This window comes from Achromobacter sp. 1011811831, assembly GCF_059760905.1.
Window position 1 is genome coordinate 1 of sequence record NZ_JCBANG010000018.1, and the last position, 54,862, is coordinate 54,862.

55 protein-coding genes and 2 pseudogenes are annotated in these 54,862 nt (G+C 65.3%); 13 read left to right on the forward strand and 44 right to left on the reverse strand.

Annotation, left to right across the window (positions count from 1 at the left end; genetic code table 11):
* The 4 genes from AC6LJ9_RS09595 to AC6LJ9_RS09610 all read left to right on the forward strand — a co-directional run.
* On the forward strand, positions 1-203 hold a 203-nt coding region (locus AC6LJ9_RS09595), incomplete at its 5' end, for a Fe-Mn family superoxide dismutase (RefSeq protein ID WP_498147381.1).
* Positions 204-1,229 carry an MBL fold metallo-hydrolase gene (locus AC6LJ9_RS09600; protein WP_082076299.1) on the forward strand — a complete coding sequence of 342 codons (1,026 nt, stop codon included), beginning with the start codon at positions 204-206 and terminating at the stop codon, positions 1,227-1,229.
* A gap of 16 nt (positions 1,230-1,245) precedes the next feature.
* Positions 1,246-1,701: a chromate resistance protein ChrB domain-containing protein gene (locus AC6LJ9_RS09605; protein ID WP_045786191.1), complete on the forward strand. Its 456-nt coding sequence runs from the start codon at positions 1,246-1,248 to the stop codon at positions 1,699-1,701.
* On the forward strand, positions 1,701-2,912 hold the full coding sequence (locus AC6LJ9_RS09610; RefSeq protein ID WP_498147382.1) for an MFS transporter: 1,212 nt from the start codon (positions 1,701-1,703) through the stop codon (positions 2,910-2,912). The genes AC6LJ9_RS09605 and AC6LJ9_RS09610 overlap by 1 nt, the downstream gene beginning before the upstream one ends.
* Before the next feature lie 144 nt (positions 2,913-3,056).
* Here AC6LJ9_RS09610 and radC read toward each other — a convergent pair whose 3' ends face one another.
* The 11 genes from radC to AC6LJ9_RS09665 all read right to left on the reverse strand — a co-directional run bounded on the left by radC (position 3,057) and on the right by AC6LJ9_RS09665 (position 12,230).
* Positions 3,057-3,551 carry a RadC family protein gene (gene radC / locus AC6LJ9_RS09615; RefSeq protein WP_003292123.1) on the reverse strand — a complete coding sequence of 165 codons (495 nt, stop codon included), beginning with the start codon at positions 3,549-3,551 and terminating at the stop codon, positions 3,057-3,059.
* 195 nt (positions 3,552-3,746) lie between these two features.
* A complete protein-coding gene (locus AC6LJ9_RS09620; protein ID WP_498147383.1) occupies positions 3,747-4,490 on the reverse strand; it encodes a DsbA family protein in 744 nt (247 codons plus the stop codon).
* 13 nt (positions 4,491-4,503) lie between these two features.
* Positions 4,504-7,383: a conjugative transfer ATPase gene (locus AC6LJ9_RS09625; RefSeq protein WP_498147384.1), complete on the reverse strand. Its 2,880-nt coding sequence runs from the start codon at positions 7,381-7,383 to the stop codon at positions 4,504-4,506.
* Entirely contained in the window at positions 7,383-7,817 is a 435-nt protein-coding gene (locus AC6LJ9_RS09630; RefSeq protein ID WP_274496004.1) for a TIGR03751 family conjugal transfer lipoprotein, read from the reverse strand. Before AC6LJ9_RS09630 ends, AC6LJ9_RS09625 begins: the two co-directional genes overlap by 1 nt.
* Positions 7,798-9,231, reverse strand: a complete 1,434-nt coding sequence (locus tag AC6LJ9_RS09635) for a TIGR03752 family integrating conjugative element protein (protein ID WP_498147385.1) — start codon at positions 9,229-9,231, stop codon at positions 7,798-7,800. Before AC6LJ9_RS09635 ends, AC6LJ9_RS09630 begins: the two co-directional genes overlap by 20 nt.
* Positions 9,221-10,135: a TIGR03749 family integrating conjugative element protein gene (locus tag AC6LJ9_RS09640; RefSeq protein ID WP_498147386.1), complete on the reverse strand. Its 915-nt coding sequence runs from the start codon at positions 10,133-10,135 to the stop codon at positions 9,221-9,223. The genes AC6LJ9_RS09635 and AC6LJ9_RS09640 overlap by 11 nt, the downstream gene beginning before the upstream one ends.
* Positions 10,132-10,824, reverse strand: a complete 693-nt coding sequence (locus AC6LJ9_RS09645) for a PFL_4703 family integrating conjugative element protein (RefSeq protein ID WP_010792125.1) — start codon at positions 10,822-10,824, stop codon at positions 10,132-10,134. The genes AC6LJ9_RS09640 and AC6LJ9_RS09645 overlap by 4 nt, the downstream gene beginning before the upstream one ends.
* Positions 10,821-11,231 (reverse strand): TIGR03750 family conjugal transfer protein, encoded by a 411-nt coding sequence (locus AC6LJ9_RS09650; protein ID WP_498147387.1) that lies wholly within the window; start codon positions 11,229-11,231, stop codon positions 10,821-10,823. Before AC6LJ9_RS09650 ends, AC6LJ9_RS09645 begins: the two co-directional genes overlap by 4 nt.
* Before the next feature lie 12 nt (positions 11,232-11,243).
* Entirely contained in the window at positions 11,244-11,612 is a 369-nt protein-coding gene (locus AC6LJ9_RS09655; RefSeq protein ID WP_016446157.1) for a TIGR03745 family integrating conjugative element membrane protein, read from the reverse strand.
* Between the two features lie 22 nt (positions 11,613-11,634).
* Entirely contained in the window at positions 11,635-11,874 is a 240-nt protein-coding gene (locus AC6LJ9_RS09660) for a TIGR03758 family integrating conjugative element protein (RefSeq protein WP_003294214.1), read from the reverse strand.
* Positions 11,871-12,230, reverse strand: a complete 360-nt coding sequence (locus AC6LJ9_RS09665; RefSeq protein WP_498147388.1) for an integrative conjugative element protein, RAQPRD family — start codon at positions 12,228-12,230, stop codon at positions 11,871-11,873. Before AC6LJ9_RS09665 ends, AC6LJ9_RS09660 begins: the two co-directional genes overlap by 4 nt.
* A gap of 80 nt (positions 12,231-12,310) precedes the next feature.
* Between AC6LJ9_RS09665 and AC6LJ9_RS09670 the strand changes: the two genes are divergently transcribed.
* From AC6LJ9_RS09670 to AC6LJ9_RS09700, 7 genes are read left to right on the forward strand one after another with little or no spacing between them, the layout of a single operon-like run.
* On the forward strand, positions 12,311-12,655 hold the full coding sequence (locus tag AC6LJ9_RS09670) for a helix-turn-helix domain-containing protein (RefSeq protein ID WP_498147389.1): 345 nt from the start codon (positions 12,311-12,313) through the stop codon (positions 12,653-12,655).
* Between the two features lie 41 nt (positions 12,656-12,696).
* Positions 12,697-15,669, forward strand: coding sequence for a type I restriction endonuclease subunit R (locus AC6LJ9_RS09675; protein ID WP_498147390.1), 2,973 nt, complete (start codon positions 12,697-12,699; stop codon positions 15,667-15,669).
* On the forward strand, positions 15,666-18,308 hold the full coding sequence (locus tag AC6LJ9_RS09680; protein ID WP_498147391.1) for a TrlF family AAA-like ATPase: 2,643 nt from the start codon (positions 15,666-15,668) through the stop codon (positions 18,306-18,308). Before AC6LJ9_RS09675 ends, AC6LJ9_RS09680 begins: the two co-directional genes overlap by 4 nt.
* Complete coding sequence (locus AC6LJ9_RS09685; protein ID WP_033962725.1) at positions 18,290-19,453, forward strand: RNA/DNA-binding domain-containing protein; 1,164 nt, start codon at positions 18,290-18,292, stop codon at positions 19,451-19,453. Before AC6LJ9_RS09680 ends, AC6LJ9_RS09685 begins: the two co-directional genes overlap by 19 nt.
* Positions 19,450-20,649 (forward strand): restriction endonuclease subunit S, encoded by a 1,200-nt coding sequence (locus tag AC6LJ9_RS09690; RefSeq protein WP_498147392.1) that lies wholly within the window; start codon positions 19,450-19,452, stop codon positions 20,647-20,649. Before AC6LJ9_RS09685 ends, AC6LJ9_RS09690 begins: the two co-directional genes overlap by 4 nt.
* Complete coding sequence (locus AC6LJ9_RS09695) at positions 20,646-21,761, forward strand: AAA family ATPase (RefSeq protein ID WP_498147393.1); 1,116 nt, start codon at positions 20,646-20,648, stop codon at positions 21,759-21,761. Before AC6LJ9_RS09690 ends, AC6LJ9_RS09695 begins: the two co-directional genes overlap by 4 nt.
* A complete protein-coding gene (locus AC6LJ9_RS09700; RefSeq protein WP_498147394.1) occupies positions 21,758-23,407 on the forward strand; it encodes a type I restriction-modification system subunit M in 1,650 nt (549 codons plus the stop codon). The genes AC6LJ9_RS09695 and AC6LJ9_RS09700 overlap by 4 nt, the downstream gene beginning before the upstream one ends.
* 43 nt (positions 23,408-23,450) lie before the next feature.
* On the opposite strand, the gene AC6LJ9_RS09705 is transcribed toward AC6LJ9_RS09700, so the two are convergent.
* The 32 genes from AC6LJ9_RS09705 to AC6LJ9_RS09860 form a co-directional block, all read right to left on the reverse strand.
* Positions 23,451-24,200, reverse strand: coding sequence for a TIGR03747 family integrating conjugative element membrane protein (locus AC6LJ9_RS09705; protein ID WP_498147395.1), 750 nt, complete (start codon positions 24,198-24,200; stop codon positions 23,451-23,453).
* The gene (traD, locus tag AC6LJ9_RS09710) at positions 24,197-26,353 is read right to left on the reverse strand and encodes a type IV conjugative transfer system coupling protein TraD (RefSeq protein WP_498147396.1); all 2,157 of its coding nucleotides are present in this window, start codon (positions 26,351-26,353) and stop codon (positions 24,197-24,199) included. The genes AC6LJ9_RS09705 and traD overlap by 4 nt, the downstream gene beginning before the upstream one ends.
* Before the next feature lie 8 nt (positions 26,354-26,361).
* Entirely contained in the window at positions 26,362-26,895 is a 534-nt protein-coding gene (locus AC6LJ9_RS09715; RefSeq protein ID WP_128666856.1) for an integrating conjugative element protein, read from the reverse strand.
* A complete protein-coding gene (locus tag AC6LJ9_RS09720) occupies positions 26,892-27,512 on the reverse strand; it encodes a lysozyme family protein (protein WP_061959951.1) in 621 nt (206 codons plus the stop codon). Before AC6LJ9_RS09720 ends, AC6LJ9_RS09715 begins: the two co-directional genes overlap by 4 nt.
* Complete coding sequence (locus AC6LJ9_RS09725) at positions 27,497-28,225, reverse strand: TIGR03759 family integrating conjugative element protein (protein ID WP_128666855.1); 729 nt, start codon at positions 28,223-28,225, stop codon at positions 27,497-27,499. Before AC6LJ9_RS09725 ends, AC6LJ9_RS09720 begins: the two co-directional genes overlap by 16 nt.
* 9 nt (positions 28,226-28,234) lie before the next feature.
* Positions 28,235-28,882, reverse strand: a complete 648-nt coding sequence (locus tag AC6LJ9_RS09730; RefSeq protein ID WP_263960278.1) for a hypothetical protein — start codon at positions 28,880-28,882, stop codon at positions 28,235-28,237.
* Entirely contained in the window at positions 28,879-29,448 is a 570-nt protein-coding gene (gene pilL2 / locus AC6LJ9_RS09735; RefSeq protein WP_061959948.1) for a PFGI-1 class ICE element type IV pilus protein PilL2, read from the reverse strand. Before pilL2 ends, AC6LJ9_RS09730 begins: the two co-directional genes overlap by 4 nt.
* Before the next feature lie 199 nt (positions 29,449-29,647).
* Entirely contained in the window at positions 29,648-31,921 is a 2,274-nt protein-coding gene (locus tag AC6LJ9_RS09740) for a helicase-related protein (RefSeq protein ID WP_128666853.1), read from the reverse strand.
* A 98-nt stretch (positions 31,922-32,019) separates the two neighbouring features.
* Entirely contained in the window at positions 32,020-32,325 is a 306-nt protein-coding gene (locus AC6LJ9_RS09745) for a hypothetical protein (RefSeq protein ID WP_128666852.1), read from the reverse strand.
* A 102-nt stretch (positions 32,326-32,427) separates the two neighbouring features.
* Positions 32,428-33,537, reverse strand: a complete 1,110-nt coding sequence (locus tag AC6LJ9_RS09750; protein ID WP_128666851.1) for a DUF6094 domain-containing protein — start codon at positions 33,535-33,537, stop codon at positions 32,428-32,430.
* Positions 33,538-33,602: 65 nt separating this feature from the next.
* Positions 33,603-34,253, reverse strand: coding sequence for a hypothetical protein (locus AC6LJ9_RS09755; RefSeq protein ID WP_003141029.1), 651 nt, complete (start codon positions 34,251-34,253; stop codon positions 33,603-33,605).
* An 84-nt stretch (positions 34,254-34,337) separates the two neighbouring features.
* The gene (locus tag AC6LJ9_RS09760) at positions 34,338-34,703 is read right to left on the reverse strand and encodes a hypothetical protein (protein ID WP_010792164.1); all 366 of its coding nucleotides are present in this window, start codon (positions 34,701-34,703) and stop codon (positions 34,338-34,340) included.
* Positions 34,704-34,792: 89 nt separating this feature from the next.
* Positions 34,793-35,404, reverse strand: a complete 612-nt coding sequence (locus tag AC6LJ9_RS09765) for a DUF3275 family protein (protein ID WP_010792165.1) — start codon at positions 35,402-35,404, stop codon at positions 34,793-34,795.
* 55 nt (positions 35,405-35,459) lie between these two features.
* Complete coding sequence (locus AC6LJ9_RS09770) at positions 35,460-36,011, reverse strand: STY4534 family ICE replication protein (protein WP_010792166.1); 552 nt, start codon at positions 36,009-36,011, stop codon at positions 35,460-35,462.
* 344 nt (positions 36,012-36,355) lie between these two features.
* Positions 36,356-36,721, reverse strand: coding sequence for a DUF3085 domain-containing protein (locus tag AC6LJ9_RS09775; protein ID WP_010792167.1), 366 nt, complete (start codon positions 36,719-36,721; stop codon positions 36,356-36,358).
* 65 nt (positions 36,722-36,786) lie between these two features.
* On the reverse strand, positions 36,787-37,584 hold the full coding sequence (locus AC6LJ9_RS09780; RefSeq protein ID WP_003141039.1) for a hypothetical protein: 798 nt from the start codon (positions 37,582-37,584) through the stop codon (positions 36,787-36,789).
* Between the two features lie 290 nt (positions 37,585-37,874).
* The gene (locus AC6LJ9_RS09785) at positions 37,875-38,591 is read right to left on the reverse strand and encodes a DUF5983 family protein (RefSeq protein ID WP_003141041.1); all 717 of its coding nucleotides are present in this window, start codon (positions 38,589-38,591) and stop codon (positions 37,875-37,877) included.
* A gap of 250 nt (positions 38,592-38,841) precedes the next feature.
* On the reverse strand, positions 38,842-39,234 hold the full coding sequence (locus AC6LJ9_RS09790; protein WP_003141051.1) for a hypothetical protein: 393 nt from the start codon (positions 39,232-39,234) through the stop codon (positions 38,842-38,844).
* Positions 39,235-39,259: 25 nt separating this feature from the next.
* Complete coding sequence (locus AC6LJ9_RS09795) at positions 39,260-39,496, reverse strand: hypothetical protein (RefSeq protein ID WP_013982118.1); 237 nt, start codon at positions 39,494-39,496, stop codon at positions 39,260-39,262.
* Between the two features lie 778 nt (positions 39,497-40,274).
* Complete coding sequence (locus AC6LJ9_RS09800; RefSeq protein ID WP_034031049.1) at positions 40,275-42,290, reverse strand: DNA topoisomerase III; 2,016 nt, start codon at positions 42,288-42,290, stop codon at positions 40,275-40,277.
* A 294-nt stretch (positions 42,291-42,584) separates the two neighbouring features.
* Complete coding sequence (locus tag AC6LJ9_RS09805) at positions 42,585-42,968, reverse strand: single-stranded DNA-binding protein (RefSeq protein ID WP_003141056.1); 384 nt, start codon at positions 42,966-42,968, stop codon at positions 42,585-42,587.
* Positions 42,965-43,513, reverse strand: coding sequence for a DUF3158 family protein (locus AC6LJ9_RS09810; protein WP_009521552.1), 549 nt, complete (start codon positions 43,511-43,513; stop codon positions 42,965-42,967). The genes AC6LJ9_RS09805 and AC6LJ9_RS09810 overlap by 4 nt, the downstream gene beginning before the upstream one ends.
* Positions 43,510-44,298: a PFL_4669 family integrating conjugative element protein gene (locus tag AC6LJ9_RS09815; protein WP_033980479.1), complete on the reverse strand. Its 789-nt coding sequence runs from the start codon at positions 44,296-44,298 to the stop codon at positions 43,510-43,512. Before AC6LJ9_RS09815 ends, AC6LJ9_RS09810 begins: the two co-directional genes overlap by 4 nt.
* A gap of 188 nt (positions 44,299-44,486) precedes the next feature.
* Entirely contained in the window at positions 44,487-45,239 is a 753-nt protein-coding gene (locus AC6LJ9_RS09820; protein ID WP_033980480.1) for an OST-HTH/LOTUS domain-containing protein, read from the reverse strand.
* A gap of 238 nt (positions 45,240-45,477) precedes the next feature.
* On the reverse strand, positions 45,478-46,662 hold the full coding sequence (locus AC6LJ9_RS09825) for an STY4528 family pathogenicity island replication protein (protein ID WP_003141061.1): 1,185 nt from the start codon (positions 46,660-46,662) through the stop codon (positions 45,478-45,480).
* Positions 46,663-46,665: 3 nt separating this feature from the next.
* Positions 46,666-47,226 (reverse strand): DUF2857 domain-containing protein, encoded by a 561-nt coding sequence (locus AC6LJ9_RS09830; RefSeq protein ID WP_003141063.1) that lies wholly within the window; start codon positions 47,224-47,226, stop codon positions 46,666-46,668.
* 17 nt (positions 47,227-47,243) lie between these two features.
* Complete coding sequence (locus AC6LJ9_RS09835) at positions 47,244-48,902, reverse strand: ParB family protein (protein WP_003141065.1); 1,659 nt, start codon at positions 48,900-48,902, stop codon at positions 47,244-47,246.
* Positions 48,895-49,131, reverse strand: a complete 237-nt coding sequence (locus AC6LJ9_RS09840) for a hypothetical protein (RefSeq protein ID WP_033980481.1) — start codon at positions 49,129-49,131, stop codon at positions 48,895-48,897. The genes AC6LJ9_RS09835 and AC6LJ9_RS09840 overlap by 8 nt, the downstream gene beginning before the upstream one ends.
* Positions 49,115-49,981, reverse strand: a complete 867-nt coding sequence (locus tag AC6LJ9_RS09845) for a ParA family protein (protein ID WP_498147417.1) — start codon at positions 49,979-49,981, stop codon at positions 49,115-49,117. Before AC6LJ9_RS09845 ends, AC6LJ9_RS09840 begins: the two co-directional genes overlap by 17 nt.
* Before the next feature lie 40 nt (positions 49,982-50,021).
* Positions 50,022-50,240 (reverse strand): AlpA family transcriptional regulator, encoded by a 219-nt coding sequence (locus tag AC6LJ9_RS09850; protein ID WP_003141069.1) that lies wholly within the window; start codon positions 50,238-50,240, stop codon positions 50,022-50,024.
* 141 nt (positions 50,241-50,381) lie between these two features.
* Complete coding sequence (locus tag AC6LJ9_RS09855; RefSeq protein WP_023123931.1) at positions 50,382-51,140, reverse strand: hypothetical protein; 759 nt, start codon at positions 51,138-51,140, stop codon at positions 50,382-50,384.
* A 539-nt stretch (positions 51,141-51,679) separates the two neighbouring features.
* A complete protein-coding gene (locus tag AC6LJ9_RS09860) occupies positions 51,680-52,588 on the reverse strand; it encodes a LysR family transcriptional regulator (RefSeq protein ID WP_003141071.1) in 909 nt (302 codons plus the stop codon).
* Positions 52,589-52,727: 139 nt separating this feature from the next.
* On the opposite strand from AC6LJ9_RS09860, the pseudogene AC6LJ9_RS09865 reads away from it, so the two are divergent.
* Positions 52,728-53,157, forward strand: a pseudogene (locus AC6LJ9_RS09865) (transposase domain-containing protein); the annotation flags it as partial.
* 91 nt (positions 53,158-53,248) lie between these two features.
* On the opposite strand, the pseudogene AC6LJ9_RS09870 reads toward AC6LJ9_RS09865, so the two are convergent.
* Positions 53,249-53,581, reverse strand: a pseudogene (locus AC6LJ9_RS09870) (IS110 family transposase); the annotation flags it as partial.
* 80 nt (positions 53,582-53,661) lie between these two features.
* Between AC6LJ9_RS09870 and AC6LJ9_RS09875 the strand changes: the two are divergent.
* Positions 53,662-54,636, forward strand: a complete 975-nt coding sequence (locus AC6LJ9_RS09875; protein ID WP_498147397.1) for an IS5 family transposase — start codon at positions 53,662-53,664, stop codon at positions 54,634-54,636.
* Positions 54,637-54,862 lie beyond the last annotated feature (226 nt).

Consider the following 54,862-nt stretch of genomic DNA (forward strand, 5'->3'; position numbering starts at 1 on the left):
CGCGCCGCAGGCGTCTCGTGAATGCCTGGGCCGCCGACCACGCCCACAACCTGGCCGGCGCCACGCCGCTGATCGCCCTCGACATGTACGAGCACAGCTACCACATGGACTTCGGCGCCAAGGCCGCGGCCTATGTGGACGCCTTCATGCAGAACCTGTCCTGGACGGCGGCCGAGGCCGCATTGGCCAACGTGGAGGGCTGAATGAAGCACGCCACTACCTCTGCATCGTTCTCGCATGAACCGATCAGCAGGCCGACGCCGAATGGGGGCGGCGCGCGTCGAGCCGTGCAGTGCCTCGCGCGGTCGATCGGCCTCGTGCTCCTGAGCCTGCTGGGGGTGGGGGCGTCATACGCCGACGTTCTGCCTGCACCTCGACAGTTGTCTCCCCATGCCTGGGCCTGGATCGGTCCCTATGAGGGCCCGAGCACGGCCAATCGGGGTTTCCGCATGAATCTCGGCTTCGTAGTCGGCAAGGAGGCCGTGGCCGTCATCGACAGCGGCTATTCACCCGAAATGGCCGAGGCGATGCTGCGCCACATCCGCGCGCGCACCGCGCTGCCGGTGCGCTATGTGGTCAATACCAATTCGCAGCCCCATCGTTTTCTCGGCAACGATGTCTTCCGCCGGGCCGGTGCCCATATCCTCGCCGGCCGGGAGGCGGCCGAGCGCATGGGCCGCGACGGCGCCATGATGGCCGGCGCGGCGGCGGGCATTCTCGGCATCGCCGAATGGCCCGTGCCGGCCGCACCGGACCGATTGCTTGGCGCGGGCGAGTCCGTCGATCTGGATCTCGGCGGCGGCATCGTGCTGCGCTTGCGCCACGCCGGCACGGCCCATACCAAGGGAAGCCTGGTGGTGCAGGTGCTTCCGGACCGCACCGTGTTTGCCGGCGACATCCTGTACGGCGGCCGAGTGCCGGCCCTGATTCCGGATGGCAGCGTCAAGGGCTGGCTGGAAGCCTTCGATGCGCTGCGCGCCCTGGACGGCGCCATCTTCGTGCCCGGGCATGGCGAGCCCGCGCCGCTCGCCGCCTTCGAGCATCCAACCCGCGACTACCTGGCACGCATCAAACGCCACATGGACGATGCGGTGAAGAAAGGCACCGACATTGAATCGGCGAAGTCGGGCTTCGACGCCTCGGCCTGGCAATCGCTGGCCAACTTCAAGGAGCTGAACGGCCGCAACGCCTATCAGGCCTATCAGGAAAGCGAAGCCGACGGCTTCTGAACAGGAGACGACCCCGATGAAATGGGTCACCCGCGAACGCCCCAAGATCGACCGTATCGCCTGCCCCTGGCTGGTAACGCGCTTCATCGACGAGGCCCCCGAGTTCCTCTACGTGCCGGCTGGCGAGGTCCTGAAGGTCGCCGTCGACACCGGCGCGATTCCCTATGACGTGCCGAATGTCGAGCTCGGCCACCATGGCGACCGCTGCAGCTTCGATGCCTTCATCGACAAATACGAACTCGACGACCCGGCCCTGAACAAGCTGGCGCTCATCGTGCGCGCTGCCGATTGCGGCCAGCCCCAGCTCGCGAAGGAGGCAGCCGGCCTGCTGGCCATCTCGAAAGGGCTGTCGCTCAACTTCGCCGACGACCACGAGATGCTGAAGGCAGGCATGGTGATGTACGACGCGCTCTACGCCTGGTGCGCCGACACGCCACTGAAGAAGGTCGCCCGCCTGCTTGGCTTGAAGTGATGCTGCTGCCCCCCGGAGCTGCGCCCGAGGCACGTCTGCTGCTGATCGGTCGGGCGCTGCGGGCCTTCACCGACGGTTTTGTGGCCATCCTGCTGCCGGTCTATCTGCTGGCCTTGGGGTTGGGCAAGTGGGAGGTCGGGCTGATCAGCACTGCCACCCTGTTCGGGTCGGCGCTGGCAACCCTGGCGGTCGGGCAGTGGGGGTATCGCTTCCCGCAGCGCCGGCTACTCCTCGCCGCCGCCTGGCTGATGGTCGCAACGGGTCTGCTGCTGGCCGGCCTGGGCGGCATCGGCGCCTTCTGGCCGCTGCTGATCGTCGCCTTCGTCGGTACGATGAACCCCAGCTCCGGCGACGTCAGCGTCTTCCTGCCGCTGGAGCAGGCGCGGCTGGCCGAATCGGCGCAAGGCGAGGCGCGCACCTTCCTGTTCGCGCGCTATACCTTCGTCGGTGCCTTGTGTGCCGCGACCGGCTCGCTGGCGACCGTGATCCCGCAAGTGCTGACCGATGCCGGCATGGCCCAGCTCGACGCGTTGCGTCTGATGTTCGTCGCCTACGGGCTGACCGGCGTCGTGATCTTCGTCCTGTATCGCGCCTTGCCGGACCACCGTGTGCATGCGCAGGCGGCACCCGTGCCGCTGGGGCCTTCGCGCGGCATCGTGATCAAACTGGCGGCACTGTTCTCGGTCGATGCCTTCGCCGGCGGGTTGATCGTCAATACCTTGCTCGCGCTCTGGCTGTTCGAGCGTTTCGACCTCTCGCTCGCCGCCGCCGGCCAGTTCTTCTTCTGGGCCGGGTTGCTGTCGGCCGGCTCCCAGCTCGCCGCCCCCTGGGTGGCGCGCCATATTGGCCTGATCAACACGATGGTGTTCACCCACATCCCGTCGAGCGTCTGTCTGATCCTCGCCGCCTTCGCCGACAGCCTGCCGGTGGCGCTCGCGCTGCTGTTCCTGCGCAGCGCCCTGTCGCAGATGGACGTGCCGACGCGCTCGGCCTTCGTCATGGCGGTGGTAACGCCGGCCGAGCGCGCCCCGGCGGCAAGCTTCACCGCCGTACCCAGGAGCCTCGCCGCCGCAGCAAGCCCCGCCATTGGCGGCGCCTTGTTCGCCGCTGGCTGGCTGGCGGCGCCGCTGGTGGCCTGCGGCCTGCTCAAGATCGCCTATGACGTTGCACTTTGGCGCGCGTTTCGGAAGTACGAGGAACCCTCCTCTTGAGAGCACTCGCGCGCAAGCACATGGCGCGCTTCCGAAAGTCGCGACCATCAGAGCGCATCGCGAACGTGGCAACCGGAACTTTCCATGGCAGTTCGTGTGGATAGGGGCAAGAGGCAGGCGCCCCCCGAAAGGGACGCCTGCGGGCTACAACAAGCCGGCTTCGGCGAACGAGTACGGGCTGCCCTTGCCGACGATGAAGTGATCCAGCACCCGGACATCGACGGTGGCCAGGGCGCTCTTCAACCGCTCGGTGATCGCACGATCAGCGGCCGAGGGCTCGGTGTTCCCCGAGGGGTGCTGATGCGCCAGGATCAGCGCCGAAGCGTTGAGCGCCAGCGCACGCTGGACCACCACCCTCGGATACACCGAAGTCTGGTCGACCGTGCCCTTGAACAGCGGCTCAAAGGCGAGCACCTGGTGCTGGTTGTCGAGAAACACGACGGCGAAGATTTCGTTCGGCTCCGCGACCAGTTTCAGGCGCAGGTAGTCGCGCACGGCGGCGGGACTGCCCAGCGCCGGACCGGCCTTGAACACGCGGTTCTCCAGCAGGGTGATGGCCTGCCGGATGATCCAGTCTTCGTGCTGGGCGGCGATCAGGGTGAGCGACTCCGGGCGGGAGTCGGCGATGACGAGAGACATGGCGAACCTCCAAGGGATGAGATCGGAGGGCGCCTGCCCCTGGAGGGCAAACCCTCCTGGGGACGATGGGGATGGAACAGGTGACGAGCGGGCATCCACCACCGCGGATGCGGTGGCTGTTCGCGTCAAGGGATGCGATGCGAACGGGTCTCGATCAACGCGGACGAGCCGCGCCGCAGCCTTGAAGATCGATGGCTACCTGGGCATGTCACCGGCGACGCCGGCGGGCATGTCTGGGGAATGGGCGGGTTCGGCTGCGGTCGTGCTGCCGGCGGCGAGCAGGTCGATGGCCGACAGCAAGGCATCGCCTTCGACGGGACCGTGCAGCAGGAGGGTCTTGCCGGACTCGCGGTGGCGCAGTTGCAAGGCCGGCGTGGCCGCGATGCCCTGCTGTGCTGCTTCCGCCGCCTGGGCACGGATGACGGCATCGGGGCGATCGCTGTCGAGACAACGCTGCATGGCTGGCGTGAGGTCGGGATAGCGCAGGCCCTCCGGCAGGCCCTGGCCGTCGCCACGGGTGTTCGAGTAGAGCCACGCCACGGCCTGCCAGAACGTGGCATGTCCGCCAGTCTCGCCCGCGCACTCGGCCAGGCGTGCCTCGGCAGTCGCGGCCGGCTCGTGCATGGACAGCGGCAGGTGGTGCCACTGCCAGTTCACCTCGGCATGGGCGTCGATCCAGCGCTTGAGCGCGGGGAAATAGGCCCGGCAGTACGGACACTCCAGGTCGGCGTACCCGACCACCGTGAAGCGCGCATCGGCACGGCCATACAGCCAGGGCGGGCCGGCCGGTTTCGGCGCTTCGGACCCGGCGGCGGCCAGGGGCATGGACTCGGTTGCCGGATGCGGCACGCGCAGCAGCATCCACGAGGCAACCGCAATCGTCACCACGATCAGCAGACCGATCCAGGGATGACGGCGGGCGAATGAAGGCATGCGCATCGTGTCGCTCCCGTCAGGCCAACGTGTCCAGCGCCAGGGGTTCGATGCCCCGCGCACGGTCGATCTTCTCGGCCACGCGGAAGGCGGCATCGAGTTCGCTGATGCCGTGCTGCTGCATCAACTGGAAGCGTTCGGCCTTCTCCTCGGGCTCGGTCATCGCCATCGCCAGGTAGAGGCTGGGCGGCACGGCGCGGAACAGCACCTCCATCGACTTGGACAGGATGACGCCCTCGCTGAACTTGCCGGCCTCCTTGCGCGCCGAGAGCATCAGCGCCTTCTGCGAAGCGTTGAGTTCGCGGAAGCGCGCGATCTTCTCCACTTCATCGGGTGGCATCGACAGGCAGATCCACCACTCGATCATGTTGAGCATGGGCTCGGCCGCCTTCGGCAAGTCGTCGAGGTTCTGCGTGGCGAGCCAGAACCAGGCGCCGAGCTTGCGCCACATCTTGGTGATCTTGACCACGTAGGGCGCGAGCAGCGGGTTCTTCGTGATGATGTGGCCTTCGTCCGTCACGTTGATGATCGGACGGCCCAGGAACTGGTCGCGCTCGGCGATGTTGTTGACGGTGTTGATGAGCGAGATGTAGGCAATCGAGAGTTGGGCGTTGTAGCCCTCGCGCGCGAAGGTGGCCAGGTCCACGATGGTGATGTCCGCCTCGGGCCACGGCGTGCCGGAACGGTCGAACATCTCGCCGTCCACGCCCTGGCAGAACATATCCATGGCGTCGGCCATCTCCAGCAGCCGTGCGCGCCGCATCTCCGGCAGCGTGGCGTCGCGGGCGCGCTCGCGCAGCGCGTCGCGCACATCGCGCGTGAGCACCGTGCGTCTGTCCGCCACGCAATGCTGGGCCGCATCGAGAATGCACTGGCGGATCAGGCTGCGGTCGGCGCGCGTCATGCGCGCTTCTTCCTTGTCCTCGCCGCCGGTGATCATCAGTCGTGCAGTGATCTCCAGCTCCCCGAGCACGTCGCGCTGCTCGTCGCCTTCCACGGCCATGCCGGCATCGGTCTGGTCTTCGTCGAGCGCATCGGCGTCCAGCGTCTGTACCTGGCTCGGCGTATCGACCAAGCGCCAGGCGTCGGCGAACGGAGCCAGACTGACGCCCGCGCCGGGCGCAAGTTTCACCCGATGCACGGTGAGACCCAATCGTGCCGCGAAGTCGCCAAACAGGCCGAAGCTGTTGCCCGCCTCGACGATGAACAGGCGCGGCCGATAGATCGCCGTCACCTGATTCAGGATGTTGTTGAGCGTCGCGCTCTTGCCCGAACCCGTGGGGCCGAAGAGGAACAGATGCGCGTTCATCTGCCGGTCGAGGCGGTTCAACGGATCGAAGGTGATCGGGCCGCCGCCGCGGTTGAAGAACGTGATGCCCGGATGCCCCGTGCCCTGGCTGCGGCCCCAGACCGGCGCCAGGTTCGCCGCATGTTGCGCGAACATGAGCTGGGTGTACCACTGGCGCTTGTCGGCAGCCGAATCGAACACGCACGGCAGCCAGCGCAGATAGCTGTTCAGCGGCGCCACCTCGTCCTCTTCGCGTACCGGTTGCAGGCCGGCGTTGAGCATCACGTTGACGAGCTGCAGGCCGCGCGCATCGAGCTGGGCCAGGTCGCAGCCGCGCAGGTAGAACGCCAGCGCACCGCGGTAGAGCTTGTGCGCGCTGCCGATCAGGCCGCGCGCCTGCTGCACGTCTTGCCGGGTCTGCTCCGAGGCCAGGGTTTCGCCGACGGCCTTCCTGGCGAGGTGGTTGAGGTGCGCCTCCAGCACGTCCTGGGGTGTGGCGACCAGCGTCAGGCACATCACCGTGTCCTCGGGCATCTGGTCGAACAGCGCGTTCATGGCATCGCCGCCTTTGCGCGTCTCGCCCGTCAGATGGCCCGTCACGGGTGGCGTGCGCAGGCGATCCATCACGATCACCCGATGCGGCATGCCGTCGAAGAACCACAGGCCGTTGGGCACGTCCGAACGGGGCTGGCCGAAGAACAGCCGTTGTGCGAAGTCGGTACCGCTGGCGAGTTCGATCTCGCCCTCCTCCCGCTCTTCCGGGTAGCGGGTCAGCGCGTAGAAGCGTTCCCGGTCTTCGGCGGTGGCGCCGAGCAAGGTCGGATTCGGGTTGAACCAGCGCAGCAGCCAGGCGTGGATGTCCGCCGCGCCGAGGCGCCGAGCCTTCACGCCGGCATTCGCCAGCCCGCCGACGAGGCGGTCGCAGATCGTGGTCAGCGCCTGCTCGGGCGACTGGCCGCGCCGCGGGGTCGGGGCCGCGGACGTGCGGCGATAGACCACCATACGCACGCGCCGCACCTGGCCGCGCCACGGCAGGCGCGTCACCGTGGTGTCCTCGAACAGGCCCCCCGGCTTGGCGATGGCCCGCAGGTGATGGGCGAAGAAGCGCAGGTAGAAGTCGCTGAACGCGCTGCCCTGCGCACGCGGCTGCAGATAGTTCGCCAGTGAACGCAGATAGTTGTCCCAGTCGGCCTCGTCCTGGGCGTAGAGCTGCACCACCCAGGGGTTGTCGTCCAACTCGTCGAAGGAGTCCTGCAGGGCGTTCTCCAGCGCATCGCGCGCCTGCCACAGCCAGGCCATCACGCGGCCCTCGGTGCCGACCGGCGCCAGCTCGAAGAAGGCCGCCACCGACTGGCCGTCTTCCAGCAGCATGCACTTGCTGCCGGGCAGGTACTCGACCCAGGGCAGCAAGTCCGCGAACGACGGCGCGACGCCATAGAGCGCATCGTGGTCGGCCTGGGTGGCCGGCCTGCGCTGGCCCCGGCCGAGCGCGCTGCCCGGCTCGGCGACACCCTGTGCCGCCAAGGCCGTTACGTGCCGTGCCCAGGCATCATCGGCCGCATCCACGGCGTCAGCAGGCGATGCGCCGGGCTTGCGTGACCACCAGGCCATCAGTAGTCCTCCACGCGCTCGCCCGGCATCGCGTACTGCACGCGCTGGTAGAGCGGGAACACCGTGCTGTAGCCGGGCACCGGCACCGGGTCGGTACCCGCCAGGTGCGGGAATACGTACATCACCAGGTCGGGGTTCGGCAGGCGGTGGAACTGGCGGTAAATCTCGTTCTGCGCGGTACGGGTGTAGCGCGCCTGCATGCCGGGCGTTGCCTGCACAGCGGCCTCGGTCAGCGGCCGGCGCAGGCCCTGGCGCGCATCGAGCAGTTGCCGGGCGGCTTGGCCGCCGCCCGCGCTGCCGCCGGTCTCCTGATGCCAGATGTCGAGCATGGTGCTGTCGCCGTGCGGCAGCAGCTTCTCCTTGCTGGTGGCGCAGCCGCCGAGCAGAGTGGCCGCCAGCAGCACGGCGGCCGTGTCAATCCAGATCCGAGGCATGGGCTTCTCCGGTGCGTTGGTGGACCCGACGCCCCTTGGCGTCGTAGTCGATGTCGAGCGGCTGCTCCAGATGCACGGCCACCCTGGCGCCAGGCTGCACGTAGACCGCCGCGAAGGCCTGGCCGTAGAGCTTGTTGACCCAATCGGCCATGTCGCGCACGCCGCCCGCGAGGATGCGGCCCATCGCATCAACGCCGCTGATGCCGACGGTGCCCAGCGAGCCGTTGCTGTTGGCGACCACGGCCACGCTGCCGTTGTCGGACTTGATGAGCGAGGCCGCGCCGGCGCCGGCCGCGGTGATGAGCGCCTGGCTGCCCAAGTACTGCTGGGCGTTGCTGCGCCGCTCGCCGCTGACGCAGGGGATGCCGTAGGGGTCGCTGATCCAGCCCAGGCCGCCTTGGATGCTGGCGCCGTTGTGACCCGAGTTGCCGCCGCTGCTACCGCCCTTGCCACTGTCCTCCGGCACCGTGCGGATGGTGCCGTCCTGGAACACGAACGTGACCGAGCGGATTTGCCCGCGCACGCACGAGAGCGTCCAGTCGCCCGAGGCCGTGCCGCTGACCACGGCGCCGGCCACGTCGGGGATGTCGATGCCGTTGGCCGTGAGGTTGTCCGGGCCGATCAGCACCTTGAACGGGTACGGGTCGTTGACGGTTCCGTCGATCGGCACGCGCCCGATCAGCGCCGTCATGGCAATCGACCCCATGAGCGTCGAGTTCGACGGCACGGTGTAGACGGCCTTCGTGGATGCGCCCACGGCGCGGCTGCCGACGTCGGCGACGGATTCCGCTGCGGCCGACAGGCTTTTCTGGGCCGGCCCGAAGCTCAGGGGAAAGCTCGGCTCCTTGCTGGCGTTCTTGGCGTCGACCTTGGCATCGTCGGGCTCGACCCACTGCGTGCCACTGGTGCCGCGGTTGAAGCGCTTGCCGTCACCCTCTTCCAGCCCCAGCCCGACGGGCAGGTCGGACGGGCCACCCTTGCCGGCAAGGCCGTCCAGTTGCCGCTGCAGATCCTGCAGCAGCCCCTGGGTCTGCTGCCTGTCGCTGGCCACCTGGGTGCGCTCCTGCTCCAGGCGGTTGCGTTCGCCTTCCAGCGCGCTCTGGATGCGCTGGTCGATCGCGCTTTCCCGCGCACGCAGGCGCTCGTTCTCGGCCTTGTGCTGCTTGTTGTCGCCAAGCGCGCTCTGCAGCTCGGTGCGCAACTGCTTCACCTGGGCCACCAGCGTGGCAACGGTATCGCGCGGCGTGTCGCCAGCGATGCCCAGGGCTTTCATCTCCTCGGGCGTGAGCGTACTGGCCGCGCCCTTGGGGGCGGGCTGGCCGCCGGGGGCGCCGGAGAACAGCTTGATGCCGACGAACACCAGCAGCAGCGCCATCGGGATCAGCAGCCACTTGAGCAGCGGATTACTCTTCATCGCGCGCTCCTCCGGTCGAGCCGGCCGCGGCGGCCGGCGGCAGGTTCACGGTGGCGTCGATCGGGCTCAGCGCCGGCAGCAGCGACTCGGCCAGGCCGTGGCCGCGCGTCACCAGGTAGAGCACCGTGGTGTCGGACGGGGTGCCGGCCGGCCCCAGGTTCGGATGCTGGAAGGTCGCCGCCACGAAGTTCCCCTGCAGGGCGCGCGGGTCGAGGTCGAGCCAGCGCGACGAGGTATTGGTGAGTCGCACGGCCGTCACCCACTGGTCTTCCAGGCGCCACGCGGCCAATGCCCGCGCGTGCACCGGCAGCGTCGGCAGCAAGGTGTCCAGTGCGAGGCCACGGCGCAGGTTCACGCGCCCGATGCCGGCGACCGGCTCGACGGTGCGCAGCGGCGCGTACAGGTTCTGTGCGGCATGGCGCGTCAGCACGACCGGTACCGGCGTCTCGCGCCGGGGAACGGATTTGTCTGCGGGCGCGTCGGCCTGCTCGTCCGCGCCGCTTGCCGCACCGCCGCCGTAGCGCTTCGCGGGGGCTTCCGCTTCCACGATGCGCACCGGCTCCAGCGGCGCCTGACCGTCCTTCGCCGGCTCGGCGGCGATGTCGAGCAGGATCAGCGCGCCGGATTCCACGTCCTGCAGTTGCAGCCGCGTGGGCGGAATCGGCTCGCTCGCCCGCAGGTAGATCGCGCCGCCGGCACTCTGCACGCGCAGGTGATCGCCGACGCTGGCCGGCACGCCGACGCGCACATTGCGGTCGATGAAGACCACGCGCTCCTGGCCGACCACCAGCGGCACCGGCAGGGGCAGGCGCTCCCAGCGCAGGATTTCCACGGCCTGGCTGGCCGGCACGACACCGAGGATCAGCAGGACGCCGGCCAGGGCCGACAAGGCAATGGGCTTCATGGGGAGTCTCCCTGCAGATGGCCGGAGGCGTTGGCGGGCGCGCCGGCCTGGGTCGGCGTCGGCGGCGGTTCGATGCGCTGGGGTGCGCCGGCGTAGCAGTCCAGCGCCAGGCCGAAGGGGTTGTGCTCCGGGTCGATGTCCAGCCGGACGACCTTGATGGGGTAGCGCACCAGGGCGCGCTTGACCTGCTCGGAGCCGTAGTACTCGTCCGCGCTCACGTCGAGCGTGACGATCCAATCGCGGTCGGAGACCACCTTGACGCGCGTGGCCGGATCATCGCCGTAGCCGCGGCCGGGAATCTCGTAGATGCCGCGCACGCGCTGACGCAGCTCGCCACTGGCGCGCCGGTACTCGTAGTCCTGTTGCAGGAAGGCCCGGCAGCTCGGCGTCAGGTAGGCCGACAGCGCGCGCAGGTTGCGCGGATAGTCTTCTTCGCCGTTCGTGGGCCAGCGCTGTACCTGCTGCCAGATGTAGAACGAGAAGGCATACACGCTCTCGGGCGGCACGTCCCACCACTTGCGCGTGCTGCCCGAGCGCAGATCCGGCGGCACATGGATGGTGAGACTCTTCGGCGCACTCCACCAACCGAAGCCGAGCAGCAGCGCCACCACGAACAGCGCGCCGGCCCCCAGACGCAACGTCTTCACGTGCGCCTGCAGGTGCGCAACCTCGTTCTTGAAACGGCTCATGGCGCCCCTCGATCGGTGTTGCGCCGGGTAGTCCAGTAGCCCGAGCGGGTGATGAGGCGCTGCCCGCCCAGGAGCGCCGCCAGCGCCGGATGCCGCAGGGCCAACCGCCATTGGAGCTGCCGGTACAGCCAGGTGTCGGGCCGGCCGCGCTTCTGCGCGCGCAGGAAGCCTCCGCCGACAAAGACGCCCAACGCGATGCCGGCGACGATCAGCGTGGGCACCATGGCGATGCTGTGCGTGAGCCAGGCCAAGGGCAGGCCGAGCGCGAACCCGGCTGCGGCCGACAGGCCGGTGCAGATCCACAACTCGTCGGCGGTCAGCCCGCGCACGACCACCGGCTGGCGGTTCAGCCGGTGCGGCAGGAAGGTCACCAGCGTGTCTTGCGGGGTCTCCGAAGGGACGGCCATCGCTTGCCGCCCTCACAGCACGCCGGTGGCCTTGGTGAGCAGCCAGATGCCGACCACCAGGAGGATCGCGCCCACGGCGACCGTCAGGCCGAACTGTCCCCAGGTGGCGCGGCCGGTGTGGATCTCCGAGTAGCGGGTGTAGGCGTGATAGCAGACACCGACGAACATCGAGGCGACCACCAGCAGCGCGATCAGCAGCACGATGTCGTAGCCGTAGTTCTGCAAGGTCTGCAGGATGCCGCTGCCCTGGCCGCGCGATGGGTCTTCCATGGTCGGCAGGCCCTGCGCGAAGGCCGACAGCGGCAGGCCCGCGAGCGCCAGCGGCAGCAGCGGTGCGGCGATGCGGGACGGGATGCGATGGGGTGTCGGTGGCGTGTTCATGGCGTATGGCCTTTCGTGACGGTCAGGAGAGGAGGAAGAAGGTCAGCACCAGGTACATCGCCACGAAGCGCACGACGACGGCGAGGAACTGACGTTCAGTGATGCGGTGCTCGGCCCAGCCGACGTAGGCGGTGCGCATGGCCCACACGCCCCACAGCAGCAACACGGCGAACACGAAGCCCAGCACCACGGCAGCGACGGCCGAAGGCGCAAAGCCGCCGTTGGCCTGGAAGGCGGCGACCTGATCGGCAGAGGGCGTCATGGCGACGGCTCCTCGTCGTCGGCGCGGTCGCGGCGGACGTAATCGCCGGCCAGCGGGACGGGATCGCGCGGCTGGGCGCGCTGGGGCACGAGGTAGTCCTGCAGGCCGGCGCGAACGCGCTTCAGGTCGGCGCGCAGCCGGGCGTAGTCGAAGTGGTAGCGGGCGCGTTCCTGGGGAGCGGTACTGGCGGCGTGCTCGGCGATGCGGTCGATCAGGTCGAGTTGGCGGGCGAGCGCAGCGAGCTGCTCACGCTCAGGAGCGTCGTCGGCAATGGCGGGTTGCATGGCCGAGAGCAACACGGCCAACAGCACGGCCAGCGAAGGCCATGCGGATGCGCGGCGGTTGGTCTGTCCCATCGTGCCATTCCCCGTTGAAGCGGATGGCCAGATGCTGTGGCGCGCTCTCGCTTTGCGCCGCAGGGAATGGGAACTACGGCATGACCGGATTTCCGGGGCGAGCTGGCGATCAACCGTCCAATGCTCCCGGGATTGTGGAGTTGGCCAGCACCTACCGCAGCTTGGTAGAATTGGCTAAACTTGGCAATCGTAATCAACGAAAGGCCAGATCGGATGGTTTCCGGATGACTGAAGTCGAGAGCGAGATCCTCACGCTTGAGGAGGTCGCGGCCTACCTCAAAGCCGGGAAACGGACGGTCTATCGCCTTGCCCAGAAAGGCGAGATTCCGGCGTTCAAGCTTGGGGGAACCTGGCGCTTTCGCCGCTCCGAACTGGATCGCTGGATCGCCGAGAGCATCAACAGGAAGAAATCGGAGGCAGTGTGAACATGGGTCTAAACAGCACTGCGAAGGAAGGGGGCAGGTTCATGACGACAACAGAAAACCAAATCGAACGAGATCTGATTGCCACACTGGAAGATCTCAAATACACGTATCGCCCCGATATCCGCGACCGTGCCGCGCTGGAGGCGAACTTCCGCGAAAAGTTCGAGACCCTCAACCGCGTTCGCCTGACCGACAGCGAATTCCAGCGCCTGCTCGACAGCGTGATCACGCCTGATGTGTACAACGCCGCCCAGACGCTGCGCAACATCAACAGCTTCGAGCGCGACGATGGTACGCCGCTGAACTACACCTTGGTGAACATCCGGGACTGGTGCAAGAACGACTTTGAGGTCGTCAACCAGTTGCGCATGAACACTGACAACAGCCATCACCGCTACGACGTGATGCTGCTCATCAACGGCGTACCGGTGGTGCAAATCGAGCTGAAGACCTTGGCGGTCAGCCCGCGCCGGGCCATGCAGCAGATCGTTGATTACAAGACTGACCCCGGCAATGGGTATAGCAAGACACTGCTGTGCTTCCTGCAGCTCTTCATCGTCAGCAACCGCACTGACACTTGGTATTTCGCCAACAACAACGCACGGCACTTCAGCTTCAACGCAGATGAGCGCTTCTTGCCGGTTTACCAGTTTGCCAGCGAAGACAACAAGAAAATCACGCTGCTCGATAGTTTTGCCGAGAAGTTCCTAGCAAAGTGCACTCTAGGGCAAATGATCAGCCGCTACATGGTGCTGGTGGCCAGCGAGCAGAAGCTGCTGATGATGCGGCCATACCAAATCTATGCCGTCAAAGCCATCGTGGAGTGCATCCACCAGAATTGCGGCAACGGCTACATCTGGCACACCACCGGCTCAGGCAAGACGCTGACTTCGTTCAAGGCGTCCACCCTGCTCAAAGACAATCCGGACATCGACAAGTGTCTGTTTGTGGTGGATCGCAAAGACCTGGATCGCCAGACTCGCGAGGAATTCAACCGCTTTCAGGAAGGCTGCGTCGAAGAGAACACCAACACCGAGACACTGGTGCGCCGCCTACTGTCGGATGACTACGCCGATAAAGTCATCGTCACCACCATTCAGAAGCTGGGCCTGGCTCTGGATGGGGCCAACAAGCGCAACTACAAGGAGCGGCTGGAGCCATTACGCAACCAGCGCATGGTGTTTATCTTTGATGAATGCCACCGCTCACAATTTGGCGACAACCACAAAGCCATCAAGGAGTTCTTCCCCAACGCCCAGCTTTTTGGCTTTACCGGCACACCCATCTTCGAGAAGAACGCCAGCTACCAGCAGATCGAAGGTCAGCAGGCCAGTTACCGCACGACCGACGACCTCTTCCAGCGTTGTCTGCATCAATACACCATCACCCACGCCATCGAGGATCGCAACGTCCTGCGCTTTCACGTGGATTACTTCAAGCCCGAAGGCAAGAATCCTCCCAAGCCTGGTGAATGTGTGGCCAAGCCCAAGGTCATTGAAACCATTCTCGCCAAGCACGATGCAGCGACCAATGGCCGCAAGTTCAACGCGGTGTTGGCAACAGCCAGCATCAACGATGCCATCGAGTATTTCGAACTGTTCGCGGAGATTCAAAAACAAAAGACCGAGCAAGGCCCTGAGTTCCGTCCGCTGAACATTGCCTGCGTATTCTCTCCACCTGCCGAGGGAAATAAGGACGTACAACAGATTCAGGAAGACCTGCCGCAAGAGAAAGAAGATAACCAGCAAGACCCCGAAGGCAAGAAGGCGGCGCTCACGCGCATCGTGACCGATTACAACACGCGCTTTGGCACCAACCATCGCATCAGCGAGTTCGACCTGTACTACCAGGATGTGCAAAAGCGCATAAAGGATCAGCAGTACCCCAACAGCGATCTCCCCGCCGCGCAAAAGATCGACATCACCATCGTGGTGGACATGCTGCTCACCGGTTTCGACTCCAAGTACCTCAATACCCTATACGTGGATAAGAACCTCAAGCATCACGGTTTGATCCAGGCGTTTTCGCGCACCAATCGCGTGCTGAACGACAGCAAGCCCTATGGCAACATCCTCGACTTCCGTCAGCAGCAAAGGCCGGTCGAAGAGGCGATTGCACTGTTCTCTGGCGAGAAGATCGACAACCCGCGTGAAATCTGGCTGGTAGACCCTGCGCCCAAGGTCATCGATAACCTGCAAACCGCCACACAGAAGCTGGCTGACTTCATGCAGTCGCAAGGCGTGGGCAATGCGCCGGAAGACGTGGCCAACCTGAAAGGCGATGCCGCACGGGCGCAGTTCGTCAATCTGTTCAAGGAAGTACAGCGCCTCAAGACCCAGCTCGATCAATATACCGATCTCTCGGATGAGCAGAAGGCGCAGATCACCCAGATTGCGCCACCCGATCAGATGCAGGGCTTCAAAGGTGTGTACCTCGAAACGGCCAAGCGCTTGAAGGAACAGCAGGATCGCGACCAGACCCCGCCAGAAGTGCAGCAGCTTGATTTTGAATTCGTACTCTTCGCCTCAAGCGTGATCGACTACGACTACATCATGGGCCTCATCGCCAAGCTGACCCAGCAGAAGCCCGGCAAGCTCACCATGAACCGTGAGCAGCTCATCGGCCTGATTCAGTCCGACGCCAAGTTCATCGACGAGCGCGAGGACATCGCCGAGTACATCCGTGGCCTGCCAATCAATGAAGCCCTGGACGAAAATCAAATCCGCAGCGGATTCGACCGCTTCAAGGCAGAGAAAAAAACACGGGAACTCACCGATCTCGCCAACCGCCACACACTGGACGCATCAGCGCTGCAAGCCTTTGTCGATGACATTTTGCGCCGCCGCATTTTCGATGGCGAACGCCTCTCCGAGTTGATGGCCCCGCTGGAACTTGGCTGGAAAGCCCGCACGCAGAAAGAGTTGGCCCTGATGGAAGAGCTGACACCACTGCTGCACAAGCTCGCCCAGGGTCGAGAGATTGCCGGTTTGGCTGCCTACGAGGAGGGACGATGATGGGAACCGTCTTTGCACAAGGGGCACAGTGGGTTCGTGCGGACTTCCATCTGCACACCCGCGCAGATCGTGAGTTCAAGTACACAGGCGATGACAACTTCTACAACAGCAAGTATGTGAACGCGCTGGAGAAAGCAGGTATCCAGCTGGGCGTCATCACCAATCACAACAAGTTCGATTTTGAGGAGTTCAAAGCGCTGCGCAAGACAGCGCAGAAGAAGAATATTGCGCTGCTGCCCGGCGTCGAGCTGTCGGTCAATGACGGGGCCAATGGCATCCACACCCTGGTTGTTTTTTCCGACGACTGGTTGGCCGATGGTCATGACCATATCAACCCCTTCCTGGGCGTTGCGTTTGAAGGAAAAGTCCCTGCCCAGTACGAGCAGGAAAACGGGCGTTCCTCTCTGTCGCTGTTGGAAACCATCAAGAAGCTGGAAAGCTATCACCGCGACTTTTTCCTTGTCTTTGCCCATGTCGAAGCACCGAGCGGACTGTGGGCCGAATTGGACGGGGGGCGTCTTGCCGAACTGGGCCAGAACGAATTCTTCCGCCGTCGCACGTTGGGCTTCCAAAAGGTACGCACGTACAACAAGCTGCAAGAGAAAAGCAAACCCTGCCGGACTAAAACGCAGCAGCATCTAGGTGGCTGGTACCCCGCCGAACTGGAAGGCTGCGACGCCAAATGCATCGAAGAGATTGGTCAGGGTAAAGCCTGTTACCTCAAATTGGGTGAACTGTCCTTTGATGCGGTCAAGTTTGCCTTGAGCGATCCTGCTTCGCGGGTCGTCACGGAGCCGCCCAAGCATCTCGCATCGCACATCCGCAGCATTCACTTTGACGGGGGCATCCTTGACGGGAAAACGCTGCATTTCTCGCCTGAACTGAACACGTTGATCGGCATCCGGGGCAGCGGCAAGTCTTCCATTCTGGAAGCAGTGCGCTACGCTCTCGATATTCCTCGCGGGGAGAAAGCGCAGGACACCAAGTACAAGGATGAACTGATCCGCCACACTCTGGGCAGCGGCGGCAAGGTGACGCTGACGGCCTGTGACGTATACGGACAGGTATTCACCATCTCCCGCATTTTTCGCGAAGCGCCGAACGTCTATCTGGACGGCAAATTGCAGCCCGGTGTATCGATCCGGGAAACTGTGCTGCGCCGTCCGATCTACTTCGGGCAGAAAGACCTTTCCAGCACCGGCGAAGGTTTCGAGACCGATCTAGTGGAAAAGCTGGTGGGCGAAAAGCTCCGCACACTGCGAGACGAAATCGAAACCCAACGCCAGCATGTGCGTGATGCTGCGCAGCGCTGGCTCAAGCTCAGCAATACTGCCGAACTCAGGCGTGATTACCAGTCCCAGCTCACCGATGCCAACTTCCGGCTGAAGAAATTTGAAGAGTACGGGGTTGCCGACAAACTGCAAAAGCGCCTTGGCTTCCAGCAGGATGCCAGTGCACTGGCACGTATGAAGGAGCGGGCAGACAGCTTTGTGCTCGCCCTCGGGCAATTGATCGCCGAGCACGAAGACGATCTGCGTAATGCCACGAGCTACGTCTCCAAGCAGAACCCCGACTTCTTCACGGCTTATTACGCCGAATTTGCCAACCTCGTTGCCAAAGTCGATCAGCTCAAGCAAATCGAGCAGGAGGCCCGCGCTGTTACCTCCCGGCTTCAATTCAAACAAGGCGAGTTCGATGCCGCGCGCCAGAGTCTTCAGGAAGAGTTTGCCCAGGTCGAACGTCAGCTGGCTCAGGAACTCAAGCAGACCGGCATGACGGCCATCCAGCCGGATGACTTCCTGACCCAACAGCAGCGCAAAACCAAGGCGGAGCAAATGCTGGAGGCGCTCGCCAAGCAGGAAAGCCAGCAAAGCAGCATCCGCGACGCATTGTTTGCCGAGATCGACAAGCTCAACGGCCTGTGGCTGCGCGAGTTCAACGCCATCAAGGCCGAACTGGATCGGGTGAACGCTGGCCATACCGCCTTGCAGATCGAAGCCGACTTCAAGGGCGACAAGGAGGCCGCCATCAGTTTCATGCAGCAGCTCTTCAAGGGCAGCAACATCCGCGAAACCACCCTGCGCGCAGTGATGGAGGATTACGCCGATTTCGGCGGGCTGCTGCGTGATTTGCCAAACGCCTTGAAAAAAGCGGGCAGTACGCCGGAGGTTTTCGAAAAGACTTTCATGCAAAACCTGATGGAGTTCGTGGTCTATCAGGTGCCTAACCGTTTCGTCATTCGCTATCGCGGCAAGGAACTCAAGCACCACTCGCTCGGGCAGCGTGCTTCCGCGTTGCTGCTATATGTGCTCAGCCAGCGCCAGAACGACGTGATCATCATTGACCAGCCGGAAGACGATCTGGACAACCAGACCATCTACGACGACGTGATCAAGCTGCTGCGCGAGATGAAGCCTCACGCCCAATTCATCTTCGCCACCCACAACGCCAACTTTCCGGTGCTGGGTGATGCGGAGCAAGTGCATGCCTGCCGCTATCAGGATGAGCAAGTCGCCGTACAAAGCGGCAGCATCGACGCTCGTCCCGTGCAGGACGCCATCATCAACATCATGGAAGGAGGCCAGGAAGCCTTCAACCGACGCAAAGAGGTTTACAACCTATGGAAACCACAGAACTGATCGACTGCTTGAGCCGTGGCGAAGACAGTCGCCATCAGTTCAAAGAGAACTTCACCAATGCCGACGCGCTGGCGGCGGAGATCGTGGCCTTCGCCAACACCGCTGGCGGGCAGATTTTCATTGGGGTGCAAAACGACGGCACGGTGCTGGGCTTGTCTCATGCGGACATCGACCGCCTGAACCAGCTCATCTCCAACAGTGCCTCACAAAACGTGCGGCCTGCGGTGAACCCGCTCACCGAAAATGTGCCGCACCCCAACGGCACCGTGATGGTGGTCACCGTTGCGGAAGGCGTCAGCAAACCCTACATGGACAAGAACGGCGCCATCTGGGTGAAGAACGGCTCGGACAAGCGCCGCGCCACCTCGCGTGAAGAAATCCAGCGCCTGTTCCAACAGGCGGGTCTGGTACATGCGGATGAAACGCCCGTGGCGGGCTTGAGCGCGGGCGATGTGGACCTGCCCTATTTCGAAACCTTCTTCGAACAGCAATTCGGCGAACCGCTCGCCCAGCACAAGCAACCGCTGCCGCAGCTCTTGACCAACATGAACCTGATGAACCAGGGGCAGCTCAATGTGGCGGGCAGTCTGCTGTTTGCCAAAGCACCGCAATACGCGTTGCCTGCCTTCATCGTCAAGGCGGTGGCTTTTGTCGGCAATGAGATCGAAGACCAGCGCTACATCGACAGCCGCGACATCACCGGTAAGCTGGCCGATGTATTCCAGCAGACGCTCGGCTTCATCGTCGCTAACACCCGTGCTACTCAGGGTGAACAGGGCTTCAACTCCCAAGGCCAATCGGAGATTCCGCGCATCGTCTGGGAAGAGCTGGTCGCCAACGCGCTCATCCACCGCGACTACTTCATCAGCGCGCCGGTGCGCGTGCTGGTGTTTGCCGATCGGGTCGAGATCATCAGTCCCGGTCATCTGCCCAATAACCTGACCATCGAAAACATCAAGGCAGGCAACTCCAATATGCGCAACCCAATCCTGGCGTCCTTTGCCGCCAAGCTGCTGCCCTATCGCGGACTGGGCAGCGGCCTGCTGCGCGCCTTGCGGGCCTGGCCGCAGATTGAACTCATCGACGACCGGGCGGGGAATCTATTCAAGGCCATCGTGAAACGGCCGCAGGAGCAAGTGGCATGAGTGGTAATGAAAAAAAGCTGCTGGTGCCACGGTTGCGGTTTCCGGAGTATCGGGCCGAGGACGGATGGGGCTCTGAATTTGGAAATATGATCTTTGATCAAATTTCCAATAAAGATCACAACTCCGACCTCCCTGTTCTTGCCATAACCCAAGAGCAAGGAGCAATCCCTCGGGAAATGATTGATTATCATGTTTCCGTAACTGACAAAAGCTTAGAAAGCTACAAGGTGGTTGAAGTCGGCGACTTCATCATTAGCCTGCGTTCTTTTCAAGGCGGCATTGAGTTCTCTAGATATAGGGGGATTTGTAGTCCTGCTTATGTAATTCTACGACTGCGACATGGCCACTCTGAAGATTACTTTAGGCATTACCTAAAAACTGATCGTTTTATCGCTCAAATGATCAAAAATCTTGAGGGGCTTCGTGATGGAAAGATGATCAGTTACAAGCAGTTTTCCGAGCTTGAACTGCCAATCCCTCCACGCGATGAACAACAAAAAATCGCCGACTGCTTGTCTTCGCTGGATGATCTGATCGCGGCGGAAACTTACAAGCTCGACACCCTCAAGACCCACAAAAAGGGCCTGATGCAGCAGCTTTTCCCCCGCGAAGGCGAAACCGTGCCACGGCTGCGGTTTCCGGAGTTTCGGGAAGCGGGGGAATGGGAGGAAAAGACACTTGGTGCCGTTTGCGACATGCAAGCTGGAAAATTCATTTCTGCTTCAGAGATCTCAGAGAAGAAAATTGACGGCTTGTATCCATGCTTTGGCGGCAACGGGCTACGTGGCTATTGTAAAACGTATAACCAGTCTGGCCGATATTCGCTCATCGGTCGTCAGGGAGCTCTTTGCGGCAATGTGAATCTTGTTGATGGGGATTTCTACGCAACCGAGCACGCTGTGGTAACGACGCCTAAAGCGGGCATTAACACTGGCTGGCTCTTCTACAACCTTTGCCTTCTTAATTTGAATCGCTTGGCTACGGGTCAAGCGCAGCCTGGTCTGTCCGTTGAAGTGCTTGAGAAGGTCGATTGTGTAGTCCCCAAAAACAAAGACGAACAACAAAAAATCGCCGACTGCCTATCTTCGCTGGACGATCTGATCACCGCCCAAACCCAGAAAATCGATGCCCTCAAGACCCACAAAAAGGGCCTGATGCAGCAGTTATTCCCGGTACTGGACGAGGTGGACGCATGAAGCCGGCTCAATCCTTCGCCGATCTGCCCGCGCTGGCTACACATCTGCGCAGCGAGCTGGAAAACAAAAAAACCATCCTGCTCTATGCCTACAACGGCACTGGCAAGACACGGCTGTCCATGGCCTTCAAGGACATGGGCAAGCAGGACGACGCCCGCGATACCCTGTACTTCAACGCATTCACTGAAGACCTGTTCCACTGGAACAATGATCTGGCAGGCGATGCGGACCGGCGCTTGCTGCTCAATAAGGATTCGCGCTTCTTTCAGGGGCTGTTCGATCTGGAAATGGACAACCGCATCCGCCCATTGCTGCGGCGTTACGCGGATTTCGACTTCCGGATCGACACTGAGGGCCCAGAGTGGGCGGTGCGCTTTTCGCGCTTGGGGGATGGCCAGACCGTTGACAACATCAAGGTGTCACGCGGCGAGGAAAACATCTTCATCTGGTGTTTTTTTCTGGCTGTGGTCGAACTGGCGATGGACGCCGATATCGAGGCGTACCAATGGGTGAAGTACCTGTATATCGACGACCCGATCTCGTCGCTAGATGAACACAACGCCATTGCCGTCGCCAATCACTTGGCGCAGTTGCTCAAGCGGCAGGACAATCGGCTCAAGACAGTGCTCTCCACGCACCACACCTTGTTTTTCAATGTGCTCTGTAACGAGCTGGGCAAGGCGCGCCGCTATGTGATCAACAAGCACCCGGCTAACGGCGGCTATCTGCTGCGACCCGAAGAGGGCGATACGCCCTTCTTCCACCACGTTGCGGCCTTGGCAGAACTCTATCAGGCTGCACAGGAAGATCGTTTGTTCACGCACCACTTCAACATGCTGCGCACGATTCTTGAGAAGACGGCGAGCTTCCACGGCCACAAGAACTTCTCGGCCTGCATCAAGCAAGAAGATGATGACCCCGACGGCATTTTGCATGCCCGTTTGATCAACATTCTCAGCCACGGCAACTACTCGCTGTATGAGCCGCAGCAGATGCTCGATGAGAACAAGGCTTACTTCAAGAAGATTCTGAACGACTTCTTGAGCCGATACCCCTTCAATCCCGATTTGTTCCCTCAAGTTCCTGAGGCCGCAACAGCAGGTACACCATGACTGAGTTCGAAAAGCAAAAACTAGGCAAGACCCTATGGGCCATCGCCGACCAACTGCGTGGCGCGATGAATGCGGACGACTTCCGCGATTACATGCTGGCTTTTCTCTTCCTTCGCTATCTGTCGGACAACTACGAGGCTGCCGCGCAGAAGGAGCTGGGGGCGGACTATCCAGACCTTCCTTCCGATGTATTGAGGCAGACTGGCGTGAATACGCCGCTTCAAGCGTGGTACGAGGAAAATCTGGACGACGTACCCGAGTTCGAGAAGCAGATGCGCCGCAAGGTGCATTACGTTATCGAACCCCAATACCTGTGGGGCAACATCGCCGAGATGGCGCGCACGCAGGATGCCGAGCTGCTGCACACTTTGCAAAAAGGCTTCAAGTACATCGAGGAAGAGTCCTTCGCCAGCACCTTCCGGGGCCTGTTCTCAGAGATCAATCTGGCGTCGGATAAGCTGGGCAAGACCTACAGCGAGCGCAATGCCCGCCTGTGCAAGATCATCGCCGAGATCGCCAAGGGACTGGGGCAGTTCTCTACCGACAGTGACACGCTGGGCGATGCCTACGAGTACCTGATCGGCCAGTTTGCGGCAGGCTCGGGCAAGAAGGCTGGCGAGTTCTATACGCCGCAGCGCATTTCAGACATCTTGTCGGCCATCGTCACGCTGGACAGCCAGGAGCCAGCCACCGGCAAGCGCTCGCATCTGGATAGCGTTTTCGACTTTGCCTGCGGCTCGGGCTCCTTGCTGCTCAACGTGCGCCGCCTGATGGGGCCGCACGGCATTGGTAAGATTTACGGCCAGGAAAAGAACATCACCACCTACAACCTAGCTCGCATGAACATGCTGCTGCACGGGGTGAAGGACTCGGAGTTCGAGATTTTCCACGGCGACACCCTGCTCAACGAGTGGGACATTCTGCGGGAAACCAACCCGGCCAAGATGCCGAAGTTCGACGCCGTGGTGGCTAATCCGCCCTTCAGCTATCGCTGGGAACCGACCGATGCGCTCGGCGAGGACGTGCGCTTCAAGAACCACGGCCTGGCTCCAAAGTCGGCGGCCGACTTTGCCTTCTTGTTGCACGGCTTCCATTTCCTGAAGCAGGACGGCGTGATGGCCATCATCCTGCCGCACGGCGTGCTGTTCCGTGGCGGCGCGGAAGCGCGCATCCGCACCAAGCTGCTCAAGGACGGTCACATCGACACCGTGATCGGCTTGCCGTCCAACCTGTTCTTCTCCACCGGCATACCGGTGTGCATCTTGGTGCTGAAGAAGTGCAAGAAGCCGGACGACGTGCTGTTCATCAACGCAGCCGAGCATTATGAAAAGGGCAAGCGGCAGAACCAGCTCTTGCCCGAGCACATCGACAAGATCATCGACACGTACCAGTTCCGCAAGGAAGAGCATCGCTACGCGCGCCGTGTAAGCATGGAGGAGATCGAGAAGAACGATTTCAACCTCAACATTTCGCGCTACGTGAGTACGGCAGAAGCCGAGGAGGAGATCGACGTCGCGGCGGTGCATTCAGAACTGATTTTGTTGGATCAAAAAATCAAGACGGCCACCGAGCGGCACAACGAATTCCTCAAGGAGTTAGGGCTGCCCTTGCTACCTTATGGCACGTCGATGTCATTGCCGAAATAGTGTGCAAACCGTATTCGCGCCGTGGAGCCACTTACCGGTTGCACTACAGGTACTTCTTGAACGTCGCCGCCGCAATGCACGCCGCCACGCCGAGCAGCGCAGCGCTGGGCAGCAGGATCAGCAGCGGGTTCACGCTGACCGGCAATGCCAGGTAAGTCACCCACGGCAGCACGGCCAGCGGGATCAGGCTGGCCCTGGCGCGGTGATAGATGAACCCCGACTCGCGTCCCGCGCCGAAGCGGCGGATGTCCCGGCGCACCAGGCCGTCCACCAGCCCGACGAAGGCGGCCATCAGGAACAGCGGCAGGGTCAGGCACAGCACCAACACCCGCACGAGGAAGACCAGCGTCGTGTAGGCCGAGGCGATCAGGTAGCTCTCCACGTTCACGTAGACCAAGCCGATGTAGTAGCGGAAATCCCTAGTCGGGCGGTGGCTGCCGGCGCTGGCCTGCGCCGAGGCGTCGCGTATCCAGTCCAGCAGACCGCTCTTCACGAACAGCCAGTCGTAGCCCTGCTCGACCAGCCGGTGCGCCGTGCGCCCCGGCTCCTGCACCAGCGCGCTGCGCGTGAAATGCGTGGAGAGCTGATCCAGCTCGTAGTTGAGCATGCCCTGTGCGTGGCGCCAGCCCTGATCGGGCCAGAAGAAGTGCATGCCGACGCATTCGATCAGGATGCACAGCAGCAGCGCGCCGCACAGCACGCCGAAGAAGCGGAACGGCAGCGTGACCAGGCCGGCGATCAGCCCCTGCTGTCGTTGCTGCTGGCGCTGTGCCGCGACGGCCGGATCGCTCATGCTTCGGCCTCTTCAGCGGCGGCCATCTGCTTGAAGTCGTCCAGCAGGTCGTCGGGCAGCGCCTTGTCCTGCAGGCCGGGGATGCCCTGGTTCTCCCACCAGTCTCCCGCCTCGACGTAGTGCTGTCGCATGTAGCCGGCCAGCTCCTGCAGATCCTTCGGCATGGCTTCGTCGGGGTCGGGTGCCGGCAGCGGCATGCGGACTTTCCAGAGGTTGCCGCCCTCGGTCAGCGCGAAGCACTGCCCCTTGGGCAGCGCCACCACATGCGCCGGCTCGATCAACGGCACGCTGTTGCTGCTGATGCGGTCCTGGGTGTTGGACGTGAACGCGGTATTGCCGTGCGGGTCGGAGCTGTCGGTGGCGCCGCTCATCAGTGCCGTGGCATACACCTCGACCTTGGGCAGTTGTCGCGTCAGCAGCTCGGCGGTCGCGGTCTCGCGCACGCGCAGCATGAACAGGTTGTTGAAGTTGCCGACCACCTGGCCGGCCTTGGCACGGTTGCCGATGCGCGCCTCGATGTCGCTCAAGGTCTGCGTGTAGGCCGTCACCTGCACGCCGGCACCGCCACCCTTGTTGACCATCGGAATGAACTCGTCGCCCATGAGTTCATTGAATTCGTCGGCGTGGACATTGATCGGGATCTTGGCGCCCGCCGCGGTGCCGGGCAGCCCGTCGTCGATGCCGAACTTGTAGATGTGGCCGGCGACCGAGACCAGGTCGCTGAACATCGAGTTGCCCACCGCTGCCGCGACCTCGGCGTCGGACAGCGCATCCAGCCCCACGTAGACCACCGCGCGTTTGCGGATGACCTGCATCCAGTCGAAGATCGGCCGCGGGTCGGACAGGTCGGAATAGTTCGGTGCAAGCAGTTGCGCGATCTTGCCGGTGGTGAGCTTCTCCAGCAGCGGCAGCAGCGAGGCGACGATCTTGTCGAAGTACGTCCGGTCGTAGCGCACGGCGCTGCGCAGGCCGTCGAGCACCGGGTCATAGATGCGCACCTGGGACAGGTACTGTTCGAGGGCCACCACGCGCTTCTCTCGCCCGATCATGTTGCGCGGGATGTTCTTGTCGTTCAGCTTCGCTTCGAGCTGGACGATGACCTCCCAGACCTTCGGCTCGTTCCTGGCGAAGTAGTGCTGGGCGTACTCGATGAACAGCGCGTCGATGTTGATGACGTGGCGCTGGATCAGCAGATAGTCCGGCCGCTGCCCCAGCTCGACCAGGGCGCGGGCGATGATGTTGACGAAGCGCCAGGCGAATTCGCGGAACGCGGCGCTGTTGCCTTCGCCCGAGAGCTGTCCGGCGATGCGCGTGGCCACCTCGGAGATCCGCCCGAACCGGCCGACGGCGTTGTAGCGCGCCGAGATGTCCGGCCAGCCCAGATGGAAGACGTAGAACTCGCCTTCGCGCCCGGCGCGCTTGGCCTCGACGTACATGCGCTTCAACAGGTCCGCATCGCCCTTGGGGTCGAAGACGATCACCACCTCGTGCTCGCCGCGGACCTTGCGGCGGATGTCCTGGGTGATGAACAGCTCGGCCAGCCGCGTCTTGCCCACGCGCGTGGTGCCCAGCACCAGGGTGTGGCCAACGCGCTCGCCCAGCGGCAGGGTGACGTCGACCTCGTGCGGCTCGATGCCATGCAGGCGCGGCAGTCCGCCGACCGGCGGCAGCGGCCGCGCGGGGTTGAGCGGGCTGTCCCAGGCCAGCGCGCGCGCCAGCGTCGAGATGGGAAACGGTGCGAACTCAAGCCGCTCCTCCAGCCGCCGGGCGGCCCGGTAGATCGCCGTCGGCTCGACATAGCGGCGGAACTCCGGCCGGTAGGTCTGCATCAGCCGATGCGTGTGTCGCTGCTCCCAGCGAAAGCCCCGGCCGACGAACAGCCGTTGCTGACTCACCGGCACGTCGCGGCTGGTCATCACGTAGCGCGGCAGGCGGCGGATGGTGCGGCGATAGCGCAGGATCGCCCAGGCATCGCGCAGGCGAATCGCGCCGAAGGTCAGGAAGGCCAGCGCCGAGCCCAGGCCGAGCAGCGGGCTCAGCGCGAGCGACCACGGTGCCACCAGGCACAGAATCGCGGCGCCGGTGCAAACCGCCACGGTATGAAGCTCCACCGCTGGCCGCAGCAGAACCTCGACCGCATGCGGTTGGGCCATTTGCGCACCTACTGCTCGACGCCGGTGGACGTGATGAGCACCGGGTAGTGGCGCAGGCCCAGGCGCTGGGCCAGGTCGTCGCCGGAGGCCGGCGAGAGGGTCAGGCCAGGAGCGAGTCTGCGCAGCGCCGTCAGCGCGGCCATCGAGTCCACGTTGACCACCAGGCCCACGGCCTGCAGCTCGCGCAGCGCCGCCTGCCGCTGCCGCAGCCAGGCGCGCGAACGCTCGTCGTCGCCGATCAGGAACAGCGCCGTCAGGCCCGGCGCCCGGATGACGCGGCGCTGCACGTCGCCCGGCGACAGCTGCGTCGAGCGCACCGGCAGCATGGCGGCTTCGGCGTCGGCCGCGTTGCCCGCGTGAGGGACCGGCATCGGGGCCGGCGGTGTGGCCTGATCCGGCTGCGGATTCAGCGACTGGTAGTACGGCAGCGCGGAGTCGCCGCCGCGGTCTTCGACGACGATCAACGGCGCGGAGGCGGTCTGGGCGAAGACGGTGGTCGTGGACAGCAGCCCGATGGCGGCGATGAGGACGATGTGGTTCATGGCGTGGTGGCCTGGAGGGTGGGAACGGGAACGCCGGGGTCGAGCACGCGGGTCAGGTGCCGATGCACACTGCGCCGGTAGCGCGCCGCGGGTGCCCCGCCGGCGGGCCGGTGGTAGCGGCCGATGGCAAGCAGCCAGTCCTCGCCCGGCGTGTGCTGCTCGCGCAGGATTTCCGCAGCGATGGCGAGGTTGCGGTACGGGTCCAGCAGCTCGCAGGGCTGCGTGTAGCGATGCGTGTGGTAGCCGAGATTGACCTGGCCGAGGCCGGCGTCGATGCGATTGGCCGGCGTGCGGGCGAGTGCCCGGCGCAGCCCCGCGCAGGCCTCGGCGCGGGTGGCGTAGCGGTGCGGTTTGCCGGCGACGTTGAGCGTCCACGGCCAGGGGATCAGGCGCCCGCGCAGCATGGCGCCGCTCTCCTGCAAGGCCACCGCGTATAGCACCGCCGCCGGCACGTCTGCGCGATGCGCCGCCAGTTGATAGGCCGGCGGCGGCACTTCCCGCGCCAGGGCGGCCAACGCCCAACCGCCGGTGGCGAGCAGCAGCGCGGCGCTGGCGCAGCGGATGGCGACGCGGGACGGCCGACGCTCCCGGCCCGGCCTACCTACTGCCGCTGCCATTGACCGTTCACCTCGCGCACCACGGCCGGCAGCTCGCCGGGCAGGCCGAGCGACAGCCAGCGCCCCGCATCGTGGTTGAGCGTGATGGTGCGGGCGCGCACCCTGGCCGGGTCGATGCCCGCCTGGGTGGCCCACTGCCGGATGCGCGCGTCGTCCTGACGGCTGCCGACCATGTAGAGATCGAAGGCCGTACCGGCCGCCTGCAACTGCTGCACGCGCTGCGCGCACGGTGCGCAGTCGGCCTTGACGAAGACCGCCAGGCGCCCGGAGCCGGTGTTGCCGGCACCCTGCGCCTTGGCGCCGGGCAGGCTCACGCGCGGCTGGCCGGGAAACAGGCGCTGCCACGCCGCGTCGTAGGCCCGCTGGTAGGCCAGCGTCTTGCCGACGCGCCGGGCCTCGGCCTGCACCTGCAACTCCGCGTAGCGCCTGCGCTCCTCCTCGCTGCGGGCCTCGATGCCCAGCGCCGTGAGCGGATCGAGCTGGGGCGAATAGGCCCCGAGCGGCCCCTGCATCAGTTGCCGGTAACGCGCCCACTCCTCGGAGCGAAGCCCCCATTCCCGCGCCTGCCTCTCGTCGAGCGCGGCATCAGTGCCCGGCTGCACCTGGGCGGGCACCATGCGCGAGTTCGTCACCGGGGCCGGCTGGGCGGATGCGCCGAAGGCGGCGAAAGCGGCGAAAAGGACGACGGCAGCGAGCAACGACCGCAGGTTCATGGCGACCTCCTACGGCACCGCGATGCGCTGCGTCTGGCCGTTCACCTGGAACACGCCCGCCTGCGCCTCGATGGACTGCAGTTGCCAGCCGCCCTCGGCATCGCCCTGGCGCAGCAGCCGGGCGCCCGCGAGCGAGGCCGCGGCGGTGGAGGTGATCGACAGAAAGCGCTCGCCTCCACGCAGCTCCACGCCGAGCACCCGGAACGGCGGCTCCGGCACCTTGGGCTTCGTCGCAACCGGAGCACGCGGGCGAGCGGCGGATGCCACCTGCCGGGTCTTCTCCAGGCGGGTCTCGATTCCGTTCACGCGCGCCTGCAGCGTCTGTAGGTCGATGGCCAGGGCCCTCGCCTCATCGGCCTCTTCGAGGCGCGTCATCCTTTCGTCCAGCGCCTGCCGCGCGGTGGTGAATTCGGCCTGGCTGATCGGCGCCGGCCGGCGCTTGTCCGCATCGGCCTGTTGTTCGAGATCGGCCACGCGCAGGCCCAGCGCATTGACCTGCGAATCCTGTGCGCTGCCCTGGGTCTGCTCGGCGAGCCGCGACAGGCCGACGCTGTTGATGAGTGCCACGGCACTGATGAGCAGCAGCCAGAAGGCCGCGGAGATCTTGAGCCAGCGCGTGCGGGAATTGCGCTCGGATGGCGCTTGGGAAAAGGTCATGGCTGCATCTCCTCGGGCCGGTCGGCGTCCGGCACGGGCGTGGCGATGCCGGGCGGGTTGGCGGAAAGGAAGGTGGAAGCACCGTGCCGGCTGAAGCAGACCTGGCGGGTCAAGTCATCGACCGACAGCTCCCAGGCGGGGCCGGCAAGGGTCAGCAAGGCATCGCGCAGCATCAGCGGACCCAGGCGCAGGTGTGCGGCGGGCAGCGGCAGCGCGTAGAGCGTGGCGGCCTCGGCCGCATCGCAGAGCCGATAGCCGGAGCGCAGCAACACATGGCGCATGGCATCGCCCACGCTGGCATCGAGCATGGGCGGAATAGAGACCTCCACCGCCTGCTGCAAGAGATCACGCTGCGCAGGTTCCGGCACCAGCTCGACCAGGGTGTAGCGGCCGTAGCGGGCCACCGGAACGAAACCCGGCTCCGGCACGACGGCGGTTGGCGATGCGGCCGGCACCGCTGGCGCAGACGGTGCGGCGGTCGTGGCGCAGCCGGCGGCCAACAGACTGCCGGCCAGCAAGCCAGCGGCGAGGGCTAGGCGGTGAACAGCGCGGATGGATGGTTGCATGGAGGGCGCTTCCCTGGAACACGGAGCGCTCACCATCGCCGCCGCTTGGCCTGCGGGCAGCAAACAAAACGCACTGACGCCCGCCCGAATACATGGCGGGCGGCGCCATGGACTGTCTCATACGCCCAAGAAAAACGGCCCCGAAGGGCCGTGGAAAGAAGCCGGCGACCCCGAGGGGCCGCCGGCATGAGCACATGGATCAGACCGTGACAAGCTGCCGTGCCAGTGCCACCTCCACTGAGTCGCCGTCCTGGTTCAGGACATCGAGTCCGGACTCGGGCACGTCGCCCGACGTGCTCTGCGACACCATGATCTTCCGGGCCATCAACCCCAGGCAGGTCATCTGCGAGGAGTTGGCGTAGCCGAGGTAGATCACGCGCACCGGCTGCTTCTGGCCGATGCGCCATGAGCGCCGGGCGGCCTGCTGCAGCGAATACACGTTGTAGCCCGACTGGAGGAACACGATGGTCGGGAACTCCAGCAGGTCCAGGCCGGTTTTCACCAGCTCGGGATTGGTGATGAGCACGTCGATGCCACGGTCCAACTGCTCGGCGATCCAGTCTTCCCGGCGGGAGGCATCCACGCTCGCGCGCAGTACCGCCACCTTGAAGCCCTCCTGCTCCAGCAGCACCTTCAGGCGCGACGTGGTGTCGCGCGTGCCGGTGTAGACCGAATAGACCAGGGTCTTGCGACCTTCCGCCTTCTCCTGCTTGCAGATCTCGATCAGCTCGCGTTCCTTGGGCATCACCTCCAGCTCGTTGAACTGAGCCGGCACGAACGCCAAGGTGTTGCGTGTGCGCGGATGCACCACCGTTTCCGACCGGAAGCAGCAGTCCGGCCAGGCCAGCAGCACATTGAGGACTACACCGAGCAGCGTCGTGTCGCGCTTCGCCAGGGCCTGCTTCAGCTCCTGGGTCAGCCGACCCGCCAGATCGCGGTAGGCCGCGGCCTGCGCCGTGTCCATCGCGACTTCGCGGAACTCCTCGTCGTAGGGCGGCAGCACGTTGCCACCGATGTCCTTCAACTTGAGGAAGACCGTGAACGGCAGGACGCAACGCAGCACGCCCTTCGGACCGAAGCCCGGCGCCTTGACCGTGCGCACCGATACCTTGGTGCCCTTGGCCGTCTTGTGCGCCGTGCCAGTGCTCTCGGAATAGATGTCCTTCAAGACACCGTGATCGCGCATGAACGCCATCGCGGCCGACGTCATGCTGCCGCTCTTCGTCGGCCGGTAGCCGTCTTCGATCATCCGCCCCGGCAGGGCTCGGAACAGCAGGTGGAACAGGTCGTCGCCGTAGCCGCCCATCAGTGTGCCGGTGAGCAGCAGCGTCTTGCGCGCCTTGGCCGCCAACACCCCCATGGCCTGGCCCTGTGCGGAGCCGCCGTTCTTGTACTCGTGTGCCTCGTCGGCGATGAGCAGGTCGAACGTGCCTTGGGGAAGCTGCCTCTTGATGAACTCGGACGGCTGGTAGCCGCCCTCGCCGAAGCCGAACTCCATGTTGGCCATCGCACGTTCCATCCGATGGGCTTGCCGGTCCGAGAAGACCAGCTCGCCGTTGCCATCCATCAGGTTGATGAACTCGTGGATGTTGTCCCCGAGCATCGACGCGAGGAAGGCGTCACCGAACTTTTGCATCAGCTTCTGCGCGGTGACTTCCCCGATGGTTGGAATACGCTTCAGTGCCTTAAGCACGGTCGAGGACTGGTCGCTGGCGGACAGGCCTCTGGGACGGATCAACGACCACAGCGGTGCACGGCAGTGGCTGCACTTGCGGCGGGACTCCTCGGCTTCCAGCTCGACCGGGTTGATCGGCTCGCCGTCGAGGTCGGTGATGACATGCCCGCAATCCGGGCAGGCCCCCACGTCGCCGTGAGGCATGCGCCGCCGAACGAAGACAGGCTTCCAGTGGAACCCCATCCGCATCCGCACGCGGCCCAGGACGAAGAACTCCTGGCCCTGGGCCGGCACGCCCAACTGCTCGCGCAGTTTCAGCAGCTTGACCAGCGTGTCCGGGCCGTTGAGCACCCAGACCTTGGCACCGGCCACCGTCTCCTGGATTTCGCGTCGCCACTTGTAGACCAGGTGCGGCGGAGACAGAACCAGGGTGCGGCGGTAGCCTTCGGCGTTGAGCACGGCGGCCGTGGCGATGCCGACGGTCGTCTTGCCGCAGCCCATCTCGCCGTTGACGATCGCGGCACGTTCGCCGCGGTCGACCAGTAGCTCGGTGACGGCATGGACCACATCGGCTTGCGCCGGGAACAGCTTGCGCTTGAGCGCGGCGAGGATCAGTTGCCGATGCACCCGCACCTGGCCGGTGTAGACCGGAGGATTGGCGCGGTTCAGCGAATCGAGCAGCTCGTCGCCGAACTCCGATACGAAGTCCTGCAGGCTGAGCGTGAGAGGTGAAGCGGCCGCTTCGAGCAGGTCGCCCTGCACAGCGGTTTCGGGAACGGTTTCGAGAACGATGGACATGGTGATGCTCCAAAAAATGGGGCATGCACCTCCCCCACGGGGCGGTGACATGCCCCTGGGTGGGAAGAAAGAAGCGGCACGAGGCCGCTGGATGCGGATCAGTATTCGCTGGGCAACAGCAGCGTGGTGATGCTGCGATCCCATTCGGTGATGATCCAGAGCTTCAGGTCGCGCGTGACCTGGTAGGACGAGAACAGACGATCCTCGCCGGATTGCAGCGCGGCGTCGTTCAATCGCCGATCGTCGTCGCTCAGGTCGCCCCAGTCGCCATGAAGATGGCGGCGCAGGTACGCGCTGGGATTGAGCCGGCCCTGTCGGACCAGCTCGTCGACGCCGGCGGTCATGACCACCTGCCCGGGCGAAAAGCGTGCTTGTGACGCGAGGTTGAGGATTGCGAGTGCCATGGTGGTTTCTCCTTCTGGAAGAAGGGGCCACGGCAACCCATCGGGGGCAACGTGACCCCGGTGGGCGGATGAAAGCGACGGCGAACCGTCAGGGAACAGCGATCAGCGGATGGTCAGCACTTCGCCCCACGTGGGCGAGCCCAGCGTCAAGTCCCATGCACGAATGACCGGCACGAACTTGTCGGTGAGGATGCGCGTCTCGGCCACGGAGCCGTCGTCGCGTTCGGTGTATTCCGTCTGGAGCGTCTTCTCCTTGTGGGTGTCACCTTTGACTACCAGCACGCGCCCGCTCTTGGACGTCACCACGCCGGAGATCGCGCCTGCGGCCAAGGCCAGGGCGAGATGCCAGTGCGACAAGGCCCGCGCGGGTGGACGCAGCGACTGCTGCGCGCCACCCAGGTGCGTATCGAGCGCCGGCCAGAGTCCTTGCAGCCGGCCGACTTCATCGGCGAACTGCTCGGGCTCCATCGTTACGCGATAGAAGTGCTCCGGCTCGGCCGGGCTGGCAGGGACGGTGTACGGCAGGAACGGCCATTCGAGCGGCAGTTCCTCGGCTTCGGCGTCACCCTGTCCGATCTGCAACAGCAGACCGCGCACGGCTTTGACCGACTCCGACGCCTGGTCGCGTTGACGAATCCTGCGACCGAAGATCACCACCTGCTTGAACTGCGTTTCCACCGCACGGTAGATGCGCAGGTCGGCGAAGTGGCGCGTCAGCCATCCGACCAGCTCGGCGTCGAGCACGTAGGACGGCACGATGAAGATCAGCACGCCACCGTACTGCAGCAGCGGCAGCGCGCGCTGATAGAACAGCTTTTCCAGCCGCGCACGGCCCTGGCCTTGATAGCCGATGTTGCCGTTCACGTCCTTGCTCAGGTCGCCATACGGCGGGTTCAGCCACAGCAGCCCGAAGGACTGACGCGAGATCAGCGAGTCCATCAGGTCACCGTGGATGCAGCGATCGACCAGTTGCCGTGCGTGGCGGGCACGCTCGGCGTCGTACTCGACGGCGAAGGCCTGGACCTGCTCGCGCCCGAGGGCGTGGGCGGCTTCGGCAATCGCCACGCCTTCGCCGGCGCAGGGATCGAGGATGGACATGGAGCCGGGAGACGGCGCCAGTGCGGACAAGGCCCGCTCCAGCGTCGGCTCGTCGGTGGGGAAGTAGCCGTTACGGATGAAATTGCGCGCCAGGCGCGGAAACATGAGTGCCATGGATTTCTCCTGATGATGGATGAGGGAAGGCGGGCACGCGCGGCGCGCATGCCCGTGGGAATGGCTCACGCCACACGCCGAAGCGGTGCGTTCGCGGCCAGTTCGTACTGCGTGGCGCCGAGGGTGCCGTTGCGGATCAGCTCGCCCAGCGCCTTCGTCAGCGCCGGGACATCGAGGGCCAGCCGATGGCCTTCCAGCGGCCCGAGGGCCAAGGGAAGACCGGTCAGCATCCGTCGTGTCTGCAACAGCTCCAGCACGGTGTCGCGCCAGTGGTCGAGCAGTGGCAGCGGGCAGGTGTCCTGCACCAGCGTCCACAGCCGGTCGAGCCGGTGAGCGGAATCCCTGGGCAGAAGCGCCAGCGCGCTGGCGTTGGCCTTGTCTGGCTTCACGCAGCGACGATCGAACAGCCACACATTCGTCAGCGAACCGAACAGCGTTCGCCGATAGGCACGGGTGATGCGCTTTTCCAGGTTCTCGACGTTGCCGACGAAGACCGGGATGGATGCGCCCTGCTCGGTGATGACGTGGAACTGATCCAGTCCCTGTTCATCCCGGCCGAGGGTCAGGCGGGCGAGGAACTCCTGAACGGCGGTGTCGCGCGCCCAGATCGAGAGAAAGACGAGATTGCCCTGCTCGTCACCGACGCAACCGTCGGCCATGAGGTCGGGGCATTCGTCGATGCGGTACAGCGGTTTCGCGGAAGAAGGTGCAGGCATGGTGATGTCCTCTTGGAAAAGAAGGAGCAACCACAGCCCGCGGGGCCGTGCTCGCCCCGGTTGGGTGAAGGAAGATGCGTGCCGCTAGACAGCGCGTCCCGCGTGAAAGCGGTGAACCCGCTCGCGCCACTCGGAGCTTTGCACCGGCGCCATGTCGAGATAGCGCAGCGGGCACGAGTAGTAGTACGGATGCACGGACTCATCGAGGGACTTGTAGCCCCAATCGCCGCCCGAGCTTTCCAGCAGATTGCAGCCGATGTAGCAGACGGACTCACCGGCCGCGAGGCCCATGACGCCCGCCTGCCTGGCGGTGACGCGAACCACGGTCCACAGAACGTCGCCGTCCAGCGTGTGGTCGATGACTTCGCAGCAAGCGCGTTCGGACGCCTGCGGAGCGAGCAGCTCGCGGATCAACTGATCGCGCGTCTGACGAACGAAGGTCCAGCCCATGAGGGTCTCCTTGAAGAAAAGGCCGGAGCCCTCCCCGTCGGGGGAGAACCCCGGCGGGTGGCGGAATGCCGCGCAAGGCGGCGGATGGATCAGGCAGCTTGGAGGTGCCAGTCCTGGGACAGCGGAGCGAACTCGTAGCCCAGCTTGTCGAGACGGTCGCGCTGCTGACGCAGCACACGACGATCCACGGTCGCATCGAGCTTTACGGTCTCGCCCAGGGGCCACAAGGCACCGAACAGCGCCGCGTCGTCTGCCTCGGCCGAGGCCGCAGCGGACACGGGAGCCGGTTCGCTGCCGAACGGCGTGGTATCGACCAGGGGATCGCGCGGACTGCGCGGCTTCGCCTTCGGCTTGGCCGGGGGCGTTGCCGGCGCGGGCGCCTGCGCTTCCTCGTCGATTGGATCGACTTCCTGCGGACTCAGCCGGCGGGCTTCGTCGCGGCTCAGGGCGTCGATGTTGGACAGGGTCATCCCGCCCAGATGGGCGCGGATCTCGATGACCATGCGGCCGTTGGCGTTGTACGTGGAGGGGCGAATCTCGACGATGACGAAATCACCGTCGTACTTGCCCTCGCGGTACTGATCGAGTTCGGCGTTCTTCACGACGAACTCGCCGATCGAGGTCGCCAGGCGGCCGACGTTGAAGTCGCCGTTCCTGCCGTGGATGGTCTTGATGGCCAGTTGGCCGGGAATGGTGATCATGAAGGTCTCCTGCGGACGAAGAGAAGACAAGGCCCCGGGGATGGGGCCTTGCGGATCAGAACGACTCGGCAACGGCCAATGCGGGGGCATCGGCAGCGTCGTCGGCAGCATCGGCGACGGGCCTGGAAGGCTCCGGTGCCGAGGCTTGCTGCGCGGCGGGCGCGTCGGACGTCACGGGGACTTCCGGGTCGCGCTCGTCGGTCTCGGTCGGCTTGGGTTCGGCCTTGTAGACGAGCTTGCCGTCGACCTTGATCCAACTGACGAACAGCAGACGGGCCTTGAGGCTCACACCCTGCTCGCCGGCACGCTTCCCCTTGGAGTAGGTGAAGGTGTCGGTCCACAGGTCGCCCAAGCGGAAGCCGATCATCACCTTCTTCTCGGCGTCGACCGCCTGAATGCAGCGGCGCACCAGGTGCTGCGCTTCCGAACCCGATACGCGCGTGTCGAAACGCACATACGAGACGTCGTCGCTGGGACCGTTCAGAGCCGCGATGTCGCAGGCCAGGAACGCATCGCCCTTCTTGGGCTTCACTTCGCGGATGCGATTGAGATACCCGAGGCCGGTGATGTGCAGATCGAAGTAGGACTTTTCGGTGGAAGTGGTCATGGTGAATCTCCTGGGAACAATGAGGCGGAGACACACCCGACCCAAGGCGGGGAAGGTGTGGAACCCCCGCGTGGGTTGATGGAACAGCTTGGAGGCATCGCCATCGAGAACCGATGGCCGTTCGCGCATGGATGCCGGTGCGAACTGGAGTGATCAACGCGGTCGGAACCGCGTCGCAGCCTTGAAGATCGTGGCTGCCTGGGCATGTCGCTGACGGACGTCAGCGGAACATGGCCGGAAGCGTGGCGCCAGGACGGCGCGCAGGCGAGCGGCAATCGGCACTCGCGGCTGTCCGCATTGCCGGGAAGAAAGAGGCCCCCGGAGCGGGGGCCAGGGATGGGCGGTCAGTTACCGCTGGGCGTGGGAGGAACCGCCTGCAGCGATAGGTGTGTCGCGGAGGCGGACACGTCGAGGTCGTCCTCGCTGCGCAGGATGCGCGCAAACACGCCCTCCTGCGGATCGAAGAACTCGCCGAAGTCGTCGCCACCGAACTCGGCGCGCGCCAGCTCCCACCAGTCATCGAAGGCATCGACATCCGGGTTGCAGCCAGCGGCATAGGCGATGGTCTTCTGGCGACCATCGGGTCGGCGCTCGCCGCACTCGGCCAGGAAGTACACGCCCTGATCCTTGACCAGGATGACGCGGCATTGATTCGCCACCGCTTCGGCGAGCACGGGCCGCAGCTCCGTGCCTTTGAATCGAACAGTCATGGGTGTGATCTCCAGGGGGCAGGAAAAGAGGCTTCCCGCCGCGAGGGCGGGAAGCTGCTGTGAGATCAGTGCCGGATAGCCTTACGACACGACAGGCACTGCACGCGGATGCGCCGCCAACTCCCGTCGTCGATCAGCCGTTCCAGCGTCTCGCCGAGGGTGTCGAAGAACACCTCATCGACCCGTTCGACCAGCTCGCCGTCGCGGTGCAGCTCCACCGCGTAGAGGTCGAGGCCACGCTCATACAGCACGGTGACGCGACCCTGGAACTTCGTCGTGGCGACGGTGAAGCCGATGGCCGGCGGCGTGCGGATGATGTCGGCGGGCAGCGGATCGACCCAGGTGATGTCCCGCGCGCCGGCATCCACCAGCATGTGGGTGACGCGCCGGAAACCGTCGGGAGCGGGCAACTGCTCCAGTTGGTCGACCAGTTCCTGCAGCTCGGGGCAGCGCGGCTCGGGGATCGGCAGCTTCGCCGGTGCGGACCCGAGCACGAACCGCTTCACCGTGTAGGGCTGGCCGTCGGCGGTGAACTCGGTCTGCTCCTCGGGCGTGTCCGCCCGCTGACCGTCGAAGCGGCGTCTGACATAGGGTTCGACCTGCACCTTGGCGCCCTCGTCGGGCACTTCGGTCACGAGCGTGCGATCGAGCACCGCGAACTCGGCTCGTCCCGTCTTGACGACGATGGCCTCGTCGGTGGTGGCGATGACCTTGCCCTCGAAAGGCTTCGGGTCGATGTGAAAGCCCAGCGTCGAAACCTTGGGCTGGCCGTCGAAGATGTTGAATTTGAACGAACGGACGTTGGAAGGCACATGACCGACAACGAGCGTCGGCATCTGTGCGCGGATGGCTTGGGTATCCATGGGGAGACTCCTTGTGGCAACCAAGGGACTCCCGCCCGCAAGGGAGGTCTGTCCCTTGAGGGTGAGGTGGATGGACGCGGGTGCGCCCGGAGAACGAAGCAACCAGCACGGCGAACCGCGCCGCAGTCTTGAAGGTCTCGACTGCCTGGGCATGCTGCCGGCAACGCCAGCGAACATGCGGCCAGCGTGCGGCACATGGCGGCGACCATCCGTTGGGAATCGGCAATGCGCCGGCACCGCGTTCCGCGAAAAAGAAGAGCCCCGACGTGGGGGCTCGAATGGGTTGCGGGTTACTCGTCGTCGTAGAGCGTCAGCCCGTCCAGCACTGGCGCGTCGGCATCGAACACCAACATGCGAACGTCGGCGAGCGCAGCCAGGTGCAACACTTCCACGAGGGACTCCGGCACGCCCTTGGCCCGATGCTCCTGCCGCAGCTCTTCGGCGGTGATGCCCTCGACATGCTGCAGGTTCGCATCCGTCCAGGGCGTGGCGATCAGCTTCACGCCGACCGCCGGGCTGTAGGGAATGCGGAAGGCCACGAACAGAAAACCGCTCGGCGTGGCGATGTCCGCCAGTTCGGCGAGGAAGCGACCGGCCTCCTCGGTGATGTGCGCCGAACTGATTTCCCAGGCACGGCTGTAGAACCCGGTCTCGAAGCGCAGGCGGCGTACCACCTCGCGCGCGGCTTCCTCGGAGTAGGTATCGCCGACGTGCAGCGGCTGGCCGGCTTCTTCGGCCATGACTGCGTAGACGAGGTTTCGGGCGATACCGTGGCTGGGGCACTGCGCGTCCAGCTCGGGCGGCACGTTCTGGCCCTCGGTGATCAGCGCGAAGTCGTCGCAGAAGACGCAGGCATGGCGCTCGACCTGGTTGTCCGGCAGATGCGACTGCGAGACGTGCAGCGGCAGATAGCTCAGCGGGCAGTCGTCGTCGTAGGAAATCGCCAGCAGCCGCTGCACGGACAGGCCATCGTAGCCGCGGACGAAGGGGTTTTTGGAATGAGACATGGGATTCCTCCAGCAGAGGATGGCCGAGGCAATCCCCTGCCGGGGATTGAACCCCAGCGAGTGGATGAAGTGGCAACCGGTCAGCCGGCCGCGGCGTCGGGCCGCCCTGGCGCCGGGCGGTGCAGGTCAGTGGAAGATGGTGATTCGGGACATGGCCGCTCCTGCGAAAGGAAGGAGGGACATGGCCCCGAACGGGGACGCATGTCCCTCGTGGGGTGGGATGAAAGAACGGTGGGTTGCCAGGCGCGGCTCACCAGCCGTTGTAGTGCAGCGTGAGGTCGGCGATGACCTGGCGCCGTTCCAGATCGAGGCCGCCGAAGTCGGACAGCCCCTCGAAGCCGCAACGCTTGAGCATCGCGCCGCCCTCGCGGGAGTTGTAGAAGCTCACCATCGCGGACAGGAACATGCGTTGACCGCTGCTCAGCACACCCAGGGCGTCGTTGAGCATCAGCATGTTGGGCCGCAGGTCCCACTTGGTGGTGGCACGCTGCAGACCTTCGCGTGTGCCGTCGCCGAACCACTCGTGGCCGGCGATCTGCGCGCCGCGCTTCCAGGCCTCGAAGAAGGCCTGCGGTGCAGCGTCGAAGTGCGCCTGTTCCAGCGCCATCTGATCGAGCACGTCTTCGGGTAAAGACAGATTCATGAGAGAACTCCTTGAAGGGTGGGAATCAGGGGTGAGCGCGCTGTGTCCAGGCATGGGTATCCAGGGCGCGCTGTGCTGCGAGGTGGTTCGGGAAATACTCGACGGACTCCCGCGATACCGGGCCTTCGTCGTCTTGCGTGCCGATGTAGTGGCCGGCCGCGCTGCGCAGCACCTGTAGCGGCAAACGCTTGCCGGTCCAGGCCAGCGCCAGCGCACCGCTGCGCACTGCGGTTGCAGAGGAAGATGCGGAAGGTTCAGACATGCCGTGCTCCTTGGTGGGTCGGGGAGCACGCATCCCGCAGGGGATGGGTTCCCCTCGGGTGGTTGAGAAAAGTGCATCGTCGCCAGGCCGGCGAGCGTCCGCGGTGGGCGATGCGAAGCGGACTGGATCGGTCAACGCGGCGAACCGCGTTGCAGTCTTGAAGACCGAGACTGCCAGGGCATGCCGCTGACGACTGTCAGCAACGCATGGCGTGAGGATGGGCGCGAAGCATGGCTGTCGTCGCAGGGAAAACCGAATCGCGGACGGCCCGCTTTAGGGCAGGCCCGCGTCACGGGACAAGGCAAGGACCAGGGCGCCGAAGGCCACGCGGGCCTTCGGCTGGAGAGGAAGGAGAACCACCTGTGGGCTGCGTCAGCGCGGGCCGTCGTCAAAGCCGTTCGCTGCGTCAGCAATCGCACCCGGCCCGTTTCGTGGCTGGGGCCGGAAACCTCTGGCGTGCATCCACACACAAAGGGAGCCCGTTGTTCCGCCGGCGGGCACCGGCACGGAATACCCTCGGCCCAAGGGGCCTCCTCACGGCTCGCGCGGCGGCAAGGCGTCAGGAAGCCCCTCATGACCGAGGCAAGGCACACCGATCAAGGGAATGGCGGCGGGCGCGATTCGTGGAGCAATGACCTTCTCGCCCTGTCGCCCGATGGCGGGCAGACGGGGCGCGCACACCGTTGCAGAAGGAGACGCGCGCTTTGGAGTCCCGCGCGGTGCGGGACGTTTGCCTCGCCGCCAGTGAAGTGGCCGGCGCGGCAGGGGGAAGCGAGGATCAGGACGCCTTGGAGGCAGCGCGCCGCTTGCGCGGTGCGCTGCGCCGGCCCGTCGGGGACTCGATCGGCAACGTGCCCTTGCAGTCCGGGTAGCGCGAGCAGGACCAGAACGCGCCGCTCTTGCCCGTGCGCTGCTGCATCGGTGCGCCGCACTGCGGGCAGGCCGGCGCCGGCGGCAGCTTGAGCGAGAGCGTTGCGCCGCGATACTGCTGCACGAGCTGGCCGAGCCACACGGACTGCTTCTCGATGAAGGTGTCCAGCGCCATCTGGCCGGCCTCGATCATGTCGAGCGCCTGCTCCCACACTGCCGTGGTGCCGGGGTCGGCGATGGCCGAGGGCACCGCGTCGATAAGCGTGAATGCCGCGTCGGAAGCGCGGACGGCACGGCCTTTCTTGACCAGGTAGCCGCGACCGATCAGACCGTTGATGATGTTGGCGCGTGTCGCCTCGGTGCCGATGCCGGTGGTATCTCGCAGCTTCTGTTTCAGGCGCGGGTCGGTCACGAACTTGGCGACGGTCTTCATGGCCTTGATCAGCTCGCCCTGCGTGTAGGGTTTGGGCGGCAGCGTCTTCAGCGCCTTGAGATCCACCTTTCCGACCGGGCAGGACAGGCCCGCATGCAGGGCGGGCAGCACCTGGCTGCGCTGCGCATCCTCGCCATCGGCATCGTCCGGCCCTGGCGTCGCCAGCACCTCACGCCAGCCGATGACGGCGATCTGCTTGCCCACGCCCGCCAGCGACTGACTGCCGCACGAGAACTGCGCCACCGTCCGGTCGAACTCATGGTGCGGGAGGAACTGCGCGAAGTAATGGGCGCGGATCAGCCGGTAGACGGCCAGCTCCTTCTCGTTCATGGCCGACAGGTTGGCGGGCTCCAGCGTCGGGATGATGCCGTGGTGAGCCGACACCTTGCCGTCGTTCCACGCACGCGAACGCTGTTGGCGATCCAGGCGCTCGATCAGCGGCCGCAGGCTGGGGTCGGTCTTGACCAGGCTGTCGAGTACGGTCGGCACCTCGGCCAGCATGCTCTCGGGCAGGTAGCCCGAATCGGAGCGCGGGTACGTTGTCGCCTTGTGCGTCTCGTACAGCGCCTGGGCAATGTCCAGCGTCTCCTGCACGTCGAGGCCCAACTGCTTGGAGCACACCTCCTGCAGCGTGCCCAGGTCGAACGGCAGCGGCGGTGCCTCGCGCACGCGCTCGGTGTCCACCGACACGACCTGCGCATCGCGTGCCGCGCGAATGCGATCCGCAGCCTGCTGCGCCACCGGCTGCTGAAGGCAGCGACCCGCTGCATCCGTGCTGCCTTCGGGCGGTATCCAGCTCGCGGTGAAGGATTGGCCGGCATGGGATAGCAGCACATCCACGGCCCAATACGGCATGGAGACGAATCGCGCGATCTCGCGATCACGATCCACGACCAACTTCAGCGTCGGCGTCTGCACGCGCCCCACCGACAGCACGCCCGTATAGCCGGCCTGACGCCCCAGCAGTGTGAACAAGCGGCTCAAGTTCATCCCGATCAGCCAGTCGGCGCGCGATCGGGCGAGTGCGGAGAAATACAGCGGCAGCGTCTCGGCGGACGGCTTGAGCGCACCCAGCGCTTTGCGGATCGACGCATCGTTGAGCGCCGACAGCCACAGGCGCTGAATCGGCCCGCGGTAGCCGCACAGGTCGATGATCTCGCGGGCGATCATCTCGCCCTCGCGGTCGGCGTCGGTCGCTATCACCAGCTCGCCCGCCTTGGCGACGAGCTGCTGCACGACCTTGAATTGCGCTGCGGTCGCCGCCTTGGGCTCGACACGCCAACGCTCGGGAAGAATGGGCAGTTGCTCGATGGCCCAGCGCTTGTATTGCTCGCCGTAGCCTTCGGGCGGAACCGCCTCCACCAGATGACCGATGCACCAGGTCACGACGACACCCGCGCCGCTGTAGCAGCCGTTGCCGCGTTGAACGGCACCCAGCACACGGGCGATGTCCTTGCCCTGGGACGGCTTCTCGCACAGGAACACGCGCATGAAGCCTCCTTGGAAATGTGCGGTTCATCGGATGGGCGTCAGCTTGGCGGGGCCAGGAGATGCCGGCAGCAAGGAAGCCGATTGATGCAGACACCGCTTTGTGATCGGCAGGCGGCCCGTTGCCGCAGCGGTGTGCATAGACCGCAGGAGCTGGCACAGCAAGAGCGTCGTTTCGGGAGGGCGGCTGGAACTCCGTGGACGACCTTGGAGCTATCCCCTGGGGATAGCTCGCTGGTGCATCGCGGGCGTATGTCGGTTGCTACAGCCGCCCTCGGGGGAACGGCGATGGGCGAATTACTGTCCGCCGGCCGGCTTGGTGCTGAGCGCCACCGACTCGATGCGGTACGGCAGGATGCCCACGCGCCGCGCCTCGACCTTGAACGTCACGCGCTCGTTCTCGTCGGCGTCCTCCCATTCGTCGCGCACGGTGCGGCCCTCGACCAGCACCCGCATACCTTTCTGGTACAGCGTCTTCCAGTGCTCGGCGTCGCGGTGCCACAGCTCCACGGGCGCCCAGAAGCCGCCGCGATCTTCGTACTCGCCGTCCTTCTTCGGGATCGGGTTGTCGAAGTAGACGTTCAGGCGAAGCAGCCGGCGCGGCTCGTCGTTGCCGTTCGGAAACTCGCGGTAGTCCGGCGCAGAACCGATGTTGCCCTCGCCGACGAAGTGCGTGCTCATGGTGACTCCTTGGTGGTGGGTGGAACGGCCGCGGTATGCCCGTGGACACGCCGCAGGTAAGCCGCTTCGGCCTGGGCGGCCTTGCTGGCGCATTCCAGGGCTTGGCGAGCGATGCTGTGGGTCAGGCTGATCTGCATGTTCAGCACGATGCGCTGCAGTTCGATCGCGTACAGCTCGTCGATCAGCGAGGCCGGCGTCGCGGGGTTGGCCAGCAGGGCCTCCCACAACGCCACGCCCATGGAGGAACGGTCGAGGTTGCGCCAGCGCAGGAAGGTCGTCCCTGCGCCAGTGGCCTGCTGGGCCAGTTGCACGTCGAGCAGGCTGAAGGGGTAGGCGCGTGCCTGGGGCAGCACACGCCGCTGCGCCAGGCCAATCACGTCGTCGCGCAGCGCTGCGCACTGGCTGGCCCAGGTCTCCAGACTCCCCTTACCCTTAAAAGGCTGTAAAAGGCCTTTTAGGTAGCCTGCGTGTTCCAGCCGCTGGAAGTCCGCCTGTTCCAGCGTCACGAAGCGCGTGGAGTGACTGATGGGGGGCGATGCCGTCATGCGTCAGCACCCTCATTACCCGTCGCTGGATTGGCTGCGCCATCCGTGTGAGCCGGCGCATCGGGCTCGATGGCGGGCGCAGCAGGCGGCGTGCCGGGCTTGGTCGTCCGCCGCGCGATCGGTGGCGCGAAGCGCGAGCGGCGCGTGCCTTCCAGCACGTCTTGCGGCAGCTCGCCGAACTTCTCCAGCGCCGCTCGCGCCGCGGCGTTCTTCGCCGCGAAGTCGTCGCGCGTCGTGCCCGAGTAGCGGTACTGCTGGGCGAGCGAGAACAGGCTGCGCAGCGCGTGCGCGCCATCATTGAGCCAGCGCTCCAAGGTGCTGCGGTCGATCAGCGCCGTGTGGTGCGCCAGGATGAGTTTGCGCGCCAGGTCGTCGTAGTCGGCCAGCAGGTACACCGCCATGAAGCCGAGCTGTGCATTCACGAACAGCGGCAGCTTCACCGGCTGCACATTCATGTTCTCGCCCAGCGACAGCGCCGGTGGCACGTCGGCCAGGGCCTGGTCGACCTGTTCGCGCAGGGTCTGCAGGCGGGTCTTGGTGTCGGCGAGCTTGTCCTCGATCCGCAACATCCACCAATCCGAGTACGGGTCGTCCTGCTCGGCGCCGCGCTTCATCTTGTTCATGGCGCCGATGAAGCCGTTGAGACCGATGATGCCGGGGCGCCCCTCGGTCGGCGCGCGGCCGTGCCAGATGCGCGAAGCGTGGTGCGTGTGCAGCGTCAGCGACATCGCGCTGCGCAGCGATCCGAGATTCAGTTGCAGGGGTTCTGTGCGTTCGTTGGCCATTGGAGCGACTCGCGGTGAAGGGGCGAGTCGCCAGCATCGGCATCGGCCGGAAGGCTGTCAGTCAACAAACCGCAGCCCATGCGCGCCCGGTTTGTTCCGCACGGAAGGCTGTGTGTGCCGGCTATCCCCTGGGGATAGCTCGGCGGAGTTGTTCGCGGCTCGCGCGGAGGTGAGACCGCGTTGCGGGGCTATGCCTCGCGAGGTCTGTACCAGGCGGCCCGTTGCCCCTCCACCTCACGGTAGCGAAGCTCGAACAGGCGGCACTCGTGCACCACCTGCCGCCAACTGCTGCAGCCGTACTTGGCTGGAAGCTGCTCGGGATGCTGGTCCGCGATCCAGCGGCCAGCGGCGGCAATGGGTGTCCAGCCCTCGACGGCCAACTGCGCGGCGGCCTCGCGCAGCGCGCGAACGATGCCGGCGGCCGGCCAGTCCACCGTGCCGTCCGGCGCGATGCCATTGACCACCAGGTCGTGGAACACATCCGACTGGACGAACTCCGCTGCCAGGCGCCGCGCCTGATCCATGTGCTCGGCCCAGCCGCGCAGCTGCTCAAAGTGTTGATCGATGCGCGTGTAGGCGGAACCGAGTTCGTCCTGTGCAGCGCGACACCCGTCCACGGTCCATAGATCGTGCTGGTCGATGAAGTGGTGCACCAGGGTGTTGCGCAGCGATACCAGGTCTTTGAGGTCGGCCTGGGTCTTGGCGTAGTCCTGCGCAGACAGGCTCAGTTGCACGCGCGTGCGAAAGGAAATCACGTCGCCGGGAAGATCGTTGTCGCGTTCCTTGCCACCATTTCCATCGGTGACCACATACGAACCAAACAGTTGTCCGACCAACGTGCCCAGGGTCTTGGTCGCGGCATCTTCGATCCGCGCTGTGCGAATGGCCTCCAGCGAATGCGCCGGGCCTGAAATCTCGTGGTGCGCCACGATGGCTTTCATGAGGCGCTCGTATTGTTGAAGGCGCAACAGGCATCTGCCCAGCAAGCGCTGAACGTCTCGCTGCAGTGGTTGCAGTACGTTTGTGACGGGGGAAGTCGTCATGTCCATCATCGGCCGGGCTCGTGCGTGGCTGTCCTCGTCTGATTCACAGGCGACAGTTTCGCCTGTCGTTCGGCGGACGACAATTGAGCGCGGCGGAAAGGTGTCTGTTCCAGCTATCCCCTGGGGATAGTCAACATCAGCGATCACGCAAGGCTTCTCGGAGCTGTGCCAGGTAGGCACGTGCCACCTCGGGGTCAGCCGCACGGGATGCCGGTGGTGACGACGGCGGGGACGCTGGCGCCGCCGATGCACTTTCTCCGGCCCAGGCCTTGAACTCCCCGCGGATCGCCTTCTGGATGATGCCAAACAGGTAGCCGGCCGGGTTGCGTACCGCGCTGTTGTGGCAGCGTGCCGCCCACTCGTCGAGAACGGCCTGCCTCTGCGCCTCGTCCACCTGCTGCAGCGCCACCAGCGCGCCGGCCTGCTGCTCGTCCTTCAAGCGCAGGAAACGCTCGGGCAGCCGCAGGTTCTGCAAGGCCCTCGCGCGCGGTACTGTACGTACTTCATTTATACGATCATTACGTACTGTACGGTCCTCCTTCGGAATCCGAAGAGAGCCGTCCGGCGCGGGTTTCGGCCCTGCTTCGGATTCCGAAGACGGGCGCGCGCCATTCCGAAGCAGGGCTTCCTGGCCTTCTTCGGATTCGTGGTCCGCACCCTCCTGTGGATAACCTGGCGTCGTCCAGCCATGCCGTGCCATGCGCTGCGCGAGCACCTGCAGGCGGGTCGGCAGCGTGCGCCCGCTGAGCAGCGGGTCTTCGGCGATCTCCCGCAGCGTGTTCATGCCCACGACCTGCACCGCCTTCGCCGCGTGCGTGAGCGCTTGGCTCACCAGGCCCAGATAGTCGGGGTCGAGCTGCATCGCCTCGAAGGGCGACAGCGGTTCGTCGTGCAGCACGTAGAGGTTCCCCTGGATGCGGCCGGTCTTGGGATCGCGCCGCCGCCGCACCAGGCTGAGCCAGCGCGTCAGCCGCAGCAGCGTCAAGGCGCGCGCCACGGTCTCGTGCGAGGCTTGCGCCGCACAGGGCATGGACGCCAGATATGGGCGGAGCTGGTCGTAGGTGGGAAAGGCGGTCACGCCGTCGTCGTTGAGCTGCAGGCGGAACACCTGCCAGGCGTTGCGTTCCAGCGGGGTCAGGCGCCGGTCGAGGAACAGTCGGCGCGGCACGCTCTCATGGCGGTTGCCGCTGTAGAGAAAGCCGTCCTGGCTCGGCGCCGTGCCCTGCGCCGGTTCCTTCGGCTCAAGGTGCCGCAGCGCCTCGTCGAACAACGCCGACAGCGCAACCGGGCCTTCGCGCCGTGGTGCGCCACCCGTGGTCATGGCCTACACCAGCCCCTGGTCGATCCAGTTGCGTATCGCCGCCCACACCACCGACATCGGCAGGCTCAGCGCCTCGGCCAGATCCATGGTCAGCGCCAGCATCGCCATGTCGTCGGTCAGGGCGATATGGCGCTCGGAGACGCCGGCCTTCCAGCGCTCCCACAAGGCCACGTCCTGCGCCTCGTCGAGCACCGGATGCCGGCCCTTGCGCTTGGGCAGCCCGAGGATGTCGCGGCGCAGCGCCACTTCCTGATGCGTGAGGCCGTAGAACTTGCTGACCATCTCCGTGCTCGCCCCCAGGCGCAGCATGCGGTCCACCGTGGCGATCTCCCGCTCCACGTCGTGCACCTGGCTCAGCAGCCGCTTCAACACTTCCCGGTTCACCGACACCGAACACCACGACACCGTGGCATTCACCAGCATGCTCACGAGTTCGGGGTGCTTCAGCGCATCCAGCTCCTCCTCGCCGAAGCCCATGGCCTTGCAGCGGCGCAACTGGCCGTTGCGCAGGTCATGCAGGGCCTGGGCGATCACGGCCTGGTTGAGTGGGTGCGGTGCCGACATGCGGGAGCCTCCTGCGCTCAGGAATCCTGGCTCGCTACGCCGGCTTCCAGATCCAGCAGCCGGCGCGCCAGGCGCAGCAGACGGAACAGCTTCACCAGCGCAGCATCGCTCAGGCGTGTGGCCGAGCCGCCGTGGCCATGCAGCAGCGCCGCCAGCTCGTCGGCCAGCCGCGCGCGGTCCAATCCGTTCGCGGAGGGCGGAGCCGCACTCAGCACATGCAGCAGGGTCAGCACCGCCCGCGCGAACGCCGGCAGCGCCTTCGCCTGGCCCACGGCCGGTGCCACGCAGACGAAGCCGATGCCGCCGACGCTGGCCTCGATGTGGTCGGCGACCGCCGCTTCCTCGCCGATCTCGCGCGCGAACTGCGCGATGTGCACGCGCAGGCGATCCGGCGCGTCCAGCCCCGGCTCGATATACCAGACGTCCGAGATGGGATAGAGCCCGCCAGCCTGCACGGGGATCGCACGCAGCGCGTCGGCCTCGAAGTCGGGCAGCTTGTCGCCGAGCTGGTCCGCGACCATCCGTTGGATGGACAGCAGGCGCTCGGTGGTCGGTGCCGGTGTCACGATGTGCCCTTGCAGACGCTCGTCGCGTTGCCCGTACTGTTCCTCCGGCGCTCCGGTCGGTGCAGGCGGTGTTGCTGCTGGCGCCGGAGGCGCGACCGGCGTGGCGTCGCGCGGCACAGACGAGGCGGGTGGCTGCTGAGGCGTGGAGACCGGCGGGGGAGGAGCAGCAGGCACGACAGGCGCTGCCGGTGGCGTCGGCACCGCTGGTTCGCTGGTCAGCGCACGCTGGCGGCTTTCGCTGTCGTTGATCTCCAGCGCCAGCGTGTCGTAGTCCACCTCCAGCAGCTCGGCCATCTGGCCCACCAGCTCGTCCTGCACCCGCTGCGGCGAGAAATCGTCCGGCTGTGTGTCGAACTGCGTCAGCACGTCCTGAAACAAGGTGGCGAAGTCCATGGCCACGGTGCGGCCCAGCGCACGCCGCTCCCAGGTGCGCTCGCACGCCTTGCGCAGCACCGCGAGCCGGTCCACCTGATGCCGGCCCAATCCGCCGTACAACAGCGTCGGGATCGCCGGCAGCAGATAGCGCACCGCATCGTTCATGCGGCTGATGTGTGACTGCGGCACCGGATAACCGTCGGCAGTCAGCCGCCGCGCGAGTTCGCTCTGCGACAGCGCCTGGCCGCTTTCCTGCTCGTAGAACTCGCGCGCCTTCTCGATGCCCAACGCCCGCTCGATGAAGGTCAGGCCGCCGCGCAGCTCGTTCTCGGCCAGATGCCCGGTCAGCGCCACGATCTCGCCGCGCGCCGGCCACGGGCGGAACAGGCACGCAATCCGGAAGAAGCGTTCCTCCTTGGTCTCGCTCCACAACTCGCGCAGGATCGCCAGCCGCGTGTTGCCGCCGTTGCGAATGATGTAGTGCGCCTCGCCCGGCCTGCGCGTGATCGCGGGGGGCGCGTCCAGCCCACGTTCGCGGATGGACGCCTTGATCTCCGCATAGGCCGGGTTGCGCGTCACGCGCGGGTCGTGGTCGTAGGGCCGCAACTGGTCCAGCGTCACCACCATCGGCGTGTCGGCGATGGGGTCGCTCAAGGTCGCGGCCGAAGGGCCGCTGCGCTCGAAGCCGGTGGCCAGCAGCTTGGCAGCCATGTCCTGCGGCGTCAGCTCAGCCACGGCTGTTCTCCTGCGCCTGCCGGTCGGCGCGGCGAAGTTGCGCGCGGGCATTGCGGTCAGCACGGTGGTCGCTCGCCGTCGAGCTGGTGTAGATCGACGCGCAGCCTTGCTTCGTGAATTTCAGGTGCCCGCCGGACGTGCGCACCACGCGCCAGCCTTCGCCCAGCGCGAACTCGATCAGCGCGCGCAGCCGTTCGCGGCCGCGCGCCAGTTCATGCGCGCTCGCCATGGCCGGCCCCTCCCGCATCGGCCCGGCCGGTGACCAGCGCGAAGCACTCCCGCCACGCGGGGAACAGCTCGCCGGCCAGCGTGCGCATGGTGTCCAGCGCCGCGGGCGCCGTGCGCCCAGCTGGCCGCCGGTACTCCACCCGATGCACCGGCAATCCTCGTGTCGCAGCGCGCGGATAGGCTTCGATGGCCGGCACGTCGGTGTCCAGCACCTGCACGCCGGCCTGTTCCTGGAACACCTGTCGCAGCGCCTGCTGGACCAGCCGCGCGTTCGACGACACCGGATGCACACGGTTGATGAGCAGGCGCAGCGGCGGCGGCTCGATGCCCAGGTGGCGATACGGCGCGATGTCCTCGATCAGTTGCAGTGTGCCGCGGCGCAGTTCGCGCGCGGCCAGAATCTCCGGCGTCACCGGTGACAGCGCCAGGTCGGACGCCAGCACAGCCATCTCCAGCAGCACGCTGCGCGCGCCCTGGGTGTCGATCAACAGCAGGTCATAGTGCGTGCGGAAGACGGGCAGCAAATGGCGCAGTCGCAGGCGCCCATCCGGAGCGTGCAGCAGCAGCGTGTTCAGTTCGCCGCGGTCGTCGCTGGAGAGCACCAGGTCCAGGCCCGCGATCGCGGTGCGCGACACCAGTTGCTCGATGCGCCGTTCGTTGAAGGCCAGCATCTCGTAGATGCCGCCGGGCGCGCGCACGTCCAGCGTGAAGTAGCTCGACAGCGTGGGCTGCACGTCCAGATCCAGCAGCAGCACGCGCAGCCCGGCATCGGCGATGAAGCCGCCCAGGTTGGCCGCCGTCGTGGTCTTGCCCACGCCGCCCTTGGTCGAAATGATGGACACCACCTGCATGAGCTTCTCCTCGTCGAATGGCATGAACCGAGAAGAAGCGTCAGGCGCGTTCTTTGAGGCGATCGGCGATCCACTGTTCGATCTCCACCGAGTCCCAGCCCACCGCGCGCACGCCCAGGCGCAGCGCCTTGGGGAACTTGCCTTCCTTCATCAGGCTGTAGATGTGCGCGCGCTTGAAGCCGGTCTTGGCTTCGACCTCGGCGCGGCGCAGGATGCGGTGCTCGGCCGGCACTGCCGGCGCGGTGGTCTGCGAAGACATGAGAGACACTCCTTGACGCTCACTGGCGCTGTTCGGAAAGTGCCTCGTATTCAATACACCGCGGTCGCCGAAATCACTGCAATTGCAGAAGCAGCGACTGCAATTGCAGTGCGCCGCATCGGCATCATGCTGGCCGCGTCGTCAGCGCGACGCCTCCAGGTGGCGCCGCGCCTGCGCGAGCTTGCTCCACAGCGTCCGCTCGCTGAGACCCGGCCGCCCCTCATGGTGTGCGATCAGCGCGCTGACCACGGCATCCATGCTGCGGAACGACGAATAGGCCGCGCCTGACGGCGAATTGCCCAGCAGCAGCGTCAGCAGTCCGCCGATGATGTTGAGGTAAGTCGTCTCGCTGCGCAGGCCAGGCTCGCGCGCCTGTTCGTCGTTGGCCGCGCGCGTGGCATGTTCCTTCGCCAGTGCTTCGTGCGCGGTGCGCAGCGTTTCATGCACCAGGGCAAGTTCGGCAAGTTGCGACTTCGCTGCTTCGCGATCGGCCAGCAGAATGTTGAGCGTGTCCACGCTCACCGCCGGATGCACCGCGCGTTCGATGCCGTCAAACAAAAACCCCGGCCGATCGCCGGGGTAGAACTGCGACATCCACGCTTTCAAGTCCACGTGGCGCACGGTCAACTCGGGGTCGTCGAGCGCCGGCCGCTGCGAGTCCAGCACGATGCCGGCCTTGCCACCGAGCAATTCGCCATGCGTCAGCGCGTCGAAGATGCGCTCGGCATACAGGCGCAGCAGCGGCCAGCGCGGGAATTCGCCGGGCTCCGGCATGGCACGCTGCTCCAGCGCTTCCAGAATACGCTGCTCGAAGCGCAGGAGACCGCACCAGCGGACGGCCGCCTCGATCGGTCGGTAGTACGTCTTTGCGCCAAAGGCGTGGCTGCTCGATTTCGGCATATCGCGCTCTTCCCATCGTCGGATCGACACATGGCAAGCGCGCGCGGCCCACATGGGCGCAGCGATTGCCCAAAGAACCCGATGAAGCGCGAGCCGGTCGGCATCGTGGTGGACGTTGGGTGCGGCGATGTCGCCGAGCGTTACGCAGGGGGCAAACCTCCTTGCGGTGCCCGCTACACCTCAACCATAATGCACCTGCGAAAAATCTTGTTACCGGCGCAACGGTCTGAAAAGCCGCGCATCCAAGTTCGATCAGGAAGGGATGCTGCGCTTTACCGGAAAACCAGGGCAAAGTTTTCGTAGGAATACGGGCGGGGTAAAGCGCCAATGCGACTTCCGGCTGAGCCGGTTTGCATCCAGCAAGGGCTCATGCGTTCTGCGTCACTGCTGTGACCTCGACAGCTTGAAGGTGCCTTGCTTGATGCCGGGTGGATAGGCCCGATTCGCCATCCATGCCCGTGACGCAAAAGGTCGGCCGCCGATGCAATGCGGGTCAAGGTCCAGACCGAAAGGGAATCGTACCGTCCAAAATCCCCGCGTCACATCGGGCGTTGATCGGTGCCTTGCGGGCGTCCGACACGCTCCACGCGGTCGATGAACTGCCGCAGCGGCTCCATGATTTCGCCTTCGGGTCGCAGTAGATAGGTCGTCAGCGAAGCGGTCTCGTCGGCCAGCGGCCGCACGACGACATCGGCCTGATGGCAACCCGCCAGATGCGCCGCGCTCGAAAAGCCCACGCCGTAGCCGGCGGCCACGAGGGCCAGCATCAGGGAATGGGTCTTGACGTACTCGGCTACCGTCGGCGGCGCATCCACCGTGCGGAGCAGCCGTTCGCGCTGCCGGCTGCAACCTTCGCAGACCTGGGGATCGCACAGCACCAGCGGATAGCTCGCCACTTCCTCCAGCGGCACTTCCTTGAAAGCCAGCAGCGGATGCCTGGCGGGCAAAGCCACCACCAGCGGGTCTCGCCACACCGGCATGGCGACGATGCCGGCGTCCATTTCACCAGCCAATGCAAAACCTGCGTCATACAAGTCGTTGCGCAGTCCAGTCACCAACTGCGCCAGTGGCGTTTCAAATATCCGAATGCCGACCTGTGGTGCCTCCTCGCGGCAAAGCGCAAGCAACGCCGACAAGCGGGCCTGCCCCATGTCACCAGATAGTGCGATGCGCAGCGTGTTCCGCTGGTTCGCTGCGGCGCGTGCCTTGGTCTGCGCTTGCTCGAAGGCCAGCAGTACGCGCCGGGCTTCTTCGAGGAAGACCTGTCCCGCCGGTGTGAGACGAACACTGCGTGGCAAGCGGTTGAGCAGCGGCACCCCTAAATCCGCCTCCATCTGGCGGATCGTGCGCGACAGTGGAGACTGTTCGATGTGCAGCCGTCGAGCAGCCCGGCCGAAGTGCAGTTCCTCGGCTACGGCGATGAAGCAGCGAAGATGGCGTAAGTTCATGCTTTCTCCCTACCGATGTGATCAGTCCATATCATCGTAGGGAGCCGAATAGTGCGGAGGATTCACCTCTGTATCGAGATGAGAGCCATCCTGGGGGGTGATGCTCGGATGCTTTTCGCCCATGTCAGCGCCTACGGCGAAGCTCTCGTTCGAGATCGCCCAGCTGCGACGCCTGAAGTTCGGCAAGAAGAGCGAGCAGCTCGATGCCGAACAACGCGCGCTGTTCGACGAGGCTCTGGACGCCGACCTTGCCGCGGCTGAGGCGCAGCTCCAGGAACTGCTGGGCAAGAAGAAGCCGCCGGCTAAGCCTGGCGCGATGCCTAAGCGCACCGCCTTGCCGGCGGACCTGCCGCGCGTGGACTGCCACCACGAGCCCGAGAACACCCGCTGCGCGTGCGGCTGTGCGCTCAAGCGCATCAGCGAGAAGCTGGACTACACGCCGGGCGTGTTCACGGTCGAGTGCCACATCCGCAGCAAGTGGACCTGCGCATAGGTGCCGAACGCTGACCCAGGCGCCGGTCCCGGCGGAGATCATCGCCAAGGGCATCCCCACCTCCGGGCTGCTCGCGTAGGTGCTGGTCGCAAAGGACTCCGACCATCTGCCGCTTACATGGTCGTCCCTAGGCAAGCAGGAATAAGCTGCGTGAGTGAATCGGGAGGTTTGCGTAGCTGATGGCTGGCCAGCAGCGTCTGCGCCGGCGGCTTCACCGGCACGAAGCGCATGTGCGGGCGGGTTGCCGCCTCGCAGATCGCTGCGGCATCGGCCGCACCGTTCTTGCGTCCCTTGCCGGCCATGCGGTAGGGCGTGACGAAGTGGCCTGCAATCAGCCGCGCATCCAGCCCATAGCCGCGCAGCTTGCGTGCCCAGTGATGCGCACCGCCGCAGGCCTCCAGGGCCACCAGGCAGCCGGGAGGCAGCTCCGCGCACCAGGCCGCAAACTTGTCAGCGGCCAGCGCCTTGGCAACCGCCACGCGCGCATCCACCGCATGCACCTAGGGAAACGCTGATCAAGTCCCGCGCTTCGTAGTAGCCCGTCTTGCCGCAGTCGAAGCGGGCGTCGACGATTGCGGTCATGAAGCAGATGACCTTGGCAGCGGCGGCCGATGCGTCCGCGGGATTCGAGCGTTTCCGCAAGCCCACCCGGCGCGACGCGTTCCTGGCCGAGATGCAGACACTGGTGCCGTGGGAGAGGTTGGTGGCGCTGATCGAGCCGCACTACCCCAAGCCTGGCAACGGCCGTCCTCCCGTGGGTCTGGAGCGCATGCTGCGCATCCACCTGCTGCAGCACTGGTTCAACCTGGCCGACGCTGCGTGCGAGGAAGCGCTGTACGACTCGGCAGCGCTGCGCGCCTTCGCCGGTATCGACCTGGGGCGCGAGCCGGTGCCCGATGCGACGACGATTCTGAAGTTTCGCCACCTGCTGGAGCGGCACCATCTGGGTCGGGCCATCTTCGCCGAGGTGGGCCGCATCCTGCAGGAACGCGGCCTGCGCCTGAGCGCGGGCACGATCGTGGACGCCACGATCATCGCCGCGCCGAGTTCGACCAAGAACGCCGAGCAGCAGCGCGACCCCGAGATGAAGCAAACCCGCAAGGGCAACCAGTGGCACTTCGGCATGAAGGTGCACGTGGGTGCCGACAGCAAGACCGGGCTGGTGCACAGCGCCGTGGTCACCAGCGCGAACGTGCACGACAAGCACCCGCTGCCCGAGCTGCTGCACGGTGCGGAAAGGCGCGTGTACGGCGACCGCGGCTACCAGGGCTGTGGGGACATCATCAAGGCTGCGGCACCGCAGGCGCGCGACTTCACGAACCGGCGCGTGCGCAAGCCCGGCGGCGAGGACGAGGCCGAGCGGCTGCGCAACCGCACCAAGAGCCGCACCCGCGCACGCGTCGAGCACCCCTTCCACGTGCTCAAGCGCCTGTGGGGGTTCGCCAAGGTACGCTACCGCGGCCTGGCCAAGAACGCCAACCGCGCCTTCACGGCGCTGGCGATGGTCAACCTGTACATGGCCGCACGGCGCGTGCCGGCATTGTTGCGCCCGTAGTGGGCCCATCATGGCCCGGGCGGGCGCCGAAGGGCCCGCCAGCAAGGCCCTCGAGGCCGCAAACTGCGCCAAAACGCTGCGTTTCGCCCCGCACAAGGCGCTCTCGCGCCGGCGCGGGTGCTTGATCAGCGTTTCCCTAGATAACCCGCTTGGCCAGATCCACCCCGACTCGGGCAATCTCGTTCATGGACTTCCCCTTTCACATGGCTGCAGATTGATGACTTGG

Excerpts from the sequence above, each read along its gene's own strand:
- AC6LJ9_RS09600 (WP_082076299.1), top strand. The coding sequence starts at position 204 with ATGAAGCACGCCACTACCTCTGCATCGTTCTCGCATGAACCGATCAGC.
- AC6LJ9_RS09605 (WP_045786191.1), top strand. The coding sequence starts at position 1,246 with ATGAAATGGGTCACCCGCGAACGCCCCAAGATCGACCGTATCGCCTGC.
- AC6LJ9_RS09610 (WP_498147382.1), top strand. The coding sequence starts at position 1,701 with ATGCTGCTGCCCCCCGGAGCTGCGCCCGAGGCACGTCTGCTGCTGATC.
- radC (WP_003292123.1), bottom strand. The coding sequence starts at position 3,551 with ATGTCTCTCGTCATCGCCGACTCCCGCCCGGAGTCGCTCACCCTGATC.
- AC6LJ9_RS09620 (WP_498147383.1), bottom strand. The coding sequence starts at position 4,490 with ATGCGCATGCCTTCATTCGCCCGCCGTCATCCCTGGATCGGTCTGCTG.
- AC6LJ9_RS09625 (WP_498147384.1), bottom strand. The coding sequence starts at position 7,383 with ATGGCCTGGTGGTCACGCAAGCCCGGCGCATCGCCTGCTGACGCCGTG.
- AC6LJ9_RS09630 (WP_274496004.1), bottom strand. The coding sequence starts at position 7,817 with ATGCCTCGGATCTGGATTGACACGGCCGCCGTGCTGCTGGCGGCCACT.
- AC6LJ9_RS09635 (WP_498147385.1), bottom strand. The coding sequence starts at position 9,231 with ATGAAGAGTAATCCGCTGCTCAAGTGGCTGCTGATCCCGATGGCGCTG.
- AC6LJ9_RS09640 (WP_498147386.1), bottom strand. The coding sequence starts at position 10,135 with ATGAAGCCCATTGCCTTGTCGGCCCTGGCCGGCGTCCTGCTGATCCTC.
- AC6LJ9_RS09645 (WP_010792125.1), bottom strand. The coding sequence starts at position 10,824 with ATGAGCCGTTTCAAGAACGAGGTTGCGCACCTGCAGGCGCACGTGAAG.
- AC6LJ9_RS09650 (WP_498147387.1), bottom strand. The coding sequence starts at position 11,231 with ATGGCCGTCCCTTCGGAGACCCCGCAAGACACGCTGGTGACCTTCCTG.
- AC6LJ9_RS09655 (WP_016446157.1), bottom strand. The coding sequence starts at position 11,612 with ATGAACACGCCACCGACACCCCATCGCATCCCGTCCCGCATCGCCGCA.
- AC6LJ9_RS09660 (WP_003294214.1), bottom strand. The coding sequence starts at position 11,874 with ATGACGCCCTCTGCCGATCAGGTCGCCGCCTTCCAGGCCAACGGCGGC.
- AC6LJ9_RS09665 (WP_498147388.1), bottom strand. The coding sequence starts at position 12,230 with ATGGGACAGACCAACCGCCGCGCATCCGCATGGCCTTCGCTGGCCGTG.
- AC6LJ9_RS09670 (WP_498147389.1), top strand. The coding sequence starts at position 12,311 with ATGACCGGATTTCCGGGGCGAGCTGGCGATCAACCGTCCAATGCTCCC.
- AC6LJ9_RS09675 (WP_498147390.1), top strand. The coding sequence starts at position 12,697 with ATGACGACAACAGAAAACCAAATCGAACGAGATCTGATTGCCACACTG.
- AC6LJ9_RS09680 (WP_498147391.1), top strand. The coding sequence starts at position 15,666 with ATGATGGGAACCGTCTTTGCACAAGGGGCACAGTGGGTTCGTGCGGAC.
- AC6LJ9_RS09685 (WP_033962725.1), top strand. The coding sequence starts at position 18,290 with ATGGAAACCACAGAACTGATCGACTGCTTGAGCCGTGGCGAAGACAGT.
- AC6LJ9_RS09690 (WP_498147392.1), top strand. The coding sequence starts at position 19,450 with ATGAGTGGTAATGAAAAAAAGCTGCTGGTGCCACGGTTGCGGTTTCCG.
- AC6LJ9_RS09695 (WP_498147393.1), top strand. The coding sequence starts at position 20,646 with ATGAAGCCGGCTCAATCCTTCGCCGATCTGCCCGCGCTGGCTACACAT.
- AC6LJ9_RS09700 (WP_498147394.1), top strand. The coding sequence starts at position 21,758 with ATGACTGAGTTCGAAAAGCAAAAACTAGGCAAGACCCTATGGGCCATC.
- AC6LJ9_RS09705 (WP_498147395.1), bottom strand. The coding sequence starts at position 24,200 with ATGAGCGATCCGGCCGTCGCGGCACAGCGCCAGCAGCAACGACAGCAG.
- traD (WP_498147396.1), bottom strand. The coding sequence starts at position 26,353 with ATGGCCCAACCGCATGCGGTCGAGGTTCTGCTGCGGCCAGCGGTGGAG.
- AC6LJ9_RS09715 (WP_128666856.1), bottom strand. The coding sequence starts at position 26,895 with ATGAACCACATCGTCCTCATCGCCGCCATCGGGCTGCTGTCCACGACC.
- AC6LJ9_RS09720 (WP_061959951.1), bottom strand. The coding sequence starts at position 27,512 with ATGGCAGCGGCAGTAGGTAGGCCGGGCCGGGAGCGTCGGCCGTCCCGC.
- AC6LJ9_RS09725 (WP_128666855.1), bottom strand. The coding sequence starts at position 28,225 with ATGAACCTGCGGTCGTTGCTCGCTGCCGTCGTCCTTTTCGCCGCTTTC.
- AC6LJ9_RS09730 (WP_263960278.1), bottom strand. The coding sequence starts at position 28,882 with ATGACCTTTTCCCAAGCGCCATCCGAGCGCAATTCCCGCACGCGCTGG.
- pilL2 (WP_061959948.1), bottom strand. The coding sequence starts at position 29,448 with ATGCAACCATCCATCCGCGCTGTTCACCGCCTAGCCCTCGCCGCTGGC.
- AC6LJ9_RS09740 (WP_128666853.1), bottom strand. The coding sequence starts at position 31,921 with ATGTCCATCGTTCTCGAAACCGTTCCCGAAACCGCTGTGCAGGGCGAC.
- AC6LJ9_RS09745 (WP_128666852.1), bottom strand. The coding sequence starts at position 32,325 with ATGGCACTCGCAATCCTCAACCTCGCGTCACAAGCACGCTTTTCGCCC.
- AC6LJ9_RS09750 (WP_128666851.1), bottom strand. The coding sequence starts at position 33,537 with ATGGCACTCATGTTTCCGCGCCTGGCGCGCAATTTCATCCGTAACGGC.
- AC6LJ9_RS09755 (WP_003141029.1), bottom strand. The coding sequence starts at position 34,253 with ATGCCTGCACCTTCTTCCGCGAAACCGCTGTACCGCATCGACGAATGC.
- AC6LJ9_RS09760 (WP_010792164.1), bottom strand. The coding sequence starts at position 34,703 with ATGGGCTGGACCTTCGTTCGTCAGACGCGCGATCAGTTGATCCGCGAG.
- AC6LJ9_RS09765 (WP_010792165.1), bottom strand. The coding sequence starts at position 35,404 with ATGATCACCATTCCCGGCCAACTGGCCATCAAGACCATCCACGGCAGG.
- AC6LJ9_RS09770 (WP_010792166.1), bottom strand. The coding sequence starts at position 36,011 with ATGACCACTTCCACCGAAAAGTCCTACTTCGATCTGCACATCACCGGC.
- AC6LJ9_RS09775 (WP_010792167.1), bottom strand. The coding sequence starts at position 36,721 with ATGACTGTTCGATTCAAAGGCACGGAGCTGCGGCCCGTGCTCGCCGAA.
- AC6LJ9_RS09780 (WP_003141039.1), bottom strand. The coding sequence starts at position 37,584 with ATGGATACCCAAGCCATCCGCGCACAGATGCCGACGCTCGTTGTCGGT.
- AC6LJ9_RS09785 (WP_003141041.1), bottom strand. The coding sequence starts at position 38,591 with ATGTCTCATTCCAAAAACCCCTTCGTCCGCGGCTACGATGGCCTGTCC.
- AC6LJ9_RS09790 (WP_003141051.1), bottom strand. The coding sequence starts at position 39,234 with ATGAATCTGTCTTTACCCGAAGACGTGCTCGATCAGATGGCGCTGGAA.
- AC6LJ9_RS09795 (WP_013982118.1), bottom strand. The coding sequence starts at position 39,496 with ATGTCTGAACCTTCCGCATCTTCCTCTGCAACCGCAGTGCGCAGCGGT.
- AC6LJ9_RS09800 (WP_034031049.1), bottom strand. The coding sequence starts at position 42,290 with ATGCGCGTGTTCCTGTGCGAGAAGCCGTCCCAGGGCAAGGACATCGCC.
- AC6LJ9_RS09805 (WP_003141056.1), bottom strand. The coding sequence starts at position 42,968 with ATGAGCACGCACTTCGTCGGCGAGGGCAACATCGGTTCTGCGCCGGAC.
- AC6LJ9_RS09810 (WP_009521552.1), bottom strand. The coding sequence starts at position 43,513 with ATGACGGCATCGCCCCCCATCAGTCACTCCACGCGCTTCGTGACGCTG.
- AC6LJ9_RS09815 (WP_033980479.1), bottom strand. The coding sequence starts at position 44,298 with ATGGCCAACGAACGCACAGAACCCCTGCAACTGAATCTCGGATCGCTG.
- AC6LJ9_RS09820 (WP_033980480.1), bottom strand. The coding sequence starts at position 45,239 with ATGAAAGCCATCGTGGCGCACCACGAGATTTCAGGCCCGGCGCATTCG.
- AC6LJ9_RS09825 (WP_003141061.1), bottom strand. The coding sequence starts at position 46,662 with ATGACCACGGGTGGCGCACCACGGCGCGAAGGCCCGGTTGCGCTGTCG.
- AC6LJ9_RS09830 (WP_003141063.1), bottom strand. The coding sequence starts at position 47,226 with ATGTCGGCACCGCACCCACTCAACCAGGCCGTGATCGCCCAGGCCCTG.
- AC6LJ9_RS09840 (WP_033980481.1), bottom strand. The coding sequence starts at position 49,131 with ATGGCGAGCGCGCATGAACTGGCGCGCGGCCGCGAACGGCTGCGCGCG.
- AC6LJ9_RS09845 (WP_498147417.1), bottom strand. The coding sequence starts at position 49,981 with ATGCAGGTGGTGTCCATCATTTCGACCAAGGGCGGCGTGGGCAAGACC.
- AC6LJ9_RS09850 (WP_003141069.1), bottom strand. The coding sequence starts at position 50,240 with ATGTCTTCGCAGACCACCGCGCCGGCAGTGCCGGCCGAGCACCGCATC.
- AC6LJ9_RS09855 (WP_023123931.1), bottom strand. The coding sequence starts at position 51,140 with ATGCCGAAATCGAGCAGCCACGCCTTTGGCGCAAAGACGTACTACCGA.
- AC6LJ9_RS09860 (WP_003141071.1), bottom strand. The coding sequence starts at position 52,588 with ATGAACTTACGCCATCTTCGCTGCTTCATCGCCGTAGCCGAGGAACTG.
- AC6LJ9_RS09875 (WP_498147397.1), top strand. The coding sequence starts at position 53,662 with ATGAAGCAGATGACCTTGGCAGCGGCGGCCGATGCGTCCGCGGGATTC.